The organism is Paenibacillus phytohabitans (assembly GCF_013141775.1).
In the GTDB taxonomy this organism is placed as follows: domain Bacteria; phylum Bacillota; class Bacilli; order Paenibacillales; family Paenibacillaceae; genus Paenibacillus_AQ; species Paenibacillus_AQ phytohabitans.
The window spans coordinates 1-56,557 of sequence record NZ_WHOB01000078.1 but is presented as its reverse complement, the minus strand read 5'-3'; the positions used below and the strand labels follow the sequence as shown (position 1 = coordinate 56,557).

Genomic DNA, 56,557 nt, shown 5'->3' with positions numbered 1-56,557 from the left:
TTCTTGATCGGCATCTTCGGAGTAATCTCAATTTTGCCGCCGAGATGGGCCAGGAAGGTTCGGTCGGAAACGTTAATGACTTTTATACCCGGCATATTCCTAAGCACACTTATAATCTCTTCATTGGCCGCATCCTGCACATTTACTGTAAGATCCCGGGTCGTCACGTCCTTGCCGCCACGGATGACGTCTATCGCCACGATATCGCCGCCCGCAGACGCGAGCCTTGCTGCCACATCCCCGAAAGACGCTTCAGACTTGCGGATCTCCAGCCGGATAATCATCGTTGTTGCAATTGACATAGAATATGCCTCCCTCATCAGACGAATCTAAGTCCAATATACTACAGTTCACAGATTGTACATAATAATTCCTGCTCAATCCAGAACCTCCCAGTTCTCCGCAAGCTTCAGCAGCTTGTCTGCCGCAGCCTCTTCATCTCCGCCAAGTACTTTAGCCTCGATATAGTAGGTTACAAGGTTATCCTCTGCGTGTTCACCGGGACGCTGAATACACAACCAATAATAAATAACCTCAGGAGCAGGAAATACAGCACTCCCTCCCTGTGTGAACTTGATCAGCTGCCCTTCTCCTGCCGGAATCGTGACCGGTTTCTTCCACAAGATCTCCGAATGATTATAGATACTGATGTAGCCGTCGGGTTGGCTCTGATGGCCAAGCGACAGCTCCATTTGATCTTGAGTTAGCACGTCCATTCCCTGCAAATATTTCGCCGGTTCTTCATTGCCAAGCCGCAGCCTGTGTACTGCAGGGCCAGAATCAGAACCCCCATACAGATACAACACTCCCCCGCCAAGAACAAGGCAGACCACAGCTATAAATACGATTTTTCGCCATTTCCTCCCCAAATGCTATCCACCTTTCTCCGGTTTCTTCATCTTCCCCTCTACACACTCAGAACCTTCATAATTGCCGTGTAACAGGAATCCTTGAATACCTCGTGCAGCTCGTCCTTATCGGCCATCAGCCACTGGATCAGGCAGCCGTCAATAATCGCCCGGATCACCGGGCTAGTCTTCTCTGGTAACAGCTCTTTGGAGAAAATACCTTCCTGCTGCCCGAGTGTCAGCACCTCCGTACTGATTCCCGCACAGCTGTCATAGAAACGCTGATTAATCTCCCGGTACACCGGAATGCGGCTAACCCGTGCCAGGAAATCCAGGTAGACACGGTAAAAGGCACGGTTCTGCGCCGGACCCGGAAATGCAGACTCAATGTAAGCCGTCAGCTTCCCCGTTGCGGTATGCTGTTCCCCCACAGCGGCCTGCTCCTTGGCAGAGATTCTGCCGGTCAGCCATTCCAGGAGTTCAACCAGCACCGCTTCCTTGCTCTCGAAATAATAATGGACGACGCCCTTGCTGACCTCCGCATGATCGGCGATCGTCTGCAGGGTTACAGCATCGTAGCCCCGCTCGGACAATGCCCGAAACGCAGCGTGCAGGATCTGCTTGCGCTTCTCTTCAGATTTCTTGTAACGTACCATAGGACCTCCGCGAATGAAGAATAATGTGTATTATATCATAGTCAATAAAAAGTTGACCGGTCAGAATAAATATTATATAACAGATGTACAAATAGAGTTCGGTTAAGGAGAATATAAGATATGACTAACCTTTTTCAAGCTTTGGTGGTAGATAAGACTGACACTTTCTCTGTTGAGGTCAAGCCGCTGTCACTCGAAGACCTACCGGCCGGTGAAGTCCTAATTAAGGTAGCCTATTCCAGTGTAAACTATAAAGATGGATTAGCGGGCATCCCGGATGGCAACATTGTGCGAAATTATCCGTTTGTTCCCGGCATAGATCTGTCTGGGACCGTGGTCTCTTCTGCTGACAGCCGTTTCCAGGAAGGCCAGCCCGTTATTGCCACCAGCTATGGCATCGGCGTATCACACTTCGGCGGCTTCAGTGAATATGCACGTATTCCAGCGGATTGGGTTATTCCCTTGCCTGAGGGCTTAACTTTGCGGGAAGCGATGATCTACGGAACGGCCGGTTTCACGGCTGCAATGTCTATTGAAGCGCTGGAAGCTCACGGACTAACTCCGGATAACGGAAAAGTACTTGTCACCGGTGCAACCGGCGGTGTCGGAGGTACTGCTGTAGCCATTCTGGCGAAGCAAGGTTACCAGGTAACCGCCAGCACCGGCAGAACAGACGAAGCTGGTTATCTGCAAGCCTTGGGCGCAGCTGAAGTAATCTCGCGCGAGGATGTAGCCGGCAGCACGGTTAAGCCGCTAGATAAGCAGCTGTGGCAGGCTGCTGTAGATTCCGTTGGAGGTACACCGCTAGCGGCTGTGCTGAGCAAAATCGCATACGGCGGTGCAGTTGCCGCAAGCGGCTTAACAGCAGGAACCGCCGTTCCCACGACGGTGTTACCGTTCATCCTGCGCGGAGTCAGCCTGCTTGGCATCGATTCCGTCTCCTGCCCTGCGGAGAAACGGGCGAAGCTGTGGCAGCGTATGGCCGGCGACATGAAGCCTGCCGTACTGGAGAAGCTGGTGGACCGCGAGATTACCCTGAAGGAGCTGCCTGCTGCACTCGAGGATATTCTGAAGTCGAATACACGGGGCCGCGTGCTTGTCCGCCTGTCCTAGGTTCCAAAATTTCCCGGCGCTGCTCCCCCTAGTCCGGGGTAAATTCATACTTGACCTTGAAGCGGCGGCTGGATACCGGGATGCTGCTAGCCATAATAATGAGACTGATGAAGTGCATTGAGTATTTACCATATTAGACGGCACCCGCGTTGTTCACAACCAGATCCTATATGCGGGCATATATAAATTCCGAATCTAAGGAGTGACTGACCGATGGAAGGAATGACCCGCGGAGAGCTGGCCCGGCGGGCGGGACTGAGTGCGGCTGCCATCCGCTACTATGAAGACAGCGGCGTCCTGCCTGTCCCCGGGCGAACCGCGAAGGGATACCGGATCTACTCCGATGATTATCTGGTGAAGCTGAAGTTCATCAAGGATGCCAAATCGCTGGGCTATTCGCTGAAAGAAATCCAGGCGGCGCTCGCGCTGCTCGGCTCCGAGATGGATGCCGAATCGTTAAAGGAAAGAGTCCGCGATAAAATCACCGAGATCGATGAGAAGGTTGCAGCGCTGCGTTCTATTCAGAGTATGCTGGCAGGCCTGCTCAAGACCCCTCAGGATGATATCCAGGACTACCTGCAATCTTTCCGGATCAAGGATAACCGCTGATGAAAGATGCAATCACTTGAAGCAGACGACAATAAGAAGACGGCAGTGTATTCTGAATCCTCAGAATTCGCTGCCGTCTTCTTTCATTCCCTTTTCTGCTATTCGATTCCGGTCTCATTCACGGCATTACCCGCATTCGGATTGAACTGGACATATGGATGCTGGCGGTAAGGCTGGGCATACGGCTGGGTATAGTAGCCGTGGACCGGCATAGGCTGGTATCCGAAAGGCTGCGGAGCCTGCTGATAACTATAAGGCGCCATATTCGCATTTGCCATCATCGGAGCCATATTGGCATTGTCCATCATCGGAGCCATATTAACGGGAGCCATCTTCGTACCCTTCATATTCGCAGCAGCTACCTGCGACGGATCGCAGCAATCTGCTGGCGGGCCAATGAAGGTCTGGGGCTTAATGGGAGCCAGCGCTTCCTTAACAAGTGCTTCATTCAAACAGTAAGTATGAGCCAGAACATTGGCCGGTGTCTTGCTCAGAATATCCGATCCCAGAATGACTTCCGGCGTCGGCGCATCGAAGATAGCCAGCAGATGGGTACAATCCACCGTTGCCACTTCATAATGCCACCAGCCCTGCGGCACATTGGCTACCTGCCCCGGTGATATGGGGAAATGCAGCAGCTCATTCGTGAACGGGTTGATCAGCGATACCACCGCACAGCCGGATATACAATACACCAGCTCTGCAGCATTCTGATGATAATGCGGTTCTACCACATTTGATTTGCTGAGATAGATATCAAGCAGCGAGGTGTTCTCCAGGGTATTCAAATTCTTGATACCCAGTACGTTGATATAATTGCAGTCATCCTTCTTAAACAATGTGTTGCAATTCATGTCAAACGTAAACTGTGTATTAGGTGACGTGTAATCCATATAAGAGGTCACGCGAATCCTTCCTTTCATCGAGGCCGTTTTTTATCGTTCTGAGGTAGGATATGTATCCGCCAATGCCCAGGTGACGATTAATTTCAGCTGCGGAGAGGAAACTAAAAAGCACCCCCATGATGGAGATGCTCCTTTTTCTTATTCGCGGGCAATCACGGTCCGGTTCCGGCCGGTATGCTTCGCAGTATACAAAGCTTCATCCGCCTTCCCCAGCAGCTCTTCGCGCGTACGGCCATTCGTAGGATAATGGGCAATCCCCTGGGAAGAGGTCACTTGCATCGGCAAGGGAACCTTGCTTTTCTCAAGCGTCTGGCGGATCCGTTCAGCCACATTGTAGGCATCCTCAGGTCTGGTCCGCGGGAGCAGCAGCACAAATTCCTCGCCCCCGTAACGGGCACACACATCACCCGGGCGGATATTTGCGGTAAGCACTTCAGCCACCTGTCTCAGCACCTCATCCCCGGCCAGATGGCCGTAAGTATCGTTAACGAATTTGAATTTGTCCACATCCAGAACGATTACAGAAAAAGGCACCCGGGCGGCAATCCATTGGCTCATGCTCAGATCCAGGGATCTGCGGTTCGTAAGTCCTGTCAGCAGATCCGTCATCGCTTCCTGGGTTAGCTGGTTCGTCTGCTTCTGGATGTCCGTCCAGGCAATGACCACCGCTTTGGTCAGCAGGTCCACCTCCCGGTTCCAGTGAGGCTTCAGATCGGGAAGCTCAACATTCTCTTTGCCGATTCGGTTCACCAAGTCAGCAAGCACCACAAACGGCTTCGCCAGCCGGTGAGCCAGCACAAATACGCACAGCAGCAGGATCACAAATGGAATCACCGTATACGATACGATTTTGCGCAGATGGGCCAGCAGCTGATCCTTGATGACTTTGACCGGTGATACCACAACAACACCCCAGCCGTTAGCCGGAACTGCCGAATACCCTGCGAGCATCAATACCCCCTTGGTATTGCGCCCCATCATTTCCCCGCTCTTCCCTTGCATCATCAGCTGCACAACCTCGTTGTCACTTACATCCTCGTTCATTCGTGTTTTGTCGGGATGGAAGAGCAGATGCCCTTCCGAGCTGACAATATAGTAATAGGAACCCGATTCATCGACAGTATTGTTCCCGAATATCATGTTCAGGATATTGTAATCCTGGAGATAGACTGTACCCCCGAGCTGACCCAGGTATTGTTTGTCTTGGTTATACAGCGGTTCACTCATGAAAAAAAGAATTCTGCCGGTCGTGGACGAAGTATAGGACGGAGACAGGTACGCATTCTTCAACCGCAGCGCTTCCAGCACCGGAGGTGACATAATCTGTTTGCCTACCATCTCAAGAGCAGCCGGTGAATTATTCAGCACCTTCCCTCCGGCATCTACCCGGATGATTGAATTAAAGTAATTGCTGCTGTTGCGCATTAAATCAAGATATTCATCTATAGCTTCCGGCCCTGCTGACTCCATGCTGGAGATTTTGTCCGCGCCATAAATCAAGCTGCTGCGCATTGAACGAAACAGTGAATCCACCGTTTTGCTCATTCTGTCCGCATTGGAGTAATTCAGATTAAGCGTGGTAGCCATCAGGGATTTCTTCTTGGATTGGTAAGAGCCAACAAACAGAATCGTTGTTGTGAGCAGAAACACCATGGTCACCAGGGCCATGAGCAGCAATGTTAGACTGAGTTTCCTTTTAGGTTTATGTTCTGCTCCTTTTGGTGTAGGCATTCCTCAACCTCCTTGTCTGCCTGAGCCCATATGGTTTAATTATATACGATTGGGAAATGGAGTACACAACCAGTTTGAGTTCCATTTTCTTCCCTGAAATTACATCTTTACGCTAGGATCCGGGCATCCTGTCTATTAGGTTCGATCACATTGCAGGAGGCCAGAGTCGATATGAATAATCAACGAATCAGAAAAGCGCTAACCAGGACGGTTGCCCTGCTCTTCCTTCTCGCATTACTGCCGTTCCACCCCTCACCCGCAGGAGCAGCGGCAAAAGGTACGCCGAGAGATCAGCAAAGCTTAACCTTCGTGCTTGTCCACGGTGCATGGGTGGATTCCAGCTTCTGGGATGAAACGGCGGCAGAACTCCGCAAAATGGGCCATATCGTCTATACTCCGGAATATGCGGGTCATGGCGGGGACAAGAATACGATGGTCACACACGAGCAAGTAACGAAGTCTGTAGCAGATTTCATTAAGCAGAAGGATCTGCATGATATTATTTTACTCGGACACAGCTTTGGCGGTTCTGTTGTACAGAAGACCGCTGAGCTGGTTCCGGACCGAATTAAACGGCTTGTGTTCTTCGATGCTTTTGTACCGCTGGACGGGCAGAGTGTGGCCGACCAGTTCCCCGCTCCGGTGCAGCTGCTGTTCGAGGGATTGCTGAAAGCCTCCGGAAACAATACGATTATGCTCCCCTACCCCTTATTCCGGGACGTGTTTGTGAACACAGCTACGACTGAAGAAGCACAGGCTTTGTATAAAAAAGTCATTCCCGAGCCTGCCGGTCCGGCTTTTCAGAAGCTGGATCTGAAGAAATTCTACAGTCTCGATCTCCCTAAAAGCTATCTGTACCTGACCGAGGATATGGTCCTGCCGCAGGGTGCTGCGGGCGGCTGGCATCCGGGTCAATCCGGCCACCTGGGTATGTTCCGCTATATAGAGGGAACCGGGGATCATCTGACTACGGTGCATACCGAGCCTGCAGCCATTGCCGGCAAAATCGTCCAAGCCAGCCGGGAGTAGATTTCATTAGGATACCGTATGATGCAGAGATAACGAACAACTGAAAAAGAGCAGATGGAAGGGGGATACCCCATTCCTTCTGCTCTTTTTTTGATGGATATGAATATGTTTTACCAGCCGTTCCGCCGGATTAGCGAAGTAATCTGAGCCAGATGATGCCGGCTATGCCAGATATATCTTTGAATTGCGGCATCCAGCGTCAACGTGCCCAGACCTGCACTTACGAAGCTTCGATCATAATCACCCGGTTTCAGTGAGGTAAGCAGGGTTGCGAATCTCCGGTTAAGCAGCTCCACCAGCTGAAGTGAGGACTCCGCCGGTTCATCCGAATAATCGCTCTGCTCCGCCCAGAGATCCTGTCTATAGCTTGGTACCTGCGGTGCTTCTTCTGTCAGCCCCCGTTTGAAGCGCAGATAGGCATACATGCCGGTATCCGCCAGATGATGCACGACCTGACTCACTGTCCAGCCGCCCGGACGGTAAGGCGTGTCCAGCTGCTCTGACGTTAGCGGCCCAACAGCCTCTCTAAGTTCAGCGGCCAGCTGCTTCATGATCCGTATGGATTCTTGCCGCGCTTCTTCCGTGCGGTTCTCCACAGCTGTGAATTTCCCGATCGGATACTTCAGTAACTCCAGGTCCTGCTCTGTCAGTTTGTGGTTCATTTCCCTCACGGCTCCTTCATTATTCATTTATGGGTAGGGGACAGACTGGTGACTGGTGATAAAAGGTCAAAGACCTCATCCAGTGTTTCCACGGTATAATCCGGTTTCACTTCATGCTCCCAGGTTAGCTGTTCCCGGTTGATCCAGCAGGACTTGATTCCTGCTCTGGCCGCACCGAGTACATCTGAGGCCGAGTCTCCAATATGGATAATCTGCTCCGGCTCCACACCATAATGGGCAATTACCTCAGCGAACATCCGGTTATGACTGTCATTCTTATAAGACCGGTATGTCTCTGAAGTGAACAGGGTCATCTGATAATTCCGGTAGAAGTCAGGTAGCATAAGCTCATCGGTATCACTGACAATGCAGACCTGATACTCCCCGCAGATCCGCTGTAGGAAGGCTTCGGTGTCCACATACATTGCGGACAGCCGGTGCTGGGCAAACAGGTTATCTACAGCCTGAGAGCAATCATAGTCCAAGCCATACTGCATGAATACTTGCTGAAATCCTCTGCTGTATATTTCCTTGCTGCTGATGAAGCTGCCCGCCTCCCGTGCTTCGGTTGATACAGCGAAATAGTGGCTGAGCAGCTGGCTGCCCAGCTCCCGGGACTTGTCTTCGCTAAACTCCTGCTTAAGGATCGGCTTCCATACTTCTGCTCTCCTGCCCTGAATATTCACCAGAGTCTGGAACATATCCAGACTAATGACCTTGAATGGCTGCATGGCCCCGTCTCCTCTTCTAATCAGGAATTGAATCTTGCCGTCACGAATACCGCCGGTGAATTCCAGTAAATGGTGACCTCATTCGTCGAGTAGCTGTCTTCATGATCAACGAAACATTGGGCCGCCGGTTTGCCTTGCAAGTGCTCCTGCACATATTCATCATGAAGTCCGCGGTCAGGTCCCCCTGATACCAGACCCGGAACGGGTTCTGCTATGGTGTCTCCCACGGATGGGCGGTGATGCGGATGCATGACCGCGTGTTCACCGAAGCCGGTCACGTAGCTGATGCCCAGCACGTTGCGGCCGAGCAGATAATGCAGATGATCCAGTGCACAGGCCGCATATTCAGTCTCCCCGCTGAAATGCTCCGCCGCCAGCAGCAGCATGGCATTATTCATGACCAGCATATTGCTGCCCCAGATATAATCCTCTTCCCGCAGCGAGATTCTGTAACCATCTTCCCGGCTCTGCCGGAGAAGGCGCGCGGCTTCAGCCACCAGCCCTTCCTTCAGCTCCACATACAGAGAAGCCTCAGCTTGCTCTTCCCCGTTCAACAGGTAAGCCAGTGTGCCATAGCCGCCCATATCCGCCCAGCCGAGGCTGTATTTCGGGAATGGAAGCTTCGCCAATTCTCTGGCTGTGCTATGGTATTGTTCACCGCCTGTGGTCCGGAACAACTCCGCCGCTGCCCAGAAGCGCTCATCTTGATCTTCCTCATCACCGTATTCCCCGGTTGTAATGCCCGGCGGATTAGTAAAGCCCGGCTCTTCCGGATGTGCCTCCAGCCAGTTCCAGGCAGCCACCGCAGCTTCAAGGCACCGGGCGGCATAGACTTCATCGAACGGCTTATAGACCCGCGCCGCCATCGCCATTACACCGGCGAAGTCACCTGTAGCCGCAGCAGACACCGGGGAGAAATACAGCTCCGCCGTATCCTCTTCCGGCATCACATCAAGCCCCGGAAAGTTCTGAGTGGTCAGCTTGTGGTACACAGCACCGCTGCCGCTCACCTGCATTTTGAACAACCAGTCCAGCTCCACTTTACACTCCAGCAGTACATCCGGCATCACGCCGTCACTCTCCGGCAGTGTACATACACCGGCAAATGCCGCAGGATACAGCTCCCAGGCCAACAGCAGATCGGCAACGGCCTTGGCTCCGGGCCCGGAATATTTCCCGTAGTCGCCCGCATCATGCCAGCCGCCACAGCTATCCAGCTTCAGCTCCGGCTGGCCGATTACCGTTCCTGCTGCCAGATGACAGGCCTCATGTCCCCAAGGACCGGCGTACTCTCCGCTCAGCTCCACTCCGCAGCGGTAATAATAGAAGGCTTTCAATAAACCCTGCTGCAGCTCCCCGTAAGGCTTGTCTGCAATCACAAACGCAGCCGAAGCCTGTCCATCCTCACCTTCAATCCGGTACTTGCCCGGAGCCGTCACGGCGGAGAATACACCGGTATGCACACGGCTCCCGCTTGGCTTATCCTCCACTCCTTCCCCTGTCTGTCCGCTAAATACAACGCTTCCAGTCTGCAGATCAACTACCCGGAAACGGGACACCTCTCCGGTAAATAGGCCAAGCTTCTCCCCTGCACTGGAATAACCCGCCTGGTTCACTGTAATGGTACGAAGACGCTGTTCACTCACCTGTCATCTCTCCCTTGTTCATAGTTTCTGCCAGAAACACTGCAACACCATTCTCATTGTTGGATGCGGTAATCCGATGTGCGACAGCTTTAAGATCCTCATGGGCATTCTCCACCGCGACACCTGTTCCCGCTGCAGCAAACAGCCCCAGATCATTCAAATGGTCGCCGAACACAACAACATCCGCTGTATCCAGCCCCATATGCTGTGCCCATAGCTTCAGCCCCTGACTTTTATTCGCATCCGGATGGCTGAATTCCAGGAAATAATGATCTTTTATGTATATATCCTTCATGAAATGAATATGTACCTCTGAACCGAAGCGGTCAAGCACTTTCTGGTGCAGCGGTTCCAACTCCTCCAGCCTTCCTATGTAAGTTATCACCACCGTCCGGTGATCTGGCGGACAATCAAGCCGCTTAACCTCACGGAAACGTACATCATTCATACGGGACTTGTAGAACTCCACATCTCCTGTGCGGATAGGCGCTTCATACAGCACCCGCTCGCCGTCCGCTGCATCCAGCAGGAAATGAAACGGGGTTATTCCGCAGGTTCGCCCTATCGTGATGATTTCCCCGGAAATAACGGGGTCCAGCCAGTAACCGGCAATCACTTTGTGCGTCATGCTGTCATAGATAAGTGCCCCATTATAAAGAATAAGCGGATATTTCCAGGAAATATCCGCTACCACGCTGACTGCACTGATGAACCCTCTCGCTGTAGCGAAGCTGATTATCATTCCTTGTTCCATCGCTTCCGTTATTACCCGCACTGTGTAAGCAGAGAGTTGTTGTTCCGAGTTCAGCAGGGTTCCATCCAGATCCGTAACATAGGCCTTTCTGTGCATGAGCCTTTCATCCTCCACCTTACGTATGTGTCGTCAGGCTATTCCCCTAACAGCTTAATAAAGTTTGCCGGCAGGTTAAACTGCTGATTATTGATGATAATCTCCCGCAGTCCGGAGAAGGAATCCTCGTCCTCCTGGGCATCCTTGATTTCCTGAATCTCACGATGCAGCCGTTCCATCTGCAGATCGAGTGCATTTGCTTTGTCTGCCGCATTCTTGAGTTCACGGGTCAGATGCTCGGGAACCGCCTGGCTGTATTTATAGAAAATTTTATGCTCCAGACTGGCCCAGAAGTCCATGGCAATCGTACGAATCTGTACCTCTACACAGACATGCTCCTGGCAGTCAGACATAAACACCGGAACCTCTATGAGCAGATGCAGGCTCTGGTAACCATTCGGCTTCGGGTTCTTAATATAATCCTTGACCGCCAGCACCTTGAGATCGTCCTGCTTCTGCAGCATGGCACTGACCTGATAAATATCCGAAATGAACGAGCAGGTAATTCGCAGCCCGGCAATATCCTTGATGCTGGATCTGATCTGTGTGAGTGACAGCTCGCTGTTCTTGCGCAGCATTTTATTCATAATGCTCTCCGGGGATTTAATCCGCGACTTGGTATGCTCGATCGGACTGTAGTCATGGAGCAGCTGAAATTCCTCTTTGAGAATCTCAATCTTGGTCTCCATTTCGGCGAGGGCGAATTTGTAAATCATCATAAACCGGGTAAGCTCGTATTTAATCTGCTTGAATTTCTCTAATTGATTGTCGGCATTCATTGTAATTTCTCCTTTATGCTGCTGCACAGAATTGCTATAGTAATCTCTCATTAATCATAGCCAATCTATTCCCGGAATACAAACCGGCAAGCTTATACCTTCTTCTAGTTGCGCAAAAAACGGATACACCATCCCGGGGGACGGTATATCCGTTCATAAGAACCGGGCGCTCTTCAGAGAGAGCCGCTTAGCCGGCATATCAATTAAAGACTTCAACTACAGACAGGCTGCGCTCACGGGACAAATCTCTGAAGCCCTCGTCTACCTTTACCAGCGGCTTGAACAGATCCAGCGGGTTATTCATTACAATCATGCCCATTTCGCCGTTGCTGAGCTGAACATTCTTACCTACGAAGCTTGGCAGCAAATGTCCGGTAAGTGCCTGTACAACCGTTCCGTTCAACTGGCCGAAGCCCATCTCATGTACCTTGCGCAGTACTGTAACCAGTCCTTGCTTCGGACGGTTCAAGGTTGAAGTGGTCAAGGACATATATATGTTGGCTACGGTAACAATTTGGGTGTACGGGTGAATATTATTTTTGAGCAGCTGCTTCGGATATCCAGAGCCATCCTCGTATTCATGATGCTGCAGCGCTACGAGTGCTGTAACCTCATCCAGCTTGGAGCCGCGGATCAGATCATAACCATAGGAAGTGTGGCGTGCCAGTTCTTCTATTTCAGAACCGGTTAGAATACCCGGTTTGTTCAGGATCGACAGGGGAACCTGGCTTTTGCCGATATCATGAAGGTAGCCGGCGCGGCTGATCAGATAACGCTCCTCCTTGGAGTAGCCCATCCATGATGCAATATAATATGATAGTAAGCCAACCTGTAAAGAATGATGATATGTATCAATGTCATCCCGGTCCAGCAGAAGCAGCAGGGAGACTACGTCCTTTTGCCCCTCCAATGTTTCCAGAAGCGGTTTCAATGTATCATCGACCATGGACTGCGAGAAGCTCCCCTGGGTCAACGCTTCCAGAAAAATAGATTCATAATTCAGAATAGCGTGATCGAAATCATCATGCAATCCGTGACTTTGCTCTTCTTCACTGCCCGTTTGCTGCATACTGCGCGGCTCAATATCCACATAATGAATTTTGTGCCGGATGAGGATACTAATCTCCTCCCGTTCAACATGCGTCCCCTTGGGGAGAACATGCAGACCTACACCGTTGAAAGTGTCTGTCATAAGACAATCGCCGTGTTTGAGATCCGTGACATGTACTTTCAAGTTTCAGCACCCCTTTAGTCTATAGGAATATTCCGTTATGCTCTACTTGATCATAGTCAATCGGCCCCAAAGTAACAATCCGGTGAAAGTCACAATCTGCCCGTAATCTAGTTCGAATGAATCCCTGTCTTTAGCCGCCTTTCCAACAATTACTCACAGCCACTTGACAAATCTCTTGTATTTCAGCTGAATTCCGTTGGCTTCCGCCCAGTTTATCAGTCTTTTCATTGCCTGTTCCCGGTCTCCCATAAATCTGAAGCACAGATTAACCGGGACAATCCATTTTCCTTCGGGCAATATTCCTACTAACGGACCATCTATGCAAATGGCCTTAATCTCTTTGCTGGAAACACTGCGGCTGCGAACCACAAGTGCATCTGTCCCCCATTTGAGACTGCCGGCCTTCCGCAGCGTGTTGAATAGAATGGAGAGGAACCCTGCAAGGCAGAATCCTATCCATATAATCCGGAAATAATAGCCAAAAGGATGCCTATCCGGGTCGACTTCAGGAGAAGCTGACATAATGATGGCCGGAACGAGGACAGCAACCAATGTTTGAATAGACAAGGGGGCCTTGATTCTGCTGTCGGTGGAGTTTTCAGGCATTGTGTTCCCCTTTCATTGAACAAATTTATAGTATAATCTCGTTAGGCTTACAAAACGATGCTTATGCTTCCGAAGTCAGTTTTGACGAAGTGATCAAAGGGAGCTTATGCTTACAAAACCATTAGGAGGATCAATTATGTACGAGCATCTGGTAGCGTTCCAATTCAATGAGCATTTCGAACCGGGCAGTGAAGAAGGCCTGATTGCAGCCTTACTGGGGCTGAAGGATCAAATTCCGGGAATTGTGGAGATTACGGCAGGAGTGAACATGACGGAGGAAACAGAGAATATCCACGGCTATACGCTGGGGCTTCGCGTGACCTTTACAGATCAGGAAGCCCTGCGTCAATACGGGCCGCATCCGGCGCACCGTGCTTTTGTGGCAAGGCTGGAGGGGATTCTGGAGAATGTCGTCGTGGTAGATTACCCGGTTCGCCCGTAGCTTTTAATTAGAAAAGATTATTCACATCAAACAGCACTTTACCAATCAGTTTGTCTTTGTCTACAAACGGAGCACTCCATAAATGAGCGTCATAGCTGACATTCCGGTTATCGCCAAGGAAGAAATAGTGGTCTGCGGGAACGGTGACTGGTCCGAAGGTGTAGGTCATCGCTTCCTGGAGATACGGCTCGTCAACCGCCTCATTGTTACGGTACAGGGTACCGTCCTTAATCTCAATCTCATCTCCCGGCAGCCCAATCAGCCGTTTCACATATCTTTTATGCTCATCTCCGGCTACCGGGGGATAGAACACAACAATGTCGCCATGCTTCAGCGAGGAGTTCCAGAGCATTTTGTCCACAACCAGGCGGTCGTTAATCTCAATGGTCGGAATCATGGAGCCGGTCGGTACTCTCATCGCTTCAGCCACGTAAGTCCGGATAAATAAGGATAGAATAATACCGATTGCAATACTGGGCACCCATTGTCTCAAGAATTTCTTCATAATATGCCACCTCGAATTAGTATAATTAGGCTTCAAAACGTCCGATAATCCGTGACATTTCCAGCTCTGCATCCACAGCAGAATGTTTAGGCAGATGAATCACAAGCAAACCGCCGAAGATCTGCTCCCATCTCCCCTCGTGCTCCGTAACCCGTTCTGTGAAGCTGCGGATTTCCTGCGAAGCAGCCGCTTCTTTGCTAAGCAGCCAGGCATACCTGACGAACCCGGATTTCTGCACCGTTTCTACATAATAGGCAATGCCCTCTTGTTCTCTCACCCGTATGATGTCACCAAGAGCAATCCCCGGGTTAAAAATCGGCGTTTCTTCAATCCGGTATTTGTCCCTGGCAACCGGAGTCACATCCAGAACCTCAATCTCACGGCCACGCTCATCAAAGCAAATATGTAATCCTACTGTTCCCGGCAATGCATACACCCCAGTTCTGCTTCTGCAAAGATAAGAAATCCAGCTAACAATACTCCTCTAAAAGCGTTATCCACCATTGCTTGTTCACCAGATACTTATAACCGGGCGGCAGCAGAAGATAACCATGGACCGGCTTCACGGGTTCCTTAATACCATAGACCAGATCGATCCGGAGTGTGAAGGTGCTGATGCTTCTGCCTGTCTGCACCTCAAACTCGTTAATATAATTGTAGATGTCCGGCGCAGCCTCCCAGAAGCGCATAGCGGTCTGCCCCCCCACCTCCATCTCCCACCATTCTATAAAAGCCAGCCACAGTCCGGCACAGGTCTGCCGCAGTGCCGGATCGGCCACAGTCTCAAACCCCGGAGGCTGATGCAGCAGCGGATGTTTTCCCGCCAGGATGCAATCCGTTTTATAACGCACCAGCTCGAGCCACCACTGTTCATAAGCCAACTTCAGCGAATCGGAGTCCGGAAGACCCGGGTCAGAGCCGGAAGCAGGCCACACATGCTGCCCTCCAGGTCCGCGCAATGCCCCAACGGAACAGCCTACATACGATGCGAAGTTCAACCCGTAATCTCCGCCAATGCTGATATGCCATTGATTAGCTCCATTCAGCTCATGCATGACCATTCTCCTCTGTTCAAGTTCAAAATGTGATCTTCCAGACAATTCCCATCGTCAGCGCCATAGCTAAACTGTAAGGGAAATTCCGGCAGAACGCAATCCTCATCCTTGGGCTGCGGCTCCCAGCTATTTCAGGCTGTCATTCATTTCATCGCGCGCAGTGACCTTGCAATGATGCCCTCCAGTACCTTCCAGGGAAGCAGCATTTTGCCCAGCATGAGGACCCATGAGCCTTTGCCGACAGGATAGCGCAGTTTGGGTGCACGCTTCTCTGTAATCCGCCCGATCAACTCAGCAACCTCCTGCGGATCCGGCGCCGTCTCAGCAGTCCGCCGGGAGTAGCGCAGCACCTCCTCCAGCCTGGTATGGTAAGGAGAGCCTTCGCTGCTATGGATTCCGGCAATGCCTTTTCCCCAGATCGGCGTGCGGAATGAGCCGGGTTCAACCAGTACTACGCGGACGCCAAAAGAAAGCATCTCCTGCCGCAGGCTCTCGCTGAAGCCTTCCACTGCAAACTTGGAGGCGGCATACGGTGCATATCCGGGAAAACCGGTCAGCCCGCTGACACTGCTCACGTTGATAATCAGTCCCGTGCGCTGCATGCGCATGATGGGAAGTACCGCTTTGGTTACTGCTATCAGGCCGAAGAAGTTCGTCTCCATCTGCAGCCGCCACGCCTCCATACTTACTTCTTCCACATAGCCGCCTACAGCAAAACCGGCATTGTTCACCAGCACATCAATTCTTCCGAACAGCTCATTAACCGCGTGGATTGCTGAAGCAACGGAAGATTCATCCGTCACATCCAGCGTCATCAGATGAATACGCTCCAGAACACCAGCCTGTTCAGCCTGCTGTACAAGCTCGTCTTTGCGGCTGAGATCCCGCATGGTGGCGATTACCTTATAGCCCTTGCGCGCCAGTGTAAGTGCAGTCAGCAGCCCGAAACCGCTGGAAGTGCCAGTTATGAGTGCGATTGGATCATGACCATGGGGCAAGTCTGGAATAGCGTTCATATTGCAGCTCCTTTAATAGATAAGTGATGTTCAATGTCCAAGCTGCAGTAATAGATAGTTGTTCTTAATATAGTTATAGCCCGAGTATACCGTCATGACCAAAGCGCCATACAGCAGTGTCTGGCCGACCGGAAACGAAGTGAACAGGCTGAACGGAGCATTATTCAACAGGATTGCCGAGATGGCCGTAACCTGCAGCACCATTTTCCACTTGCCATATTTGTCAGCTGAGAGAGCTAGTCTTTGCGCTGAAGCAGCGATCCGGATACCCATCATTACAATTTCCCGAAATTTGTGATCTGATTGTATTTTCTTGCGATATATCCATCCAGCTTGTCTGTGGCAGAAGCCACAATAAAGACCAATGCCGCATAGAAAACCCCATGTATTTCAAGATGCTGCAGGACTGCCGATTTACTGACTAAGGCTTCAGGATAAATAGGAAAGAGTGCAATGAACAAAGGAATCAGCAGTATCCGGAATAAGGTGATACGGTTAGCGAGATTCATTTTTTGCCTCCTACGATTTGTTGATCCAGACTACAGCTTCAGCTTCTGAATCAGCGGCATACCGATCCGCCGGAGCAGCAGCTCCAGAAATGACCAGCCGCAGCGGTTCAGCCAGGAAGTGTCCTGGTCGTACACGGCAGAATATTCTATGGCCCCCACCGCTCCCCGGTTGCGTTTGAACTGGCCTACACCAGAGCTCTCATGCAGCAGTAGACCGCGGCTTCCGGCAAGCCCGATCAGAACGGCAGACAGCATACGGTAGAGTCCGACAGACTGGGGCAGAGCTGTGTCATAGCCGAAGAGCGGCGCTGTCATTGCGCCATCCCGCTCATAGAAGCCAAGTACCGCATCCAGCCTTCCTTCCTGTTCATGCCGCAGCCCGTAGATCTGCAGCGTCCCCCGCTCCAGTGCCAAGGCAATGAAAGCTTCTGTAAACTGCGGGTTATACGCCGAATACTTGTCAATGTACAGCAGCCTATACAGCTCCACAATCCGGTTAATATCCTCTGGTGTAATTTCAGCCGGGGATACTTCGGTGTACCCGTGTTTGGCCAGCAGACTACGGTCGCGTTTAACGAGCCATCTGGCTTTGGAGCCGGTGCTGTTCTGCTGCAGCAGGTAAATCTGCCGGCTTGGCACCAGCTTGCAGCCGTACCCGCGCAGACTGCCGATGAGGTCTCCTGAAGTTTCTATACTGAGCGAGCGGTACATAATCGTATAGCCGGGATAGGCGTGACGGAGATACTCCAGCAATTCCGTCAGCTGACTGGCGCTGAGCGCAGGATACAGATTGGTGGACAGCAGCCAGTTATTAACCTGAATCACCCGGTTGAACCGTCCTTGTCTCAGCAGCCAGCCCATTCCCCCCAGCATGATGGATAATGCGCCTTCAAGCATCCGGTTGTTCAGCAGAGCAAGCTCCTCGCGCGCATAACTGACATAATGCGTATAGGGGGAACACACATATGAATTATCATAATTGCCATCGTTGACCGTAACCGGAACCGGGATCCCGTCCACTGTCAGCACCTTAACGATGGTATGGACGTTGGAGATATAATATTCCGTATCCCGTTCCAGCAGCGGAGTAATATACTCGCGGGCATACCGCCCATATTCTGTATCCGGCCATTCCAGCTGATCCACCGAATGGCGGTCATATTGAATTACTCTGCTGTTCACAGCTTCCAGCCCCTCTCCACCCGGCGCAGCTTCTGCCTGCCGGGGGTGAAGCTGTACGCTGTGAATTTCAGCTGAGGAGGAATACAGGACAGCCGCGTAAACAGACGTGACAGCTCGCCAGCAATCAGCGGCTCGGTATCCTCCGTGCTGCCCGGCCGTGTGCGGTACGAGACCTCCAGCTCAAGCAGGCTATGCTGGATAACGCGGTAATGCTCAATATCTGCAGAGGCTGCCAGCACTGCCCGGGTGATGAAATCCGGAAACACCGTGACCATTTGGCCGTCTGAAACATGCGGCAGATACAGGATATCGTCACAGCGGCCTTCAATCCGCTCGATCGCTGTAAACAGTGAACCGCAGGGACAAGGCTCAGCCGCTTCGGTCAGAATATCATTCAGCCGGTAGCGGACTATAGGCTGGACGGATCTGGAGAAATCGGTCACGACCGGTACGAACCGACGGGATTCCTTATCAAGTACTTCCTTTTCAATATGTACGATGTCCTCATTGAGATGCAGTGTCCCATGACTGCAGGTAGCCCCAAGAAAGCCCTCGGTGCATTGATAGGCCTGATGCACCTTCTGTCCGAAAGTACGCTCAATATGCTCCCGGTCCAGAGGGTCCAGCACTTCCGCGACAGCGATGATTCTGCGCGGCTGCAGATTCAGGCTGCCTGACTGCTGTGCTTCGGCCAGCAGTCTCAGCATGGAAGGCGGTGCGATCCAGATATCCGGGCGGTACTGCTCCATCCGGGCCATGAGCTGCGGAAGCGGCTCCAGCAGATCGAAGTACTGGAACTGCAGCCGGCCCTGCTCCACGGATTCATACAAATTGCTGTTTGCCCGCAGGAAAAAGGCAATCCGCGCACGTCTCCACAGTCCTCCAGGCAAAAGCTTGGCCAGCACAGTGCCGGTCCAGGCTGCCTGTTCGTCTTCCCCAACTAGGAAGATCCCCCGGCTGCCCGAGGTTCCTGAGGACAAACCAACAGTGACGCCTTGAAGGGTAGGCTTGAAATCCCTGCTGTTCTCCGCTTCATAGGCTTCAGCAAACGCCTGTTCCTTCGTAATACCCGCTGTGTTCAGGTCATCGAAATTCCCCATCATCAGTGACTTCTCGATCACAGGAAACTTCCGCCAATCAGCCGCCGGAATGCCTCCCCACAACTCCCTGTAGAACCGGGAGCTCTCCCTTACCTTGTCCACATGGCGCCGGATGCGCAGCTCCTGCCATTGCTCCAGCTCTGCGCGGTTCTTCCAGCGCCGGCCCCATTTGGTGAGAATATAATGTGTAATGACTAACCTCATCCGCTTCATTTCACACTTCCCGTTCCCCAGAGCGCAAGCGCCTCGCGGCAATGGCTCGGTACGATCCGGATGTCCGGAAACCGCTCATGGATCTGGCGCAGCCGTTCAAAATTCTGTTTGTACTCCGCGCGGCTGGACATGATCAGGCCGGCTGCCGGATGCGGCTTGCGGTTCTCCCGGAACGCCCGGCTGGACCAGACCGTATCCGCGCAGAGCAGATAATCATGTTCCCCGGTGGAGACGAACAAGCCAATCATGCCGGCGGCATGGCCTGACATCTCCACCGCCAGCAGGCTTCCGTCTCCAAGCAGATCATACGCCTCCGTGAACGGAAGTCCGTCCGGCAGCTTGCGCATAGCCGAATACTCATCAACGGGCAACGAACGGACGTTGAAGTCATCCGGCAGCAGCCCCGGCAGAAATCCTGCCTTCGTCGCCCGGACCGGACCCAGTCTGCTTACGGCATCGTAGGATTTACGCAAATAGATAAACTTCGCCTGCGGGAAATCCTGCACCCCGCCGATATGATCCGCATGGAAATGCGATAGCACAACATAACGAACATCCTCCGGAGCAATCCCGCCTTCCTGGAGCCGCCGCGCTGCGCTCTCTTCATCTGTGTACACTACTGGCGTGATCCGGCGGTAGAGCGAAGCCGGCATACGCGCTGTTTCCTGAAAGAACCGGGCACTATAGCCCGTATCGAACAGGATTGGGCCATGCTGTGGATGCCGGATCAAGGCATAGCCTGCCGGAAAACGGGCGGGCTTAAGCGAACCTCCCCGCAGTGTCAGAAGTTCAGGATGCAGGCAATATCCCGCAGACAATATAGATAATCCAACCGGTATCTCTGTAATCATTGCTGTTCCCTCCACCATTCTGCGAAGTTACGAAGACCTTCGTCTAAGTTCACGCGCGGGTGATAGCCAAGCTGCTCCCGGGCCTCCGAAATATCCAGCGTCTGGGAGATTCCCAGCGCGGCTGCCGAATAACGGGTGAGCAGGGGTTCTCCCAGGAATGGCAGCAGCCTGTGGATACCTTCCATCATTCCTGCTGCGGCATAAGCGGCAGCATACGGCAGCCGCCTGGTATGCAGAGGAATATCAAGCAGGGAGAACAAGCTGGTCACCAGGTCCCTGAACATGACCGGCTCACCGTTGGTAATGTTATAGGCCCGCCCGGAGGCAGAGTGCGGGGCTTCACAGCAGAGCAGCATGGCATCGATTACGTTCTCCACACAGGTAAGATCAATTCTTGCCGTTCCGTCGTTCATCAGCGGAACACCCTTGGTCTCATTAGCCGCAAGCAGCCGCGGGAAGAGGGCATTGTCCATCGGGCCGAAGATCGCTCTCGGCCGGAGCATAAATGCTGTAAGCCCGTGTCCTGCTGCCTGCTCCACTACCCGCTCGGCCATAAGCTTCGTCGCGGCATAAGCATTGGCCGGCTTCCCGGGCAGCGGGTCACTCTCCCGGATTCCGAAGCGGTGACGCTGGCTGGAATACACGCTTGGTGTAGAGATATGAATCAGCCGCCCTACACCCTGCCGCCTGCATCCCTCGGCAATGTGGCCTGTCGCTTCCACATTGCATGCATAGAAGTCCCGGTATTTCCCCCAAGGCGAAGACAACGCCGCACAGTGGAATACGAAATCCATCCCCTGACAGGCGCGGTCTGCCGTTTCAGCATCCCGCAGGTCCCCGGGAAGGAATACCGCTCCTTCCTTCTCAAGCCCCCTCCCAAGCTCAGGATTCCGTCCCTGCCCGTAGACCTCCCAGCCCAGCTTAACCAGTCTGCGTACGGTATGCTGCCCCAGAAAGCCGGTCGCCCCTGTCACCAGTGCTTTTGTCATCCTTCACCATTCCATTCTATATCTTCTGTCAGTGCTTCTGTAATTGAAATCCGGTGCCGCCAGGCAGACATCTGTGCGGCATAGACCACACGGAACTGCTCGCGGAAAGGACGCTGATCACCCTTCCGGCAGATTACATCTTCTGCTCCGCACAGTGCCCGCCGCCAATTACTCCAGCCCCCGCGCCCCGGCTTCAGTCCGCAGCCGAGCATGGGCAGAGTCAGCATAGCTCTTCGGCCTGAGCGCGGAATCAATACCTCTCCGGTCTGCACAAGCATACCGGGGTTCAGCAGAGCCTCCGTTAGCCCATCCTCCGGGGTGAACAGATGAATCCCGCTGGTCGCACGCGGATTACATTCAATCGGATACAGAATTCCATCCTCCGACTCTATAAAATCAAACCCGAGCTGGCCGCTGAAGCCGATAGCTCCGGCAAACCGCTGTACCCATTCCTGTGCCGCTGGGTGGTCAAGATGCTCGAAATATACACTCGCACCGCTCCGGCCCGTCCGGTACCTGCTGTCATACGCTGCATGCGCTACTACCGAGCCTTCATGCACGATACTGTAAGTACAGACTGCCTTGCCCTTGATATACTGCTGTGCCACCCAGGGTGCAGCAGCGGAAATACCGGACGGAGGGGGGATTTGTCGCTGCTTCTGGCTCCGGGACTCTGCGGCATCACCGCTACCAGGCAGGATCACTTTAGAGGCAAACCGGGAAAAGGCCGGTTTATAGACCTGCTGTTTGCCGTCCGCCGCAGCAATCTCTTGGGTCCGGTACCACTCGGCAGCGCTGCTGATTAGGGTAGTCTCCGGGACGGCAAATCCAAGAGAGCGGACCCATGCAATGAACTCCCCCTTGTGATGCAGCCCCGCCAGGATCTCACGGCAGGGAGCAAGCACCCGGCAGCCGGATAGATGCTCAAGTCCAGCAGCGATGTAGAATATCTCTTCGCAGGTGGGAATCAGACAGCTAATATTCAGTTCCTCCGTTAAACCGGCGAGCCGCTGAATATAAGCCTGTGGCTGATGCCGGGGAGAAGGCACAAGGAAGCTGGCCTCGACAGCGGAGGACACCCGGCACAGATGATACTCTGCGCTTTCAGCAACGAAAACCCGGTGGCCTGCTGCCTTGAACAGCCTGGCCAGCTCCAGCGCTACCGGGGCGCGTCCGCCGGTAATCAGAATATTCTGATCAATAGTCAATAATCATGCCTCCCAAAGACAACCCTGCGGCTGTACCAATCAGCATAATCCGGTCTCCGCGGGTAATCCGGCCCTGCCCTATCGCTTCATGCAGTCCCATCGGTATGGAAGCCGCAATGGTATTGCCATGCCCTGCTGTATTGTCGAGGAACCGGTCCTCGGCAATTCCCAGCTTCTTGCGCAGCAGCCGCATAGCCATGGCACTGCCCTGATGAGGAATGACCAGACGGAAGTCACTCATCTGATTACCCGTAGCTGTCAGCATTTCACTGATGAAATCCGGAAGCAGCTTCGAAGCCTTGCGGAAGATGGCTTGCCCGTCCATATGGAATAAATAAGGCACTGCATTCTCCGCTGTGAATTTCTGGGCATGCAGCCTTGTGCCGCCCCCGGCGATTTCCGAATAACGCGCGCCGCTGCTGTAGGTTTTGAGTGAAGCATGAAGAATCCCTGAGGCATCACCGGCTTCTGCCGGACCAATAACAACTGCCGCCGCCCCGTCACCAAACAGTGCCGAGCTCTCCTTATCCTCCCAATTGAGCCCTGCCGATGCGATTTCTGTAGCAACCAGCAGTACATTCTTGTATCTTCCCGCTTCAACCATATATGACATAACATCAAGACCTACCAGAAAACTCAGGCAGGTCGCATCGATATCAAAAGCCGGAACGCCTGAATCGGCCTGTCCCATCGCCTGCTGAATGAATACTGCCGTACTCGGAAGCGGCTGCTCCTTGGTTCCGCTTGTACAGACCAGACAATCGATATCCCCAAAGCTTAAGCCTGCATCGGCCAATGCCGCTTCCGCAGCTTTTGCACCCATCATAGAAGCAGTTTCACCTTCACCGGCATAATGGCGGATGCCAACTCCGGTTATTTTATTGACCCAGCCCGGAGGTGTGCCAAGTACAACATCAAGCTCCGCGTCACTAATCTCGCGTTCCGGCAAATATTTGCCTGTACCTTTTATTTTCACATGTCTAAGTTGCATCCTGCATCCCCTATTCCTATGAGTACCTAGATGTCGAACTTTATATATTATTGTAAACTATAGATATATTCTACTAGATTTCCTGGCCAAGTCATATAAAAAGAAGCATATCACAAATAAGAACTAATGTTCTTTGTTTTCCTTGACTATCCATTCCTTCAGGGGTATAGTAAATAAACAATAACACACGCTAAGCGGGAGAAGCACCTCGCAGGATCGGCAGTTCATGCCTTTCTTGGAGGTGCTTCTTTGTGTCCTATGGTGTTGTATTGGCAAAAATTAAAGATGACAGGAGCGGAATGAAATGTTGAAATTGACCCGTTTTACCAGCGAGTTTGTAAAGAGAATCACGGTTATGCTGATCCTGCTGACACTTTGGGCTGGTGCTGTCCCGCAGGTCTCTGCTGCTTCAGACTGGGATTCAGCACTTGATGAGATTCACAATCTTTATACGGATTATACGGAACTGCAGGTAGTGTTAAAGTCGGAAATTCAGCGGAACCAGGAGCTGCGCAAGCAGAATAATGCGGCGTTCACAGCGGTTAATGCCAAGCTGCAATCCACAGATGCCGCCCAGCTTGCCAAGCTGCGTGCTGCAGCCGAAGCCATGCAGAAGAAACATGCCCCAGTACTGGAGCAATACACTTCACTCGGTAAACAGGCGGCAGCTGCGCGCAAGGCCACTAACCTGAAGAGTGCCACGCTCCTTGAGATCAAGCGCAATAAGCTTAAGCCGGCCGCAGTTGCAGCACGGGCTGAAGTGAAGGTCACAACCTCTGCACTTGCAGAAGCCAAGTCGCTTGCTGCTGCAAGAAATAAGCCTGCTAAGGATGCCCTTGCACCCATTGCAAACCTCAAGAAACAGATCACCGCGCAGAACAAATTGTTCTCAGCAATGCAGGCCGAAAGAAGTGAAGCCGACAAACGCTACAAAGCCGCCGTCAAGGCGGGGGATGCCACCAAGGCCGCGGCTGCGATGAAGCTGTCTTACAGCAAAATGGGTGAGATCCGGACAATGACCGGACGTATGTACAGCTGGGAACAGCAGATCAGTACAGCACTCCGTTCCGCAGAATTGAAGCTGCCGAAGTGACTTATCCCGGAGGATCAGAGCAGCTTCACCAGCCAGCAAATGATGTAGGCTCCCGGGACAAGCAGTGCTTGACCGAGCAATGATCCCAGAAAGCGTGAGCCCATCAGCAGAACATAGATTTTGCCCAGCTGATCACGGTATTCCACATTTTCAGTCGCCTTATGGGTAATGATTCCGAGCTGCGGGTCGATGAACACTGTCAGCAGTATCGTCGCTAACCCGTTTATCAGACCCGAAGCCTGGGATGCAGTTGTGCTTAAATCAGGCATCAGCTTGGCTGCATACATGGAGGATAACACCCCAACCGTATAGAAGGCTGTAACGAATATATTCATCACGATGAACCGTTTGGGAATACCCAGGTAGCGGAAGCTGCGCAGCCTCACCTTCGGCCTGCGGATATATTTCCGCGTATTCTTGAGCTGGCCGACGGTTACGCTGGTCAGAAGCTTCGGAATGGAGCCTTCAATCTCAAGCTTGGAGATGATTCTTCCGAACAGCCCTACGAAGGTAGGAAACAAGGCGATGGCTATTAGGGTGCCCAGTGAAGAAGCCAGCATAATAATCCGCAGATAGTTGAGCAGCGGAAAGCTGTCGTCTATTTTGCCATAGTCTACGAATTTGGCCGTTAAGGGAGCCTGTACCATATTAGCCGTTCTGGAGACCAGCACGATGATACCGGTCAGGGATAAGGCGATGGCAATCTTGTTCAGCTTCACTCCGGCAAAACGCACCGAATACGATAACGTCTCTGCTGTGTGAATGATCAAGGTAAGCAGGCATACCACGATTAAACTGTTCGTCATTTGCAGTTACTCATCTCCAAATCAGGCAGCGTTCGGCGGATTACCGGCAGTCTCATTCCAAATTATTACATACCGGCATCGCCTCACTTAATATATATTCTTCCTCCTGTATATTCCAGAATCAATTTTGTAAGATTTGGTCAATTACATAGCAGAACAGAATTCCGGCCGTATACCGGACCAGATCAATCCCGAGGAAACCCTGGCCCAGAATCAGTCCTCCGGCTGTTGTCGAGCGTACATGTATAATCCATTCCGCCTGATAGAGCTGGCTGAACTCAATCCCGAAGCTGAAGCAAAGGCTGAGCATAAGCGACAATCTTAGCGGATACCGGGTCAACAGCACCCGGAAGGCAAGGTAGATCATCCCTGCCCAGATCGCATCCCCAAAGTGTCCGCTGACAAAGCGCGGCAGCTGGTCACCATATACCCTGGTCCCAAGGCCCAGCATAACAGCGAGCAGTACTGCGCCGCAGTAGACCAGTTTGGATCTTATTACCGGATTATGCAATGGAATTACTCCTTCGTATTGATACTGCTGAATCCTATGGGAACAATATCTTCATTTTGCTTAAATGGCAGTGCTCTACTCAAAAATAACTTTCCGTTTATCAGAGGCATCGCTCACAAACAGCTTCGGGGGATAAGGGATGGCTAACTCAGGCAGTTCATCTTCCTTGAAGAACTCCAGTTCTTCCGCCTCCCCGTCCACACTTCTCAGATGTCCTTTGACGATGACGCATTCAAACACAATCACCGTGTACTCCACCTGATCACCATTTATATATTCATATCTGTATTTCCCGCCGCCAAATACGCCGAGGATCTGTTCAGGTGTAACCATCAGGCCCGTCTCTTCAAACACCTCTCTGCGGAGCGCTCTGGATGGTGTTTCTCCAGGCTCGACCGCCCCTGCGGGCAGCCCCCACAGCGTCTCATCTTTCTTGCGGATCAGCAGAATTCTGCCTTGTTCATCCCGCACTACCGCCGCTACTGACGGCATCATTAATAACCCGTTGCCGGTCTTGCCGCGCAGCTCCCGGTAATATTCAGACATTGGCATGAAGATTCCTCCTAAGATTGATTTAGCATTTTATTATAACCCTTCATTCCGGCCTAAAGCTCATCCTTGCGAAAAGAAACCGGATTAACCTTGAAGTCTTCCGGCTGATTCTCACAATCAGACAATTCTACCTTGTAGAATTCTTCGACCTCCGTAAGCTGGATCTCCCGGCAGACATATTCCATTTTGCCGTTGTATCCGGCCCAGTCCCGGGTGCTATCCACCGTCCAGTGCAGCTCTCTGCCATCATCATAGAAATCGTGAATATACGGTCCGCTGTCGGTGCCCCACTCAAGCATGGTAAGATTGTCTCCTTTGCCTTCCTTAAATCTATGTATCATTTCTCTAATTCTGTCCAAATCCAGCTGATCAAAATGCGTAATCAAGTTACGCTGATCCCTGGCCAGAGGGACTGGCTTATTGATTTCCCGTATCAATAACCCTGAGAGTAAAACTATAATCAGCGTTTCCAGTACGATAATAGCCGGATAGTATTTCTTGAATCTCTTCATATTCCCTCCCGCTCCGGGGTATATTGGGCAACCCGGATACCTCTATATTTGACACGGTTGTAAGATATTCCTTGTCTGTGCGTCATCCGAACAGATCCATAACGCAGTCCACTTCCTATATTTTCGGATAAAAATATTTCTTAAGTCTTAAGGTTATCGTATGATTGCTTTAACAGCTAAAAAAACCAAATCAATCTGACGAGGAAAAAGGTGACTGGAATGAAACGTAAGATTGTAATCAAAACAAACACGAAGTCCTCATTGCCCGCCGGCGTTAGTATAGAATTCATGGACTATCTGTTTCAGGTTATGAATGAATATGATCAAACCTTAAAGGGACTTAAGAACAGATAAGAGTGAGTTCTTTTTCGTCCTCAACAGAAATAGGCCAACCAAATTGCTCTGGCTGACCTATTAACACAGACACCCCCCGGAGAATCATCCGGAAATGTCCCCTAGACTAATTATCCCTCACCAAGCTCCAGCTGCTCCGTAGGATCCAGCTCACTCAGCCCGCGCCGACGGTTACGGAAAGTCCACAGCAGATCTGCCGAGAATAGCAGCAGGGCCAGCGGAATCACAGGTGTCCATACCCGCTCAACATGCAGATACAGGAAATGGACCAGCGGCTGCAAACCGTAGATACAGGCAATAGACAACCCCCACCAATACAGCGAGAATTTCAGGCAGATATGTCCATGCAGCTGATATGGCATTCCCGTATAATCCCACCACTGCTTACGAAAAACACCCTTGAGCAGCCAGCCGCTGACAAACTCAACAGCCGATGGAACAATCAGGGCAAGCATCAGGAATACAGGAAGCGGTAGCCCAATACCCTGTCCCGTCAGCAGCAGCAGCGGCGCACAGCCGTACATGGGTTTGAACGGCCCCTTCAAGAAGCCTTCTTTGCGGAAGGTGCCTGCGCTGTAGATGTTATAACTGCCTTCAAGCACCCAGCCCAGAAACGAGTATACAGTGAAATAGAACAAATACGGGCTTACCGCAGCCACTGCGCTATAACTATCTTGCAAAAGTACCGGTGTCATTGTAGTCACTCCCGCCTCCAGCCCCATTTTTTCACTAATGGGAGCTAGTATGCCTCCGCGAAACGGAGGTTATGACGGTAATTTCTGGCGGTCCTCACAAAGAAGAACAAAACCACCCTAACGGGTGAATCAGCCCGAGCTATGCAGCCTGTGCAGCAGATGTAGATTTTAAGCCATCTCACATTGCTCTATTCTGAATGCTTTGTTTGGGGCAGCCTCCGGTAAAATCAGGGGCACTTTTGCCCCTCTTTCCCGCCTGCCGCCCACTTTCTGCGGAATCAGAGGGATTTATCCCTTTAATTTCCTCCTGCCGCCCGCTTTCGCCGAGATCAGAGGGATTTATCCCTTTAATTTCCTCCTACCGCCCACTTTCGGCGGAATCAGAGGGATTTATCCCTTTAATTTCCTCCTACCGCCCGCTTTCGCCGAGATCAGAGGGATTTATCCCTTTGATTTTCCAAACCTCCGACTTCCGGGGATTCTGTGGAATTCCGGATACAAGAACACATTCGTCCTTCAGGCGGACCTGCTCCAATTTCCAGAGAAGCTTATCCACAACTGACGAATATCGTAATTTCCTATACAAAGAAAAAGCTGCAGGGTTCCTATTAGGAACTGCATCCATTTATAGGATTTAATGATTTAGGGCCGAATAACGCCCGCACTCGCCTTCAGGGTTCATTCTTTATGCTGCTGTTCTCTCTGCATTTGCATTAAGGGCGGACCTTCCTCACGCTGGCTTCTCAGCGTTTCCAGCTTCATGTCGCTTCGCACACCGAAGCTCGATCCGTACTTTTTCTCGAGGTTGCCTGTCAGGGCATCACCGCGCTTTTGCCGATACCGGCCGTTCTCGTTCCGACTACGCATACTAGGTTTCCTCCCTGCAATTTGAATTGCCTGAGACCTGTGAACCTGCGATGATCTGGAGAATCAAGACGTGATGAGGTTGTACTTCTCTATAGTATACAGTATTTACTAAACCAAGCTCAATATGCCCATGTACACAAGCGCAAACAATCAAAAACCGGATACCCTCCTCGTAAGGAGAGCATCCGGCCTATGTGAAAAAAGACTGTCCCTTAGGAACAGTCTGCTGCATCCATGCACAATGTATTTGACGCTCTAATTCTTGGGAAGCGGGTCGGGATGAGCGGATTCGGCCGGTTTGGCGATCCAGTCATCGGCTTCCGGTTCAATATCTACACCGTTTTCCATCTTTTTGCGTTCCGCGAGTGAATCCCCGTCTTTATTCTCTTTGTTGCGGATGTCTGCTTCATTCTCGATATGATCTGGCATCTGAACTCCTCCTTATGCAAGCTGTGCAGGTTTTGGATTACTTAGTTATAGTTACCCGTTGACCTGTTTTGCAAACATTTATTGCTGGAGGTTATTTCACCCGGCGCTCCCACTGATCCTGCCAGTCTGATTGCAGGGACTCATACTGCTGAATCGCCGCGTCCCTGTCTGCTGCCGGATAGGTGAGAATGATGCTGTCATCACCAGGATCATCTTCCCCGTAAATTGCATAGTAGAAGCTGTTACTAGCATAACCGGGTGCCTTCTCCCCCTTCTGCAGGGCAAGACTCCATGCCATACTGCCGGAATCTGCAAATACCTGACCCAATACTTTAATTTCACCCCGCGCGCCCTCCAGGGCACAGCTCATGAACCCCAGCTCCGGATTCAAATCACAGTATTCGTACTGAACCCCGTTAACAGCAAGCTTACCGGTGTAGGAACGGGTTTTCTCGGCATAAGCACCCTTCAGGGTCACAGTCACTGTCTTCGCATAATCTGCATCCTGCAGCTTATAGGCGGTCACCTGCATTTCTCGGTCCAGCCGGATCACCTTGGGTGCACTCAGGAAACCATAAGCAATAATTCCTGCCAGAACAAGTACGGCAATACTGCCGTAGAGCAATTGTCTCAAACCCGCACACATCCCCTGTAAAAAACTTCGCAAAGACCATTATTTAACAATAAATAAACTCTTTGCGGCGGGCAAGATATTTTTTCACTCAGCATACTCTTCATCTATCCAGTTTCACTATTCGTAATACACGCGAAAAACAATATCCTGCTCGTAATTCCCGAACCCGCGTCCGAACAAGGTTAAGCCGCCCCGCCTTCGGGTGGTGTCTTCTGCAGTTAACCTGAAGCTCCACTGGTCCTGCTGCCAGCCTACTTCATCAATGGTGACTGCAGAAATCTGCTGGCCGTCTATGTAAGTTCCTCCTGCGTTAATCCTCAGCACCTTCAGCAGGCCATACTGGTTCACATCGGAATTCCACCAGGCCGGAGTCAGCCTTCCCCGCTGCACACCGAAATCCCCGGGACTGGTCCATTTGCCAAGCGGAATTCCATTCATCGTAAACGCAATGTCTGAAGGCCACTTCTCATTGACATGCGGCGCTTCCGAGCCGACCTCCATCGAAATCTCAATCTCCTGTACCGTCTGGTCCATGAACAGATAGTTCGGCACCTTATATTCGGCATAACCTTTGGCGAACCAGAGAATTCCGGCATCGACCCGCTCCGGGTCCAGGAAATAACGCGGATCATCATAATATCCGATCAGCTTCTCGGTGGTGGCAATGCCACAGGTAGGTGAAGCCTGAAGATCGGTATAATGCCCCACCGGCACGGAGACCTCAACCACCTTCCGGGCAATGCCTTTGGCGCCGGACAATTTAATCTGCAGAAAATTAGCGGAGAGCGAGCAGTATTTATACGTGCCGCCATCAATCCGCTTCATTTGGGAGCTGACGATGCCTGCCTTTTGGAGCTTGGCTACATGGGAGCTGACAATGGCGCTGCTTAGATACAGCCGGGCAGCGATTTCCTTGATATGCATCTCCCGCGCGCTGAGCAGATCAATAATCCGCAGCCGCACTTCACTGGCTAATGCTTCATATACCTTCAGCGATTCGGAATCCGTTGTTAAATACATCCTCTAACCTCCGCACTCTTTGAATTAGCATTTTTATTAATCCTAAATATTTTTATTGCTTAGTATACGCTGTAATCCGTATGATGTAATCATAATTCAGGATACTAGATTAATATTTTCATTAATCGTAATATGACTTCACTACAAAAGGAGCTTAACACAATGAGCATTCAATCCAAGATGATTGTCGACAAGGACTTCAAGCTGGCCGAGGTAGACCCGAGACTGTACGGATCATTCATCGAGCATCTGGGCCGGGCCGTTTATGGCGGAATATATGAGCCGGGACATCCAACCGCTGACGCTAACGGTTTTCGGGGTGATGCCCTGCAGGCCATCCGGGCTCTCCGCGTGCCGATCATCCGCTATCCCGGAGGTAACTTTGTCTCGGGCTATAACTGGGAAGACGGCGTAGGTCCCAAGGAGAGCCGTAAGCGCTCTCTTGAATTAGCCTGGTGGACTACAGAGACGAACCAGATGGGTACCAATGAATTTGCCGATTGGGCCAAGCTGGCCGGTTCAGAGGTCATGATGGCGGTCAATCTGGGCACCCGCGGGATCGATGCCGCAAGGAATCTCGTGGAATATTGCAACCACCCTTCCGGTTCCTACTGGAGCGATCTGCGGATCTCCCACGGGTATCAGGCTCCCCACAATTTCCGCACCTGGTGCCTGGGCAATGAAATGGACGGCCCGTGGCAGATCGGAGCCAAAACGGCCGTGGAATACGGCAGACTAGCGAATGAAACCGCCAAAGCCATGCGCTGGGTTGACCCTACTCTTGAGCTTGTCGCCTGCGGCAGCTCGGGCAGCAGCATGAGCACTTTTGCCGAATGGGAAGCTACTGTACTGGATCTCACCTACGACAACGTAGATTTCCTCTCCCTGCATACCTACTACAATAATAATAATGGCGATACAGCGAATTTCCTGGCCAGCTCACTCGATATGGACCAGTTCATCGACAGCGTAGCAGCAGTATGTGATTATATCAAGGCTAAGAAGAAAAGCAAGAAAAAGATTTATCTGTCTCTGGACGAATGGAATGTGTGGAAAACGCAGGGGACCAGCCGCGCGCAGCAGCATTGGGAAATTGCCCCGCCGGAGTTCGAGGATGTCTATAATCTTGAGGATGCACTTGTGGTAGGCTGCTGCCTGATCAGCCTGCTGAAGCATGCGGACCGGGTGAAGATGGCCTGCATTGCCCAGCTGATCAATGTCATTGCCCCTATTATGACTGAGGACGGGGGGCCCCTCTGGCTGCAGACCACGTATTATCCTTATATGCACGCTTCAATCTATGGCCGGGGAACGGTGCTGCACCCGCTGATTACAAGTCCGAAATATGATTCACGGGATTTCACCGACGTTCCTTATCTGGAAGCGGTCAGTGTATTTAACGAAGAGGTGAACGAGGTTACCGTATTTGCTGTCAACCGTCATCTTGGCGAAGGCATGGAGCTGACCGTCGATCTGCGCAGCTTCGGTGCCGTTGAGGTGATCCAGCATACCATCCTTGAGCATGAGGATCTCCAAGCGGCGAATACCCGCTCGAACCCGGCGAATGTGCTCCCGCATAACCGCGGAACAGCGGCCGCAGACGGCGGACGTGTAAGCGCCCAGCTTCCGGCAGCTTCGTGGAATGTCATCCGGCTGCGTGTTAACGGGTAATACGCTGCATTAATGGTACATGATCCAGGCAACGAACGGCCCGGCAATGGAGCCGACAATGGCGCATACCGTCATGGCCACCGAGCTCATGGACACCGACTGCTCACCGTACTCCAGGGCTTTGGCTGTGCCAAGGGCGTGGGAAGCTGTTCCCAGGCCGATGCCGATGCCGGACTCGCCGCGGATTCTGAACAGCTTAATAATATACGGCCCGCCGATGGCCCCCGTGAATCCGGCGATCATTACGAATACGGAGGTAAGCGAGGAATCTCCGCCCAGATTGCTGGAGATCTGGATGGCTACAGCGGTTGTGATTGATTTGGGCAGGATGGAGAGCACATACAGCTTGGAGAAGCCGAGTCCGGCTGCCAGCAGCAGACCGCTGAACATTCCGACGAGCAGTCCGGTCACCGTTCCGCCAAGAACGGCCGGGAGATTCTTCCATAGCACGTGACGCTGTTTGTACAGCGGATAGGCCAGGGATACAACCGCCGGTCCAAGCAGGCGGTTAATCCAGTCGCCGCCGATCATATAAGTCTCATAAGAGATATGGAAGCCCATGAGCAGCACGACTACAGTGAACGTTGCGGTCAGTGCCGGCAGCAGGACAGGAAGACGGTAGCGTTTGTATAACATGGACATGAAGAGATAGATCAGAACATTCATCAGGACAAAACCAACGGCCAGCAGAATTCTCATGCTTCCTTCCCCTTCCCTTGCAGGCTGCGCGCACGATACGTCCGGCGTGTCAGCCTTTTGGCGCTGCGGCTGGCAATCCACTGGCTGGAATGTGCCGTGACGACCATGGTCAGTACACTGCTGACCACCAGAATGCCAATCAGGAGAAGCCCTCTTCCGCTGAAGATATCCAGATGGTTCATAATGCCTGCGGTTGCCGGGATGAAGAACATGGGAAGATAAGCCAGAATAAAGGATGAGCCGTTCTCGATCAGCTTCACCGGAACAATCTTGAGCAGCAGCAGGGCGAATAGCAGCAACAGCCCTACGATACTGCCCGGAACCGGCAGATGCAGCAGTTTTTGCAAGTAATCTCCTGCCAGGAAGAACACATACAGCAAGCAGACTTCAGCGATAACGCGGATGATTTTCATATTGCAGGAATCCCTTCAATCTTGAAATGGCGGTCACAAGCAGCCTGTTACAAGTAACAAGCTGACTTATTAAGAGTAGCAGAATTTTCAGCAAGTTTTCAAACTTTTTTCGAAGCTTCTATGTATTTTCATAACTCGTCAAAAAAACAGATGCCGCCCTTATAAGGATGGCATCTGTTTTTAATTGGCTCACACTTCGCCTAAATTGCTGACGCGGCTGCGTTTAGACCCACTGAACCACCTGACCGGCCGTTTGACGGGTTTTGCCGCGCGGCTCATTAACCCGGTAACCAAAGGCCGCCATGCAGGCAATTCCGAAATGTGCCGGGTCCATTATCCCTTCCTCTGTAAGCACCTGCTCGATCTTTGCCTTGTCGAAGCCTTCAATCGGACAGGAGTCAATGCCAATCTGCGCCGCAGCAGTCATCATATTCCCCAGAGCCAGATAGGTCTGCCGTGCACCCCATTCAAACATTGCCCGCTCATTGCCTTCCAGTCCGAAATCGGATTTCAGGAACATATCATAGACCTTCCGCTTACCCTCGGCAACCTCCGGCGGCAGACTCTGCACATCCTGCATCATACCCTGAATATACTCTGAACCCGCAGCCATATCACGCGGCAGTCTTGCGAGAATCAGCATGAAATGGCTTGCTGTCGGCAACTGCTTCTGTGCACCCCAGGCATAAGGAAGCAGCTTCTCACGGATGTCCATACTCTGGACAATAACGAATTTCCAGGGCTCGAAGCCGAAGGAGCTCGGTGACAGGCGGCCTGTTTCCAGGATGAACCCGAAATCCTCATCGCTGATCTTTCTGCTGCTGTCGAATACCTTGGTAGCGTGTCTGTATGCATAGGCGGCCAGAATTTCCTGCTTGGTTGTTGCGGTTTCTTTTACTGTAGTATCCATTTCACATACTCCCTTTCTGTGTATCCTTCAGGTTTGGAATTGACGTTATCCTGCTCACATGCTTATAGTATTGGATAGATAACCATTCGTGAAGTACGCACATTTTTGTTATGTAGTATACAAAATGATACTTAAGGAGTGTTCGGTTATGCGTGACCGTAAAGGCGGTTTCGGAGCTTGTCCGGACGGCCAGGGCGCCGCTTGTCCTGTTGAATTCACCCTCGACGTCATCGGGGGCAAGTGGAAGGGTGTGCTTTTATACCATATGATGGATTCAACGAAACGCTTCAACGAGTTCCGCCGGATCTGTCCCGGCATCACGCAGCGTATGCTGACACTTCAGCTCCGTGAGCTGGAGGAGGATGGCGTGGTTCACCGCGAGGTGTATCATCAGGTTCCGCCGAAGGTTGAATATTCGCTGACCGAATTTGGCCGGACGCTGATTCCGATCATTAAGCTGATGAGGGATTGGGGCACAGAATACCAGGCGAAGCAGCAATCCGCAGACCGCTGCCCTCCTGGAAATGGACATTTAGAGGAAGAAGCATAATGAATCCGGTGCAGCAACCCGCTGCACTTTTTTTGTACCGTTACACCTCACGGTTGTTCAAAAAAATTCTCGGCCTTCTGTTTATGCTCCTCCTTCACCTGACCGGCAATCGCCCGGATGCCTGCGGCAATGACCGCTGCATCATCCGTGAAACCGAGTCCGATCAGCGCATCGGGAATCGCGTCAATGGGTGAAATGAAATAGGCCAGCGCGCCGAATGCTATGCCTTTGGCCCATAACGGGGTTTTGGCATCAATGGCGCAGTAATACATGGCAACCGCATCTTTGGTGAACGGGATTTTGCCCGCCGCTTTCCTCGTTTTGCTCCAGAAGCTCTTCTTCACCAGCTGCTCATTCTTCTGGCTGTATTCGAAATTCTCCACGACCAGTTCCGCGGGAAGCTTGTCTCCATCCTTATTCATCTGCCATTCCCTCCCATTCCTTAGGCTGCCTTCGCATTCTGACAACAGCTTAGCAGCTTCATTATAACCTTTACACCAAACACCCGCCGCTAATCAGCCTTCCGGTAATTAATCTTTTAACCCAGATGCTCCCGGAAAAAGAGTACCGTCTGCCTGCGCTGATATTCGCTGACCTCATGCCCGGAGAACGGATAATCCATCATCTGCTTAGGTGACTCAATTCGGTTATAGGCAGCATAGATGGTCTCCGGCATGCACACAGTATCCTTCCAGCCTGCGGACATCAGAACTGGTACGGTGAACCGGTGCGCCAGATTAACAATATCGAAATAAGCCAGGTTCTGCAGCACCCGCTCCAGATGCTCCGGATAGCGCTTCAGATAATCGGCAATCTCTGTGAGTGAGCTGGTTGAATTCAGCACCCCGAAGTCCAGGCGGCAGAGATTCGGTATGTCTGCAGCCACTGCAGCAACCCGGCGGCTCAGTGCCCCGGCCAACAGCGCAATCCCGCCTCCCTGGCTCCCCCCGGTGATGGCAATGCGCTCGGGATCAACACCCGGCAGCTGTGCTGCGGTCTCTATGGCACGAACCGTATCTATCGCTACAGCCACATAATAGGAACGTTCCTTCTCCAGCAGCCCCTGGGTGATCCAGCCTCTGACTATCCCTTCTTCCTGCGGCAGCAGATTGCCGGTCTCTCCCAGTTGTCCACGCACATCCACGGCGAGTACAGCATAGCCAAGCATTAGAAAGTGAGCATAACGTTCCGGATACCCCCGGTCGCCGGTGTAACCGGGAAACGTAACAATACACGGCAGATCTCCCCGCTCACTTGTGTCAGCAGCAGGCCGGATGTACCAGGCATGGATGGTCGTTTCCCCATAACCTGTATAGCTTACTTTGCTAACCTCCATGCCCGGATATGGAGTTTCTTCAGGGATTATGGTAACATCCAGCGGCAGTTCCTCATCTTCGGCGAGCAGATCATTCCAGAATTCGTCAATCGTTTCGGGGTCCAGTGTAGGCTCTGGACGGCAATTCTCAAGCTCGTGTTTGCGTTGCTCAATAGCATTCATTCATCGGTTCCTCCTGTTTCTCATAAACTTCTTTATCATTGCAAGTCACTGTAAGCGCATTTAATATTATAAATATAAATCCATAGAATTCCAAAGGAGATGTTATTCATTCGTTACGGAACCTTGGCACATACAGCGGGCTGCCTGCCGCTTAGAGAATTGACCGCTACGCTGCAGACCTACAATATTGACTTCGTACAGCTCGCCCTGGCCAAAGCCATTCAGGATATCGACCTGTCTCCCGGCAAGCTTAGCCCCGGCCTGGCCTCCTATATCGGTGAGCAGTTCGACAAAGCCGGCATCCGCATTGGCGTACTTGGCTGCTATATCAACCCGATTCATCCCGATCCTGCCATCCGGCGGGTAGAGATTGACCGTTTCAAGGAGCATTTGCGTTATGCCCGCCAGTTCGGTGCACCTATGGTCGCTACAGAGACCGGCGCGTTGACGACTTTTCAGGAATTCGATCCTTACCGGTATGAAGAAATCGGCTGGGATGCCCTCAAGGCAACGGTCGAGGAACTGGCAGAGGAAGCCGAGAAATGGGGGGTGTTCCTGGCACTTGAAGGAGTCTGCACCCATACGCTGTCCTCTCCGGCCAAAATGCGCCGTATCCTCGACGAGGTTCCTTCCAGCTCCATCGGTGTGGTACTGGACCCTTGCAACCTGATTGGTGAAGAGGTGCATCTGCAGGATGAGATCGTAGACAGTGCATTCAGCCTGTTCGGCGACCGGATCATTCTGGCCCATCTCAAGGATATCTATAAGGACGGAACCCGGACCCGCCATGGCGCTTCAGGGCAAGGGCTGTTCCACACCACAGAGTTCCTGAACAAGCTGGAGGCACACAAGCCGATGATCGACGTTTCGCTGGAAGAAGTAACTGGCATAGATATTAAGGACACTGTTACCCTGCTGCGCAATCTGCGACACTAATCATAAGCTGCAAGTTCAGGAGATATGCTTCATCCTCCTGCAGTAACTTTGGTAGCGCTACCATCCGGCCGGTATGTCAGGGGTGATTCCTCTGCTGTACCGGCCAGTATTTTTTATATACTCCAGCTGTAGCCCTCCTTTCCTGAGCCTCACTCCATAACCCCCATTTGCTGCAAAAACGCCGTATATCCGGTACTTTTCGCTAATTGCTGAATAAAATAGTATACATACCGCAGGTTCGCAAGCGATTCTCGAGCCAGAAAGGAAGGGATCATACATGAGATTCACTTTCCCCATACTTACCCTATGCCATGGCGGGGCACAACGCATGCTCGTGGAGCTCACGAATGGTCTTACTGCCAGAGGGCACCAGGTCGTGATCCTCATGCCGCTTGGAGGCGATGTCTCTTATGAAGTCCATTCCACTCTGCTGATTACCGATTATACGCTGCTCCGTGAATCCGATTTCCCGGTCAGCGATATTATCGTTTCGAATTTTTATACAACGGTTCCGGTATCACAGGCTGCAAGCCAGAATGGCAAGGGCATCCATATCCGCCTGTCCCTCTGTTACGAACCGCTGTTTCTGCCGCAGAATGAGGTATCCTTTCCCTCCTATCATACCACCGATAAGCTGATTGTTCTGTCCCAGTGGCAGCAGGAGTTAATTGAGCTTGGTCACGGAATTAGCGGAAGCATTGTGCCTGTAGGGATCAGCTCCTCTTTTCAAAATATGCATATCCGCCACAAGCTTCAGGAGCCGCTGAACATTACCGCCATCCTGCGCAAAGTGGAGAACGGCTTCTCCTGGCACCGTGAACAGGATTATCTGGTGAAGCAGCTTGATATCGTGAAGCATAATGTCCCGGGGGTAAATATCAATTTCATCAGTCCGCCGGATGAGTTCTACAGTTCGGATTCGCTGCAAAAAATGAAGGCCAGCGGCAAATACCGCTTTTTCACTCCCCTGAATGATGATGAACTCTGCTATCACTATAACGGGGCTGATATTTTTGTCAGCTCCAGTATATTCGACACGGGATCTTTGCCGGGCCTTGAGGCCATGCGCTGCGGTGCTGCGCTTGTGTCCGTATACTCGGGAGGGAATCTGGAATATGCCCGCCACGAAGAGAACTGCCTGCTGTCCTACCGGTACGAGAACCGGATTGCCGAGGATGTCATCCGGCTGATTCAGGACCCTGCGCTCCGTGTCCGCCTTGCCTCCCGGGGGGAAGCCGATTCCCGGGCCTGGACCTGGGAGAACAGTGTCAGAATTATGGAACAGACTACAGCCGGCTTCCTGACAGGGAACTCCTTAAGCACTCCGCCCAAATCAGCGCTCCTGCAAAGACTCGGCGGCTTTAGAATGCGCAGGAAATAAGGCAACCAATGTTCTTCCGGAACAAGTCCAAGCAAGCTACAGGTCCAACTTCGAGTATTCGGAGTCGGATCTCTTTGGCTTGCAGCTTGCCCTATCGGGATCGGCCCGCATGAAACCATGACATCTATGCATAGTCACTGCTCCATGTATGGTTTACACTAAAGCTATATACACTAGGGTTATCGGAGGTGGGACAATGAATTCGCACGAAGAGCAGAAGGAAGCCACGGGGCTTGAGTTTAAGTACATGGTCAGCGGAGATTCGATCTCCAAGGGTGTTGTCTATGATGAAGCAAGAAGCAAGTATGTCATTCTGGAGGATAACTACGTGTCCCTGCTGCAGGGCAAGCTTAAGGGAGCTATGCGTAATACCGCCAGATTCGGCAATACGCTGATGAAGGGCTTCGGCAATCTGAAACGCGATGTGCTGAAAGACAAGCCGGATGTGGTACTGATTGAATACGGAGGCAATGACTGCGACTATCACTGGGAAGAAATTGCAAGCAATCCCGAAGCAGAGCATAACCCCAAAACTGATTTCCCGGCGTTCGAGCGGATGCTGCTGGATATGATTGATTACCTGAAGAATCAGGGGATTACGCCTATTCTGATGAGTCTGCCCCCGCTGAATGCGGACAACTATTTCAAATGGGTCAGCGGCAATAATCCGGACACCGAGCTGAACATTCTGAAATTCCTCGGCAGCGTTACCAAGATTTACTGGTGGCAGGAGCGGTACAACTCCGCAATTATCAAGGTCGCCGAGAGCACCAAGACCAAGATCATTGATGTCCGGGGCGCATTCCTGCAGCAGCCGGATTACACCAAGTTTATCTGCCGGGACGGAATCCACCCCAACCGGGAGGGCCACCGGATTATTTATGATAAGGTCATGGACTTCATCCGCACAAGCGAACCGCAGCTTCTGCTGGATAACCAGGCGTTGCCGGGACACTGATTTCCGGACAAGCGGAATATAGGTTAAGCTAACAACTGAAATTTCAGGGCAGCCCCTGCGGGCTCCATACATAAGGGTGTCCCAATCCGCCATTGTCACGCAACGGCGGATTGGGACACCCTTTTTTTATCGTCACAGGCTATGAACGCCTCCGGTACACTCCCGGTGCAACGCCGTACCGCTCCCGGAATACCCGGTGGAAGTAGGTATAGCTGCCGAAGCCGGTCTCCTCCGCAATACGCTCCAGTGTATAGTTGCTGTTGTCCATCAGCCGCAGTGCCATCGCCAGACGGACCTGCACCGCATATTGCATCACCGAATACCCGAATTGTTCCTTGAACAGATGAACCGCCCGGGTGACGCTGATTCCCGCATGGCGGGCCACATCCTCCAGCCGGATGGAGGATGTCGCATGCTCTTCCACATAATTCTTGATCTTCAGTCCCTGCAGGAGTGAAGAGGAGGAGGAGGCCGGCGCTTCCGCGATAGCCCGGTCCAGCAGCAGGCACAGTGCCTTGAACAGCGCCTCAAGAATCTCCGGGCTGCCTCCGTCGATCCGCCGTTTTTCCAGAATTAATTGCTGCCAGATGCTATGCAGCTTGCTGTCTTCGGCAATCCTGGACTTCTTAGCCCTCACCTGCTTGTTCCACCACTCATCCACCCATTCACCTGTACACATGACATAGTAGTCTGCGCTGAAGCCCAGCGGACTTTCTTTCTCGCCAATCCGCAGATCGTAGAGCTCACCGGGACGGAACAGCAGCAGATCACCCGGCATCACCGTGACCATCTCCCCGTCAATCAGCGCTTCACATTCCCCTTCTGCCTGGAGCCTGATGATATAGGTATCCAGCCCTTCCCGGAACAAATGCCAGAACGGCTGGATATGCCGGGAAAATGAGCTGAGATGAATGTCTACACCAGTTGTACCCATCCTGGATCACCCTTCCTTACTCTTACCTCATGACCAGATCGTTGAGGTTCTTAACCATATTGTTTCTTCAAAGTGCAGCGGAATACCTTCTATAATGAGACTATTCCTACAAACTTTCAGGAGGTAACATAAGTCCTATGAGCAGCCCTACAGTCCGCGTGATCCAGACAGCCAAAGAAACCGGTGACCGGTTAACAGAATTACAGCCTCTGTCCTTCCGGCCCGATTCCGAAGAGAAGGAAATGGAGTTAATTAATATTTATGAGGATTTGGAATATCAGGAAATCGAAGGCTTCGGCGGTGCGCTGACGGAAGCCTCTGCAGTCACGCTGGCCAAGCTTAGTCCGGAGAAGCAGCAGGAAATAATCGATGCCTACTTCCATCCGGAGCACGGAATCGGCTACACCCTGTGCAGATCACATATCCAGAGCTGTGACTTCTCAACAGGCAACTATGCTTATGTAGATGGCGTTGACCCGGAGCTGGCTACTTTCAATATCTCCAGAGATCAGGAGTCGATACTTCCGTTAATCAAACGTGCGGCTGATGCTGTGGGCGGGAGCTTCCGGCTGTTCTCCTCCCCATGGAGCCCTCCGGCCTTCATGAAGACGAACGGCGAGATGAATAACGGCGGCAAGCTGAAGCCGGAATACCGGGAAGCCTGGGCTAATCTGTTCGTGAAATACATTCAGGCTTACGCTGAAGCCGGCATCGATATCTGGGCGGTCAGTGTGCAAAATGAAGCCAAAGCCAAGCAGATCTGGGATTCCTGCATTTATACCGCTGAAGAAGAGAAGGATTTCGTACGCGATTATCTCGGTCCTGCCCTGGAAGCAGCCGGCCTCAGCCATGTCAAAATCATGATCTGGGATCATAATAAGGAACGGGTCTATGACCGGGCGAAGACCGCTTTCAATGATCAGGAGGCGGCAAAATATATCTGGGGCATCTGCTTCCACTGGTATTCCGGTGACCACTTCGAAGCCTTGAGCGCTGTACATGAGCGATTCCCTGACAAAAAGCTGTTCTTCAGCGAAGGCTGCCAGGAGGGCGGCGTACACCTCGGCTCATGGAACACCGGTGAACGTTACGGCCATGATATCATCGGCAACCTGAACAACTGGATGTCCAGCTGGACAGACTGGAATATCGTCCTTGATGAGCAGGGCGGCCCGAACCATGTGGGCAACTTCTGCGATGCACCGATTATCGGCGATACCCTGAAGGATGAAGTAATCTATGAGAGCTCGTTCTATTACATCGGGCATTTCAGCAAGTATATCCGTCCGGGCGCCGTCCGTGTGGGCAGCTCCAGATATACCGACAAATTCGAAACTACGGCGTTCCGCAATACAGACGGCACTTATGCCGTGGTCGTACTCAACCGCACGGACAGCGGGCTTCCATACACCATGCATTTCCGGGATCAGCTGGCGGAGGGTTCAATTCCGGCCCATGCGATTCAAACCCTATTGTTCCAATAAAAACACACAAAGGCGCTCCCAAGCTACGGCTTGAGGAGCGCCTTTATTCATTTGGCCGGTTTGTCATTTATTCGCCTCTTCGGTACTGCTGTTAAGCAACCCTGCTATTCTTTCTTCTCCCCGGCGGTCTCCTGCGGCTGCAGCGAAACATATTTGTCCCCCAGAAGCTTCTGGAAGTAGGTCCGGTTGTACAGCATGCTGGGATGACCGGGAAGGTGACGCAGTGCCGTTTCATTGAACATATTAGCCCGTTCATGCTGGCCCAGCCGGTCATAACAGAGTGCGAGCTGCAGATTCGGAATCCAGGTGGCGAAGGCTTCATTCTTCACGCCCATAGACTCTGTCTGCCGCGGCAGCATAACAGCGAGCTCATACCAGTAGATAGCCGGGTGAAGCTGGCCCTGCTCCACATGCCAGGCACCGAGCCGGCAGCAGAACTCGGCACGCGGAGAATCGTACTGGAGCGTCCGGGTAATCGCAGTAAACGCTCCTGCCTTGTCATCCAGCCGCTCCCGGCATTCGGCCAGCCGCAGGCAGGCCTGAATATTATCTTCGATCCAGCCTTGGCCCCCATTCAGAAACTGCTCATAATATCGGCTGGCCTCCTCATGGATTCCATGATCGCGCAGCTCATTGGCATAATAATATTGATCGCGCGGAGAGAAGACTTCCCCCTCAGCCACCCGCTTGCGGTAGATCCGCAGGTTGCGGTCCGTGTACTCTTTGTCTTTCTCATGGGTAATGCAGACATCACTGCTGTAAGAAGGGCCGTATACCTCCAGGTATTCATGCACCGGTCCGATCCATTTGAACCCGCAGGACCGGCGGACCAGCCGGTTGCGCCGCAGGGAAGTAACGACCTTCCCCTCCCCGTCAAAAGCAAGATTATACTGCATGTTCACACTGTCCACATTCTCCGGCAGGGCGTGCTTCAGCTCCCTGAGCCGCGCATGATCCTCATCCTTCAGATAGTCATCCGCATCCAGCCAGAAGATGTATTCCTTGGTCGCCTTGCTGAAGGCGAAATTGCGGGCAGCCGAGAAATCTTCGATCCAGGTAAAATCATATATCACCGCTCCGAAGGTTTCCGCAATCTCCTTCGTTCTGTCCGTCGAGCCTGTATCCACAATGATGATCTCGTCCGCAATCGCTCCAATGGAAGTAAGGCAGCGGGGCAGGCTCTTCTCTTCATTGCGGACAATCATGCATAAGCTGATTTCTATCATGGCAGCCTCCTAATCGTTATCCTCCTATATAAATATGCAGCCCCCTCTAATTGGAACTCCCGTTCCTACCCAATCTGCCGCCCTTAATGCCCCCCTATATAATTTTATTCAGCACAAAAGAAACTTTCCGGAGGATGCAGAGGTCAATACAGTAGAGAGAAAAGGGAGGGACCGTATGTACGGTGCAACTAAGGATTCCAATACTATGAACGCCGCCGCGTTAAAGACACTTATGGAAGACTATGGCGAGGATGTATGGAACTATGCCTACTACCTGGCCCGCAGCAGAAGCGCTGCTGATGATATCTCACAGGAGACCTTCATCCGGGCTTATAAATACAGGGATACTTTTCGCGGCGAAGCTTCAGTCAGAACCTGGCTGCTGCGGATTACCCGCAACCGCTGGCTGTCCTACCGCAGCAGCAGCTTCATCCGGCGGGTAACCTTACAAGCTCACGCTGGCAGATCCGGCTCAAGCCCATCCGCTGAAGAGGTGTTTTTGCAGCAATCCTTGAGCAGTGAGGTGTGGAAGGTAGTCCTGCAGCTGCCGCGCAACGCCAGGGAGGTCCTTATGCTCTATGCCCACTACGGACTCAGCATGGAGGAATTGGCCGGAATGCTGGGGATATCCTTATCTGCAGCCAAATCCAGACTGCACCGCGCAAGGCAGCAAGCCAATGAATACTGGGAAAAGGAAAAGGAGTTGAACAGATCATGAGCAAATTACCGGAGGAATGGGAACAGCAGCTGAAGGAGAAGCCTTTTGAGGGCATGAATTTCACTCCACAAATGCAGAAGAAGGTAGAGCAGCGTCTGGGAGGGTATCAGCCCAAGCGCAAGCGCTATAAGGTTCTTGCTTACGCAGCGGTACTGCTGCCGGTCATGGCCATGCTGCTATGGTTCGGTTACAGCGGCCTGGAACCCGGCAAGCTTGCCGGCCGGATAACTCCCCTGGTATCGGAAGCTCCCCCGCCCCGGGAAACCGGAGCTGCGGATTTCTCCCCCGCTCCCACCGGCAATAGCCAAAGCGTTCCAAGCAATGATTATGCGGTTGGCATCCGCAGCATTTATAATGCTGAAGTCCCTTTCCCTTCTGTTGAAGACAAAAGGGCTGAAGTATCGATCCCGCTGACTGCCATCCTTTCCGTTCCCGTTCTGGACGACGGAAACAGTCCTGCACATGTCACTCCGCCCCCGTTGCCCAAGATGACCTTCCCGCTGCCGGCCGGCATGGAAGACAAGCTGCAGGCGGCCCTCGTCTTCCAGGGCGATACCGGCAGTGCTTATATCCTGCTGGCCCCTGCCGGCTGGAAAGCTTCGGCTGTTACCGGAGCCAACGGCTCCCTGGGGGCGACGTTTGAGGACCCGGAAAATCCGGGGCAAACTTTGCAATATTCCGATAATGCCTGGGGCTGTCAGGGCTGTGCAGTCGGCAGCATCGGGACCTATTTCCCCGGAAAGGCAGAATGGGCGGATGAGTATGGATTGACCATTATTCCTCCTGCGTTCACCGAACAGTATATGGCGGGAACCGGAGGAGCGGATGCACGCACTGTGCGGTATTCTCTGCCCGCGGAAGCCAGCGGATATGAAACAGCCGGAACAGCCTACTACGATGAAGGCGAATGGGGATATCTGTTCCGCAAGCTGGAGATGACCACCTCTTCAGCCTTTGACGGGCAGGATGTGATTGACAGCATCCAGGGATTTTTTGCAGCCCATCATGGCCCGCTCCTCCTTCCTGCAGTGCAGAATCCGGAATCTGCCGCAGGCAGTGCAGAGTATACTACGCAGTCTCTCTACCTGGCGCTGGAACAGCGGGGCATGCAGCTCAGTCTCGTCCCGGATACCACAGAGCTCATGTTCAACAAGCAGCTGGCCGGCGTCTGGCCTGAAGAGCTGCTGATCGATAAGACCGATACACCGGCCCGGCCGGACCGGTTGTCCGTCTATACCTACGCTGACAGCCTGGAATGTGCCGAAGGTCTGGCTGCATTGAAGCTGGAGATTAACCGTACGACAAATGATGGAGGAGCTCGGATATACCCTCATGTCTTCAGGGGAGGGAAATTCCTAGTGGTGTATTGGATGGGCGGGGACAGTGCGGAACCCTACGTTTATGACAAGGCCATCAAGCTGGCGCTGCGCAGCCTCGAAGGCAGCTCCGCCTCTGAAGCGGACTGAGATTCCGCTAAATTACCGAATAAGACAGATTTTCCCGATAAACGGACTGAGATTCCGTTATTTGACTGCGCATCCCTCAATTCATGCCCGATTGAACAAGATAAGGGATTCTCAGTCCGCTTCAGCCTCAAAATGTGATTATTGCGGGAAATAAGGTCCTCTCAGTCCGATTCACTATCCTGCCAACATATTGCCGGCCTTTTGCTCCCGCACCACCTATCCCGGCTGCACACATAGGTTAATCTCAATTCTTATCTTTGAAAAAAACACTGTCATGCGGACAGCTAGAGTGTTTTTTGTTATAATGTCGTAGAGCAAGTGGAAACGGCGTTGCCGTCCTTTTAAAGGACGGTACCGTTTCAGCGAGAAATAGAAGGATAAGTTATCGTGTGAAACATATAAACGCTTATATTTTTAAAAAGTTGCACCCAAAACAGGCTCCATACCATTCATATACAAAAAGGGGACGTTACCTTTGTCAAAAATCATCAAAACCTTAACTATTGCCGGCAGTGACTCCAGCGGAGGCGCAGGCATTCAGGCTGACCTCAAAACCTTTGAGGAATACGGCACCTATGGCTTCAGCGCACTGACTACAATCGTTACCATGGACCCCGACCGGGGCTGGCACCATAATGTATATCCGATCGATGCCGCAATCGTTGCAGAGCAGCTCAAAACGATCTTCGCCGGCGGTCCCGTAGACGCGATGAAGACCGGTATGCTGGGCAGCGTGGAGATCGTGCAAGTTACCGAGCAGGCAATCAAGAACAATCTGCAGACCAATGTGGTTATTGACCCGGTGATGGTCTGCAAAGGCGAAGATGAAGTGCTGAATCCGGAGAGCGCCAATGCGATCCGCGATCTGCTGCTGCCTCTGGCTACTGTAGCGACACCGAATCTGTTCGAAGCCGGTGTCCTCTCCGGACTGGGCAAGCTGACTACTCTTGAAGAGATGAAAGAAGCGGCCCGCCTGATCCATCAGCTCGGCACCAAGAATGTTGTCGTCAAAGGCGGCAAGGCACTGGGCGGCGACATGGCGATCGATATCTTCTTCGACGGCAGCGAATATCTCGTTCTGGAGACGGCCAAGATCGAACCCGCCCACAATCACGGTGCCGGCTGCACCTTCGCTGCCGCTATTACCGGCGGCCTGGCTAACGGTTTGTCGGTGAAGGAAGCCGTGGTGAAAGCGAAGGACTTCGTGTCCGCAGCCATCCGCAACGGTTATGCCTTCAACCAGTATGTCGGCCCTGTATTCCACGGCGGCTACCGTCTGGAGAACTAGGAACAGCCTGTCTGCCGGATCACGGCGCAGCAGCAAAAAACCTCTCTTCGGGAATGGGTGTGAACAACCATTCGAAGAGAGGTTTTTTGTTATTTTCAGAGATGCTGATCTCTGTATTCTATTTACTTCGCGGCTTGTTCCTCCGCAATATGCTTCACAAACTCAATCGTCTTATCCTTATTGTCTTCGCCAAGCACACCAATGATGATCGATTTCACATTGTAGTCAATGGGCAGCGCAGAGATAAACGGAGAATCCATAATATTCACACCATACAGCTCGCGCTTGCCGGTATCTTCATTCGTTCCCCATCTCATACGTGTATCGTCAGCAGCCAGCTTGCCGTCCGCCGTAATGGGTTCGAGATTCTGGAATCCGGCCTGTCCGCCGATCCACTCGATGGTCGCATCATCCATAATGACGATATCCGGCCGGTTGGCCGCCAGCTCAACCACAGCTTTCTGCATATGGTTCATATCCAGCGTATCAGCGCCTTCTCCGGTCTTGGGCAGATACACGATGGTAGCCTCGACCCGCTTCCACTGCGGATAAGCGTCAATGACCGCTTGTTCCAATGCCGCTGTATCCCCGCTGCTGTCCTTGGCGCCGAAATTACCCACGAACATAATAGTCGCATCCACCGGCGGCAGCGAAGCAAGATACTGTCTGTGCTGATAGTTATCATACAGTGCCTTCCCGCCAAAAATCAGCACAAGCACTGCGACGATGGATAGGATAACATGCGTTTTGTAGAGCCGCATAAAGCGTTCCCATTTGCTTGCAGTCCCGGAGAACCGCCCGTATTTGGCTAGACGCTGGTCTTCAGCTTCCTGAATCTCCTGCTCGTCCCAAGTATCCAGAATAAGCTTGTACGCCTGGAAATCCGCTTCATAGTCCGCTATTTCTTCATCCGTAGAAAGGGTCCGTCTACGCTTCAGGAGCAAATCGAACCGTTTGTTCAATTCCTCTCTGGTTACGGTTTCAGTTAATCCTAGCCGCGCGTACGCTTGCTTCAAGTTATCGTTCACATTCAGTTCTCCTTTGATATGTATGATGCCATAATTCTATTTTAACAGACTTCACCCTGTATTCTCCACTCTGGCTATAGACGCTCAGAACAGGCCCGGCGTCTCCATCAGCAGGAACTCCGTTTCGTTGTCTCCATACCGGTTGATGAAGCTCTGCCCGGGCAGGAAACCCGCCTTCTTATACACGGCAATAGCCCGGAGATTAAAGGCCGCAACCGACAACCGGAACCGCTTCGCGTCATAGGTCCGCTGTGCAAACTTCATACCCGCCTGCAGAAAAGCAAGCCCTTTTCCAGCGCCGGTCAGGTCCGGCCTTAATCCCAGTCCGATATCAAGCGCTGTTCCATCCAGATAATATCCCAGCTCTACCCCCCTTCCCACCTGGGCATTCCTCCCGTAACAGAAGAATCCGGCCAGTTCCCCTTCCGCAGTGCGTACGCCGAAGTAGGAGCCGTCCATCAGCTCTTCGATATCCTCCGTTCCAGCAGAATCATCCAGCATATTGTACAGAGAATATGGCGGTTCGTATTTCCAGTTCAGAATCTCTCTGGCTGCCGGCTCATCCATTAACCGGATCTGATAACCGCTATATAGGTTGCTGATCATAGTTTAACGCCTCCAGTTTCCTGTTTCCTGAATTCTGTAGGTGCAAGCCCGGCATGCTTCTTGAATTGCCTGGAGAAATAGAACAGATCGCCGAAGCCGAGCTGGTCGGCAATCTCGCTGACCGAACCGGAGGTGGCTGCCAGCAGGTCTTTGGCTTTTTCAATCTTTTGCCGGGTGATGTACTGGATGGGGGGCACGCCGATCTGCTGCTTGAACAGGCGTATGAAGTAATTAGGGTGCATATGCGCAATTTCGGCAAGGTCATGAATGGTAATATTGTGTTCGATATTCGCAGCGATGTATTCCAGAACGGCTGTCAGCTTCCGGGCCGAGCCCAGATTCTTATAAGAGATTTCATCCAGCCTGAGGTTCATGATGTAATAGGAGATCAGCTCCAGCAGTTTGCTCTTCGCCAGCAGCGGGGCATATACAGCGTCCGATTGGGCACTCCCGGTAATCCCTTTGAACGCCGCCTCGACAGCAGCAGGATTCTCCGGAATGCATACATGGCTCATCTCCAGGATACGGAACAGATTAATCTCTCCGACCTTGGCGCTGAAATGACACCAGTACTTGAGAAAAGGTCGTTCGCTGATGCATGAGTAGGACTGCTTCACCCCTTCAGGCATCAGGATCAGCTCCCCCGGCTGCGGATAATATTCCTTATCCCCGATCTTCAGCCAACCTTCACCGCCGCAGATGTAATAGAACTTGCTGTAGTCCGGAGTATAGTCCAGATCCCTCCACTGTGTGGTGCACTGGTTATAATCCGCCATGAGCAGGTCGACCTTCAGATTGGATAAGTAGCTGGTAAGCAATGCTTGATGATCCATCGTTCAGACCGCCTTAAAGGTTATTTTTGTACATCAGAAAGTTAATCCCGTACATTCTTAATCCCCCTGCGGCCCGGTACAATGAAAGCGTTATATTAATCGCGGGAGGATGAGAAACTGACTATGAATATGACTGATTATTTGCACCTTATCGACGAGACCATTAAGAACGGCCCCTATAAGGATGATTGGGATTCTCTAAGTATGTATGAGGTGCCGCAGTGGTACCGCCAGGCCAAATTCGGCATTTTCATTCACTGGGGGCTGTATTCTGTCCCGGCCTTCAGTAACGAGTGGTATTCCCGCAATATGTATATCCAAGGCACGAAGGAATATGAGCATCATCTGGCTGTCTACGGGAACCACAAGGATTTCGGTTATAAGGATTTCATTCCCTTGTTCACGGCGCAGCAGTTCAACCCGGACGAGTGGGCTGCCTTATTCCAAGCCTCCGGCGCCAAGTATGTCATTCCCGTTGCAGAGCATCATGACGGCTTCCAGATGTATAAAAGCGCTGTCTCCCATTATAACACGTACGAGATGGGGCCCGGGCGGGATATTCTCGGCGAGCTGAAGGCCGCCTTCGGGAAGCAGGATCTGGAGCTGGGCGTCTCCTCCCACCGTGCAGAGCACTGGTTCTTCATGTCCCACGGAAAAGAGTTCGACTCCGATATCCATGAGCCGCTGGAACGCGGCGATTTCTACTGGCCGTCTATGCCGGAACCCGATCATCATGATCTCTACGGCTCTCCCCCGTCTGAAGAGTATCTGGAAGACTGGCTGATCCGCTGCTGCGAGCTGGTTGACCAGTATCAGCCTAAGGTCTTCTATTTCGACTGGTGGATTGAGAATGCTATATTCAAGCCGTATCTGAAAAAATTCGCCGCCTATTACTACAACCGGGCTGTTCAGCGCGGAACTACGGCTGCTATAAATTATAAACATGATGCCTTCATGTTCGGCACAGCCATTCCCGATGTAGAGCGGGGGCAATTCGCAGAGCTGAAGCCGTTCTTCTGGCAGACGGATACAGCGGCCGCACGAAACTCCTGGTGTTATACGGAGAATAATGACTTCAAATCCGCCGTAGAGATCATCCGCGATCTGGTGGATATCGTCAGCAAAAACGGCAATCTCCTGCTGAATGTGGGTCCGCGGGCTGACGGCAGCTTTGCTGATGAAGATAAGGAGATACTGGCTGTTATCGGCGGCTGGCTGGGCACAAATGGCGAAGCCATCTATGAGAGCTCTTTCTGGCGCACGTTCGGTGAAGGGCCGACACGCATTGAAGAGGGACAGTTCACCGACGGCAGCGCCAAGGTGTTCACCCCTGAGGACATCCGCTTCACCGTGAAGGGAAGCTGCCTGTATGCAACCGTCCTGGTGTTCCCTGCGGATGGCATGGTCCGCATTACATCACTTAGGGAGAAATCCCCCTATTTCGAGGGTATCATCCAGAAGATGTCCGTGCTCGGTTTCGATGAACAGCCTGCCTGGGAACGGGATGCAGAAGCATTAACGATCCGCACCACAGCGGTGGCCAGCGCCCTGCCGGTTGTGTTCAAGCTTGAACTTGCCTGATCTTTGCCTATTACTCTTCACAACGGAAGGAATAACCAGAATGAGCGGATGGACTGAACCCATGAAGCAGATTATTGATGAAGAATTGAAGTGGGATATCGCGGATACAGCCATTGAATACCAGCAGGATGGCTTGACGAATCAGAATTATATTATTACGAACGGTATCCGTAAGCTGGCTCTGCGCATAAGCGGCGGCAATGCGGACAGGCTTGGCATTAAGCGGGAAGCAGAGCTTGCCGCTATGCAGGCGGCGGCAGACATAGGGATAGGCGCAAAGGTAGTGTATTTCTCCACGGAGACGGGTCATATGGTCACAGAGTTTATTGATGGCGTGAAGTGGACCGACGCGGATGCCGGCACCGATGTGAATATGAAGCGGATCGCCGATACTTTGAGGAAAGTGCATGCCCTGCCGCCGGTTCCCTATACATTCTCGCCTTATCAGGATATTACGGACCGGATACAATTTGCCGTCCGGCATCAGCTCGGTCTTCCCGGAGATCTGGACGAGTTCCTGGAGAAGCTTGCGGCCATTCAGCAGGACAGGGCGTCAAGCTCACAGCAGCAGCTGGGGCTGTGCCATAATGATCCTTTTGCAAACAACTTTCTGGATGACGGAACGGTGCGGCTGATTGACTGGGAATATGCGGGAATGGGCGACATCATGTTTGATCTGGCATGTGTCTGCTCGGCGTATTCCCTGCCACAGAAGGAAATCTTCCTTGCCTGCTACTTCGGACATTATGATGCGGATACCCTGCGTAGCCTCGAACAGATGTCTTACGTGGTCACCTTCTGGAATGCGATGTGGGCGGTGCTGCAGACATATGACCCTAAGCCGGTTGTTGAATCCGCAGCGTCTGCCGGGCCGGCTGCAGATTACCGTCAAATCGCGGATTGGATGTTCGCCCGGCTGAGGGAGAGTGTGTGATACGGATACGAATCCGAATCCGAATCCGGAGCCTGGCTGCCCCTAATCCAGACCATGCAGGCGCCTCCACTCTTCGGGTTGCATACCGGTCATCCGTTTGAAAACAGCACAGAAGTAGCTGACATTCTCGAACCCTGCCCGCTGGGCGATTTCATAGACTCTCTGCCCTCTGCTGCTGAACATGAGCTGTTTGCTCCGGTTCACCCGCTGTTTGTTAATGTAGGCGACCGGCCGCTCGCGGACGGTGCGCTGGAACAGCCGGCACAGATACTGCGGCGACACTTCAGCCACCTCGGCCAGCTCCTTCAGCAGCAGCGGACGGTGCAGGTGGAGCTCTATATATTGCAGCACCGGCTTCATCCGCTCCAGCTCATTATCCTCATTCGAGGCGGGGAGCAGGCTGCGTTTCAGATCCAGAAGCAGCGAGTACAATAACTTTGAACGTTCCAGATTATCCTGAAGCTCATTGCCGTATGAAAGGGTAAGCATCTCCTCCAGCGGTTTCAGGATGGGCTGCGCTCTTAAGCTCCCCATTCCTGACTCGCGTATTCCGGCATAGAGCAGCATCTGGGCCGCTTCCCGCCCGTTAAAGGAAATCCAGGCCAGCTCCCATTCCCGGCTCAGCGGTGCATACGAATGGGGAACATCCGGATAGAGAAAGAAGATATCCCCGGGACCGGCAACATAGGATTTATCCCGGATCTGCAGCTCTCCCTTGCCTCCAAGCACCTGGTGCAGCTGGTAATCGGGAAACCCCGCCGGACGCTCCGTCTCTTCCTGATGCTCCCAGTACCCGATGGTCGTGGCATAGAGCGGCAGCGGCAGCGTTTCTTCCATTTCGCTGAAGATCATTGTACTTCTCACTGGCGTCCCACCTTTCTGTAAAAACCCAGCGCGTTCTAACCGCCGGTATTCCTGTCCCGCCTCTTCATCATAACGGCCCGCAGTTTCAAATTCCAGTCTATTCTTGTTTCATATTTTGTTATATCCGATGAATATCATTATATATACCCCAGTCATTCTCCATTCTATAATATGAATATAACAATATAAGGAGATGTTAATTTGCGCCATAAGCTCTCATACCAGCAGCCTGCAAACGGATATCCGGAGTGGAATAATAATCCTGAGCTATTTCAATTGAACCGGATAGACGCGCATGCCTCCATGATGTCTTTCCCGGCAGTGGCTGAAGCCCTGCAGGGAACTAAAGAAGCCTCCCCCCGTTATCAATCTTTGAACGGAACCTGGAAATTCGCATTCGCCGAAACTGCGGAAGCGCGGATTAAGGATTTCTATACCGCCGGTTATGACTCCGGAGACTGGGCGGATATTACCGTTCCCTCCCACTGGCAGTTCCAGGGATATGATTATCCGCAATATACCAATGTCCGTTATCCATGGGCCGTGTCCGAACCGGAGCTGAAGCCGCCTTTTGCCCCGACCGTGTACAATCCGGTAGGCTCTTATATCCGCACCTTCACCGTACCCGAGACTTGGGATGGGCAGGCGGTGTACCTCAGCTTCCAGGGGGTTGAATCCGCTTTCTATGTCTGGGTGAACGGTGAGCTGGCCGGATACTGTGAGGATACCTTCACGCCATCCGAGTTCGATATTACCGCTTATCTGGTACCCGGTGTCAACAAGCTGGCTGTAGAAGTCTACCGCTGGTGCGATGCCAGCTGGCTGGAGGATCAGGATTTCTGGCGGCTGAGCGGAATATTCCGCGATGTTTATCTGTATACTGCACCGCCTGTGCGGGTTGCCGATTTCTTCGTCCGGACAGAGCTGGACGAGAAGTATACCGATGCGCAGCTGAACATAAACCTGGCGGTCGAGAATTATTTTGATAAGGTGATTGAGTCTCATTCAGTACAGGTGCAGCTCTATGACGGTAAGGAACAGCCGCTATGGGATCATCCAGTCTCCGCCTCTGTCGCTTTCGGCCAGGCTGGAGTTCAGCAGCTAGAGCTATCCGCAGCAGTGACGAACCCGAAGAAGTGGAGCGCCGAGAAGCCTTATCTGTATACACTGGTTATTGCTGTATCGGATGATCAAGGGCAAGTGCTGGAAGCGGTCAGCTGCAAAGTAGGCTTCCGTACCTTCGAGCTCCAGAATGGTCTGATGAAGATCAACGGCAAACGGATCGTGCTCAAGGGTACCAACCGTCATGAATTCTCCTGTGACACCGGCCGGGCGCTCTCCAGAGAAGATATGATCACCGACATCAAGCTCATGAAATCGCATAATATCAATGCTGTGCGGACTTCCCATTATCCGAATCAGTCCGTATGGTATGAGCTGTGTGACGAATACGGTCTCTATGTCATCGACGAGACGAATCTGGAGACCCATGGCTCCTGGCAATACGGGCAGCAGGAACTGCATGAGTTCAATGTCCCTGCCAGCCGGCCGGAATGGCGCGCCAATGTCATTGACCGCTGCAACTCCATGATGCAAAGAGACAAGAATCATCCGTCGGTCATCATCTGGTCACTCGGCAACGAGTCCTTCGGCGGCGACAACTTCCTGGCCATGCACGACTATCTGCGGGAAGCCGATCCGACCCGTCTGGTGCATTACGAAGGGATTTTCCATTACAGAGCATCGGAAGCCGCAAGTGATATCGAATCCACCATGTACATCAAACCGGATGATGTTGAGAGATATGCACTGAACCATCCCAAGAAGCCGTATATTCTCTGTGAATACAGCCATGCCATGGGCAACTCCTGCGGCGGTCTGCATCTGTACACCGAGCTGTTTGATAAGTATGAGATCATTCAGGGCGCTTTTATCTGGGACTGGGTGGATCAGGCGATCCGCACTTCTACCCCTGATGGGATAGAATATCTAGCCTATGGCGGCGATTTCGGGGAGAATCCGCATGACGGCAACTTCAGCGGCAACGGCCTGCTGTTCGCTGACCGTACGGTTACTCCTAAGCTGCTGGAGGTCAAAAAATGCTATCAGAGCATTGTCCTCACCGCTCTGGACCTGCAGAAAGGACGTCTACAGGTTCGCAACAACTTCCTGTTCACAGACCTGGGAGACTATCAGCTGCAATGGAAGCTGGCGCTGGATGGAGATGCCGTCCAGGAAGGAACGCTGCCTCTGTCCGCAGCACCCGGTGAAACCGCTGAAATTGCCGTTCCGTACGATCACAGCCTGCTTGAAACCGGCAAAGAAGCTGTACTTACGGTCTCGTTCGTCCTGCAGGCCGAAACAGCCTGGGCAGGTGCAGGCCACGAAGTCGCCTGGGAACAGTTCATTCTGTCCCCATATATTCCGGCCGCCACTCCTGTTATTCCAGGGAGTAAGCTGCAGGTCAATGAGCAAGACGGGCTGGTGACATTTGCAGGCAGCAGCTTCGGAATATCGTTCGACACGGCATCCGGCGCCCTGGTTTCTTACCAGTCTTCCGGCAAAGAGCATCTGCTTGCACCGGCAAGACCTAACTTCTGGAGAGCGGTAACCGACAATGACCTCGGCAACAAGCATCCCGAGCGCTGCGCAGTCTGGAAGGAAGTCTCTTACAGCCGTCAGCTCACCCGGTTCAGCTGCCGTGTAGAGGGCAATCTCGGATTCGTGAACACTGACTATCTGCTGGATACCCAGCCGAAGTCCCTGCTGCGTGTTCAATACGAGATCCGAACGGACGGCTCGGTAGAGATTACTCAGGAGCTTCAGCCGGGCAGCAGCAAGCTGCCGGAGATTCCGGAATTCGGCATGGCCTTCGAGCTGGACAGCAGCCTCGACACCATCTCCTGGTACGGCCGCGGCCCGCATGAGAATTACTGGGACCGGCAGTCCGGAGCTCCGCTGGGACGTTACAGCGGCACGGTCAGCGGGCAATACACACCGTATCTCCGTCCGCAGGAATGCGGCAACAAGACGGATGTCAGATATGCCTCCATTACTGCAGGCAGCGAAGGTCATGGCTTGCATGTAGAAGGCGCGTTGCCTATCGAAGTCAACGCCCTGCCTTGGAGTGCAGCTGAGCTGGAAGCCAGCGATCACGGCTACAAGCTGCCTGTATCCGACAAAGCGATGCTGCGCGTGAACTATAAGCAGATGGGTGTCGGCGGTGACGACAGCTGGGGTGCCCCAACGCATGAGCAGTTCACCCTGCCTGCTAACCGTCCGTATTCGTTCCGCTTCACGCTTTCACTCGTGTAAATTGCCTCACAAGTAGAACAGCGAGGCATAGAAGGATAAGTTAGCATGTGAAACAACAATAAAGAGGTGTCCCGGCAGCCGGTTCTACGGCTTGGGACACCTCTTTTCGCTTGCTCATTATCTGCCCATCAACTGCTGAACTAAGCCTCACCGCACGAATAGAGCATCAATCCTCCTCATGCGCCCTGGCGAATAAACTACTCTGCCGGATGCTTGTGAGGTAATAACCATTTTTTAAAAATCATGCCCAAAATACAACATTTCTCCTATAATTCCGGCTAAAATCATCTTTTGTTGTATGAAATACAACATTTCCCCTTCTCCAAGCGGA

At 52.3% G+C, this 56,557-nt stretch carries 60 protein-coding genes and 1 pseudogene (1 of these 61 cut by a window edge); 18 read left to right on the top strand and 43 right to left on the bottom strand.

Translation table 11 applies throughout. The features are described 5' to 3' along the window. From GC101_RS26465 to GC101_RS26455, 3 genes are all read right to left on the bottom strand, one after another. Positions 1-302, bottom strand: the 5' end (the start) of a protein-coding gene (locus GC101_RS26465; protein ID WP_042136165.1) for an NAD-dependent malic enzyme. 1,105 nt of this gene lie to the left of the window's left edge; the window shows 302 of its 1,407 coding nt (coding positions 1-302); its start codon is at positions 300-302; its stop codon lies beyond the left edge, outside the window. Positions 303-377: 75 nt separating this feature from the next. Next, positions 378-869, bottom strand: a complete 492-nt coding sequence (locus GC101_RS26460; RefSeq protein WP_171719751.1) for a hypothetical protein — start codon at positions 867-869, stop codon at positions 378-380. Positions 870-907: 38 nt separating this feature from the next. Next, positions 908-1,504, bottom strand: coding sequence for a TetR/AcrR family transcriptional regulator (locus tag GC101_RS26455; protein WP_171719750.1), 597 nt, complete (start codon positions 1,502-1,504; stop codon positions 908-910). A 120-nt stretch (positions 1,505-1,624) separates the two neighbouring features. Between GC101_RS26455 and GC101_RS26450 the strand changes: the two genes are divergently transcribed. Together GC101_RS26450 and GC101_RS26445 are read left to right on the top strand one after the other, a co-directional pair. Further along, positions 1,625-2,617, top strand: coding sequence for an acrylyl-CoA reductase family protein (locus tag GC101_RS26450; protein WP_171719749.1), 993 nt, complete (start codon positions 1,625-1,627; stop codon positions 2,615-2,617). Positions 2,618-2,830: 213 nt separating this feature from the next. After that, on the top strand, positions 2,831-3,226 hold the full coding sequence (locus GC101_RS26445) for a MerR family transcriptional regulator (RefSeq protein WP_171719748.1): 396 nt from the start codon (positions 2,831-2,833) through the stop codon (positions 3,224-3,226). A gap of 98 nt (positions 3,227-3,324) precedes the next feature. Here GC101_RS26445 and GC101_RS26440 read toward each other — a convergent pair whose 3' ends face one another. Beyond that, a complete protein-coding gene (locus GC101_RS26440; protein WP_425497164.1) occupies positions 3,325-4,131 on the bottom strand; it encodes a cupin domain-containing protein in 807 nt (268 codons plus the stop codon). 138 nt (positions 4,132-4,269) lie between these two features. Further along, positions 4,270-5,862, bottom strand: coding sequence for a sensor domain-containing diguanylate cyclase (locus tag GC101_RS26435; RefSeq protein WP_216626757.1), 1,593 nt, complete (start codon positions 5,860-5,862; stop codon positions 4,270-4,272). A 171-nt stretch (positions 5,863-6,033) separates the two neighbouring features. Between GC101_RS26435 and GC101_RS26430 the strand changes: the two genes are divergently transcribed. Beyond that, positions 6,034-6,891, top strand: coding sequence for an alpha/beta hydrolase (locus tag GC101_RS26430; RefSeq protein WP_171719746.1), 858 nt, complete (start codon positions 6,034-6,036; stop codon positions 6,889-6,891). Between the two features lie 110 nt (positions 6,892-7,001). Here the strand turns inward: GC101_RS26430 and GC101_RS26425 are convergent, their stop codons facing one another. The 7 genes from GC101_RS26425 to GC101_RS26395 all read right to left on the bottom strand — a co-directional run bounded on the left by GC101_RS26425 (position 7,002) and on the right by GC101_RS26395 (position 13,399). Then, the gene (locus GC101_RS26425) at positions 7,002-7,553 is read right to left on the bottom strand and encodes a YfiT family bacillithiol transferase (RefSeq protein ID WP_246354521.1); all 552 of its coding nucleotides are present in this window, start codon (positions 7,551-7,553) and stop codon (positions 7,002-7,004) included. A 23-nt stretch (positions 7,554-7,576) separates the two neighbouring features. Further along, on the bottom strand, positions 7,577-8,284 hold the full coding sequence (locus GC101_RS26420) for an HAD family hydrolase (RefSeq protein ID WP_171719745.1): 708 nt from the start codon (positions 8,282-8,284) through the stop codon (positions 7,577-7,579). 20 nt (positions 8,285-8,304) lie between these two features. Continuing rightward, on the bottom strand, positions 8,305-9,930 hold the full coding sequence (locus GC101_RS26415; RefSeq protein WP_171719744.1) for a glycoside hydrolase family 9 protein: 1,626 nt from the start codon (positions 9,928-9,930) through the stop codon (positions 8,305-8,307). Then, a complete protein-coding gene (locus GC101_RS26410; protein ID WP_171719743.1) occupies positions 9,923-10,780 on the bottom strand; it encodes an HAD hydrolase family protein in 858 nt (285 codons plus the stop codon). Before GC101_RS26410 ends, GC101_RS26415 begins: the two co-directional genes overlap by 8 nt. A gap of 38 nt (positions 10,781-10,818) precedes the next feature. Continuing rightward, positions 10,819-11,559, bottom strand: a complete 741-nt coding sequence (locus tag GC101_RS26405) for a GTP pyrophosphokinase (protein WP_042212556.1) — start codon at positions 11,557-11,559, stop codon at positions 10,819-10,821. Positions 11,560-11,758: 199 nt separating this feature from the next. After that, entirely contained in the window at positions 11,759-12,793 is a 1,035-nt protein-coding gene (locus GC101_RS26400; protein ID WP_171719742.1) for an HD-GYP domain-containing protein, read from the bottom strand. A gap of 153 nt (positions 12,794-12,946) precedes the next feature. Continuing rightward, positions 12,947-13,399, bottom strand: a complete 453-nt coding sequence (locus GC101_RS26395) for a hypothetical protein (protein WP_171719741.1) — start codon at positions 13,397-13,399, stop codon at positions 12,947-12,949. Between the two features lie 136 nt (positions 13,400-13,535). Here GC101_RS26395 and GC101_RS26390 point away from each other — a divergent pair, with 136 nt between their 5' ends. Beyond that, a complete protein-coding gene (locus tag GC101_RS26390) occupies positions 13,536-13,841 on the top strand; it encodes a Dabb family protein (RefSeq protein WP_042136136.1) in 306 nt (101 codons plus the stop codon). A gap of 7 nt (positions 13,842-13,848) precedes the next feature. Here the strand turns inward: GC101_RS26390 and lepB are convergent, their stop codons facing one another. The 11 genes and pseudogenes from lepB to GC101_RS26335 form a co-directional block, all read right to left on the bottom strand. Then, positions 13,849-14,346: a signal peptidase I gene (lepB, locus tag GC101_RS26385; RefSeq protein WP_171719740.1), complete on the bottom strand. Its 498-nt coding sequence runs from the start codon at positions 14,344-14,346 to the stop codon at positions 13,849-13,851. A 25-nt stretch (positions 14,347-14,371) separates the two neighbouring features. Beyond that, the gene (locus GC101_RS26380) at positions 14,372-14,773 is read right to left on the bottom strand and encodes a DUF4265 domain-containing protein (RefSeq protein WP_160311794.1); all 402 of its coding nucleotides are present in this window, start codon (positions 14,771-14,773) and stop codon (positions 14,372-14,374) included. A 43-nt stretch (positions 14,774-14,816) separates the two neighbouring features. Beyond that, positions 14,817-15,401: a hypothetical protein gene (locus tag GC101_RS26375; protein WP_171719739.1), complete on the bottom strand. Its 585-nt coding sequence runs from the start codon at positions 15,399-15,401 to the stop codon at positions 14,817-14,819. Positions 15,402-15,544: 143 nt separating this feature from the next. Then, positions 15,545-16,417 carry an SDR family oxidoreductase gene (locus GC101_RS26370; protein ID WP_171719738.1) on the bottom strand — a complete coding sequence of 291 codons (873 nt, stop codon included), beginning with the start codon at positions 16,415-16,417 and terminating at the stop codon, positions 15,545-15,547. 30 nt (positions 16,418-16,447) lie between these two features. Continuing rightward, positions 16,448-16,926, bottom strand: a pseudogene (locus tag GC101_RS26365) (CDP-alcohol phosphatidyltransferase family protein). A 30-nt stretch (positions 16,927-16,956) separates the two neighbouring features. Next, positions 16,957-18,108: a GNAT family N-acetyltransferase gene (locus GC101_RS26360; protein ID WP_171719737.1), complete on the bottom strand. Its 1,152-nt coding sequence runs from the start codon at positions 18,106-18,108 to the stop codon at positions 16,957-16,959. Then, positions 18,105-19,412 carry a F390 synthetase-related protein gene (locus GC101_RS26355; protein ID WP_425497165.1) on the bottom strand — a complete coding sequence of 436 codons (1,308 nt, stop codon included), beginning with the start codon at positions 19,410-19,412 and terminating at the stop codon, positions 18,105-18,107. The genes GC101_RS26360 and GC101_RS26355 overlap by 4 nt, the downstream gene beginning before the upstream one ends. 5 nt (positions 19,413-19,417) lie before the next feature. Further along, positions 19,418-20,272, bottom strand: a complete 855-nt coding sequence (locus GC101_RS26350; protein ID WP_171719735.1) for an MBL fold metallo-hydrolase — start codon at positions 20,270-20,272, stop codon at positions 19,418-19,420. Beyond that, positions 20,269-21,261 carry an NAD-dependent epimerase/dehydratase family protein gene (locus GC101_RS26345; RefSeq protein ID WP_171719734.1) on the bottom strand — a complete coding sequence of 331 codons (993 nt, stop codon included), beginning with the start codon at positions 21,259-21,261 and terminating at the stop codon, positions 20,269-20,271. Before GC101_RS26345 ends, GC101_RS26350 begins: the two co-directional genes overlap by 4 nt. Beyond that, positions 21,258-22,469, bottom strand: coding sequence for an ATP-grasp domain-containing protein (locus tag GC101_RS26340; RefSeq protein ID WP_171719733.1), 1,212 nt, complete (start codon positions 22,467-22,469; stop codon positions 21,258-21,260). Before GC101_RS26340 ends, GC101_RS26345 begins: the two co-directional genes overlap by 4 nt. After that, complete coding sequence (locus GC101_RS26335) at positions 22,459-23,460, bottom strand: beta-ketoacyl-ACP synthase III (protein ID WP_171719732.1); 1,002 nt, start codon at positions 23,458-23,460, stop codon at positions 22,459-22,461. The genes GC101_RS26340 and GC101_RS26335 overlap by 11 nt, the downstream gene beginning before the upstream one ends. A 304-nt stretch (positions 23,461-23,764) precedes the next feature. Between GC101_RS26335 and GC101_RS26330 the strand changes: the two genes are divergently transcribed. Then, positions 23,765-24,553, top strand: coding sequence for a hypothetical protein (locus GC101_RS26330; protein WP_171719731.1), 789 nt, complete (start codon positions 23,765-23,767; stop codon positions 24,551-24,553). Positions 24,554-24,567: 14 nt separating this feature from the next. Here the strand turns inward: GC101_RS26330 and GC101_RS26325 are convergent, their stop codons facing one another. The 4 genes from GC101_RS26325 to GC101_RS26310 form a co-directional block, all read right to left on the bottom strand. Continuing rightward, positions 24,568-25,359 (bottom strand): lipid II flippase Amj family protein, encoded by a 792-nt coding sequence (locus GC101_RS26325; RefSeq protein ID WP_039297192.1) that lies wholly within the window; start codon positions 25,357-25,359, stop codon positions 24,568-24,570. Between the two features lie 121 nt (positions 25,360-25,480). Next, positions 25,481-25,870: a ribosomal maturation YjgA family protein gene (locus tag GC101_RS26320; RefSeq protein ID WP_246354520.1), complete on the bottom strand. Its 390-nt coding sequence runs from the start codon at positions 25,868-25,870 to the stop codon at positions 25,481-25,483. Positions 25,871-25,945: 75 nt separating this feature from the next. Continuing rightward, entirely contained in the window at positions 25,946-26,422 is a 477-nt protein-coding gene (locus GC101_RS26315) for an NUDIX domain-containing protein (RefSeq protein ID WP_171719730.1), read from the bottom strand. Positions 26,423-26,475: 53 nt separating this feature from the next. Beyond that, positions 26,476-26,934 (bottom strand): DUF4362 domain-containing protein, encoded by a 459-nt coding sequence (locus GC101_RS26310; protein WP_171719729.1) that lies wholly within the window; start codon positions 26,932-26,934, stop codon positions 26,476-26,478. A 219-nt stretch (positions 26,935-27,153) separates the two neighbouring features. On the opposite strand from GC101_RS26310, the gene GC101_RS36605 reads away from it, so the two are divergent. After that, positions 27,154-27,288, top strand: a complete 135-nt coding sequence (locus tag GC101_RS36605; protein ID WP_281365922.1) for a hypothetical protein — start codon at positions 27,154-27,156, stop codon at positions 27,286-27,288. Positions 27,289-27,398: 110 nt separating this feature from the next. Here the strand turns inward: GC101_RS36605 and GC101_RS26305 are convergent, their stop codons facing one another. The 5 genes from GC101_RS26305 to GC101_RS26285 form a co-directional block, all read right to left on the bottom strand. Further along, a complete protein-coding gene (locus GC101_RS26305; RefSeq protein ID WP_171719728.1) occupies positions 27,399-27,983 on the bottom strand; it encodes a putative ABC transporter permease in 585 nt (194 codons plus the stop codon). A 678-nt stretch (positions 27,984-28,661) separates the two neighbouring features. Then, positions 28,662-28,850, bottom strand: a complete 189-nt coding sequence (locus GC101_RS26300) for a hypothetical protein (RefSeq protein WP_039297241.1) — start codon at positions 28,848-28,850, stop codon at positions 28,662-28,664. Positions 28,851-29,105: 255 nt separating this feature from the next. Further along, positions 29,106-29,279, bottom strand: coding sequence for a hypothetical protein (locus GC101_RS26295; protein WP_171719727.1), 174 nt, complete (start codon positions 29,277-29,279; stop codon positions 29,106-29,108). Positions 29,280-29,370: 91 nt separating this feature from the next. Then, positions 29,371-29,913, bottom strand: coding sequence for a hypothetical protein (locus tag GC101_RS26290; RefSeq protein WP_171719726.1), 543 nt, complete (start codon positions 29,911-29,913; stop codon positions 29,371-29,373). Between the two features lie 117 nt (positions 29,914-30,030). Continuing rightward, positions 30,031-30,933, bottom strand: a complete 903-nt coding sequence (locus GC101_RS26285) for an ArsR/SmtB family transcription factor (protein ID WP_042136103.1) — start codon at positions 30,931-30,933, stop codon at positions 30,031-30,033. A gap of 162 nt (positions 30,934-31,095) precedes the next feature. Between GC101_RS26285 and arfA the strand changes: the two genes are divergently transcribed. Beyond that, positions 31,096-32,604 carry an arabinosylfuranosidase ArfA gene (gene arfA / locus GC101_RS26280; RefSeq protein WP_171719725.1) on the top strand — a complete coding sequence of 503 codons (1,509 nt, stop codon included), beginning with the start codon at positions 31,096-31,098 and terminating at the stop codon, positions 32,602-32,604. 9 nt (positions 32,605-32,613) lie between these two features. On the opposite strand, the gene GC101_RS26275 is transcribed toward arfA, so the two are convergent. From GC101_RS26275 to GC101_RS26265, 3 genes are all read right to left on the bottom strand, one after another. After that, positions 32,614-33,303 (bottom strand): LrgB family protein, encoded by a 690-nt coding sequence (locus GC101_RS26275; protein ID WP_039297246.1) that lies wholly within the window; start codon positions 33,301-33,303, stop codon positions 32,614-32,616. After that, complete coding sequence (locus GC101_RS26270; protein WP_171719724.1) at positions 33,300-33,716, bottom strand: CidA/LrgA family protein; 417 nt, start codon at positions 33,714-33,716, stop codon at positions 33,300-33,302. The genes GC101_RS26275 and GC101_RS26270 overlap by 4 nt, the downstream gene beginning before the upstream one ends. A gap of 223 nt (positions 33,717-33,939) precedes the next feature. Beyond that, on the bottom strand, positions 33,940-34,626 hold the full coding sequence (locus tag GC101_RS26265) for an NAD(P)H-dependent oxidoreductase (RefSeq protein ID WP_171719723.1): 687 nt from the start codon (positions 34,624-34,626) through the stop codon (positions 33,940-33,942). Between the two features lie 148 nt (positions 34,627-34,774). Between GC101_RS26265 and GC101_RS26260 the strand changes: the two genes are divergently transcribed. Further along, complete coding sequence (locus GC101_RS26260; RefSeq protein ID WP_076246647.1) at positions 34,775-35,176, top strand: winged helix-turn-helix transcriptional regulator; 402 nt, start codon at positions 34,775-34,777, stop codon at positions 35,174-35,176. 47 nt (positions 35,177-35,223) lie between these two features. Here GC101_RS26260 and GC101_RS26255 read toward each other — a convergent pair whose 3' ends face one another. Both GC101_RS26255 and GC101_RS26250 read right to left on the bottom strand, forming a co-directional pair. Beyond that, positions 35,224-35,598: a YkvA family protein gene (locus GC101_RS26255; RefSeq protein ID WP_042136095.1), complete on the bottom strand. Its 375-nt coding sequence runs from the start codon at positions 35,596-35,598 to the stop codon at positions 35,224-35,226. A 116-nt stretch (positions 35,599-35,714) separates the two neighbouring features. Further along, a complete protein-coding gene (locus tag GC101_RS26250; RefSeq protein ID WP_171719722.1) occupies positions 35,715-36,674 on the bottom strand; it encodes an acetylxylan esterase in 960 nt (319 codons plus the stop codon). A gap of 99 nt (positions 36,675-36,773) precedes the next feature. Between GC101_RS26250 and GC101_RS26245 the strand changes: the two genes are divergently transcribed. The 3 genes from GC101_RS26245 to GC101_RS26235 all read left to right on the top strand — a co-directional run bounded on the left by GC101_RS26245 (position 36,774) and on the right by GC101_RS26235 (position 39,949). After that, positions 36,774-37,610: a sugar phosphate isomerase/epimerase family protein gene (locus GC101_RS26245; protein WP_171719721.1), complete on the top strand. Its 837-nt coding sequence runs from the start codon at positions 36,774-36,776 to the stop codon at positions 37,608-37,610. A 277-nt stretch (positions 37,611-37,887) separates the two neighbouring features. Beyond that, complete coding sequence (locus GC101_RS26240; protein WP_171719720.1) at positions 37,888-38,991, top strand: glycosyltransferase family 4 protein; 1,104 nt, start codon at positions 37,888-37,890, stop codon at positions 38,989-38,991. A gap of 196 nt (positions 38,992-39,187) precedes the next feature. Further along, a complete protein-coding gene (locus tag GC101_RS26235; protein WP_171719719.1) occupies positions 39,188-39,949 on the top strand; it encodes an SGNH/GDSL hydrolase family protein in 762 nt (253 codons plus the stop codon). Positions 39,950-40,088: 139 nt separating this feature from the next. Here GC101_RS26235 and GC101_RS26230 read toward each other — a convergent pair whose 3' ends face one another. Then, positions 40,089-40,883, bottom strand: a complete 795-nt coding sequence (locus GC101_RS26230) for an AraC family transcriptional regulator (RefSeq protein ID WP_171719718.1) — start codon at positions 40,881-40,883, stop codon at positions 40,089-40,091. Between the two features lie 137 nt (positions 40,884-41,020). Between GC101_RS26230 and GC101_RS26225 the strand changes: the two genes are divergently transcribed. Beyond that, on the top strand, positions 41,021-42,367 hold the full coding sequence (locus GC101_RS26225) for a glycoside hydrolase family 30 protein (protein WP_171719717.1): 1,347 nt from the start codon (positions 41,021-41,023) through the stop codon (positions 42,365-42,367). Between the two features lie 104 nt (positions 42,368-42,471). Here the strand turns inward: GC101_RS26225 and GC101_RS26220 are convergent, their stop codons facing one another. Continuing rightward, positions 42,472-43,593 carry a glycosyltransferase gene (locus GC101_RS26220; protein WP_171719716.1) on the bottom strand — a complete coding sequence of 374 codons (1,122 nt, stop codon included), beginning with the start codon at positions 43,591-43,593 and terminating at the stop codon, positions 42,472-42,474. Positions 43,594-43,768: 175 nt separating this feature from the next. On the opposite strand from GC101_RS26220, the gene GC101_RS26215 reads away from it, so the two are divergent. From GC101_RS26215 to thiD, 3 genes are all read left to right on the top strand, one after another. Then, positions 43,769-44,311, top strand: coding sequence for an RNA polymerase sigma factor (locus GC101_RS26215; protein ID WP_171719715.1), 543 nt, complete (start codon positions 43,769-43,771; stop codon positions 44,309-44,311). Then, complete coding sequence (locus GC101_RS26210; protein ID WP_171719714.1) at positions 44,308-45,777, top strand: DUF4850 domain-containing protein; 1,470 nt, start codon at positions 44,308-44,310, stop codon at positions 45,775-45,777. The genes GC101_RS26215 and GC101_RS26210 overlap by 4 nt, the downstream gene beginning before the upstream one ends. Positions 45,778-46,252: 475 nt before the next feature. Further along, positions 46,253-47,065 carry a bifunctional hydroxymethylpyrimidine kinase/phosphomethylpyrimidine kinase gene (gene thiD / locus GC101_RS26205; RefSeq protein WP_171719713.1) on the top strand — a complete coding sequence of 271 codons (813 nt, stop codon included), beginning with the start codon at positions 46,253-46,255 and terminating at the stop codon, positions 47,063-47,065. A gap of 122 nt (positions 47,066-47,187) precedes the next feature. On the opposite strand, the gene GC101_RS26200 is transcribed toward thiD, so the two are convergent. From GC101_RS26200 to GC101_RS26190, 3 genes are all read right to left on the bottom strand, one after another. Further along, positions 47,188-48,093: a hypothetical protein gene (locus GC101_RS26200; protein ID WP_042136074.1), complete on the bottom strand. Its 906-nt coding sequence runs from the start codon at positions 48,091-48,093 to the stop codon at positions 47,188-47,190. An 84-nt stretch (positions 48,094-48,177) separates the two neighbouring features. Beyond that, positions 48,178-48,699: a GNAT family N-acetyltransferase gene (locus GC101_RS26195; RefSeq protein WP_246354519.1), complete on the bottom strand. Its 522-nt coding sequence runs from the start codon at positions 48,697-48,699 to the stop codon at positions 48,178-48,180. Continuing rightward, positions 48,696-49,532 carry an AraC family transcriptional regulator gene (locus tag GC101_RS26190; RefSeq protein WP_171719712.1) on the bottom strand — a complete coding sequence of 279 codons (837 nt, stop codon included), beginning with the start codon at positions 49,530-49,532 and terminating at the stop codon, positions 48,696-48,698. The genes GC101_RS26195 and GC101_RS26190 overlap by 4 nt, the downstream gene beginning before the upstream one ends. 123 nt (positions 49,533-49,655) lie before the next feature. Between GC101_RS26190 and GC101_RS26185 the strand changes: the two genes are divergently transcribed. Next, the gene (locus GC101_RS26185; protein ID WP_171719711.1) at positions 49,656-51,113 is read left to right on the top strand and encodes an alpha-L-fucosidase; all 1,458 of its coding nucleotides are present in this window, start codon (positions 49,656-49,658) and stop codon (positions 51,111-51,113) included. A gap of 40 nt (positions 51,114-51,153) precedes the next feature. Further along, on the top strand, positions 51,154-52,047 hold the full coding sequence (locus tag GC101_RS26180) for a choline/ethanolamine kinase family protein (protein WP_171719710.1): 894 nt from the start codon (positions 51,154-51,156) through the stop codon (positions 52,045-52,047). Between the two features lie 42 nt (positions 52,048-52,089). Here GC101_RS26180 and GC101_RS26175 read toward each other — a convergent pair whose 3' ends face one another. Further along, a complete protein-coding gene (locus tag GC101_RS26175; protein WP_171719709.1) occupies positions 52,090-52,911 on the bottom strand; it encodes an AraC family ligand binding domain-containing protein in 822 nt (273 codons plus the stop codon). Between the two features lie 201 nt (positions 52,912-53,112). Here GC101_RS26175 and lacZ point away from each other — a divergent pair, with 201 nt between their 5' ends. Then, positions 53,113-56,226: a beta-galactosidase, LacZ type gene (gene lacZ, locus GC101_RS26170; protein ID WP_171719708.1), complete on the top strand. Its 3,114-nt coding sequence runs from the start codon at positions 53,113-53,115 to the stop codon at positions 56,224-56,226. The last annotated feature ends 331 nt before the right edge of the window (positions 56,227-56,557 follow it).

What these genes read in the sequence shown, in the direction of transcription:
- GC101_RS26185 (WP_171719711.1), top strand. Translation starts at nt 49,656, where the DNA reads ATGAATATGACTGATTATTTGCACCTTATCGACGAGACCATTAAGAAC.
- GC101_RS26275 (WP_039297246.1), bottom strand. Translation starts at nt 33,303, where the DNA reads ATGAGAATTCTGCTGGCCGTTGGTTTTGTCCTGATGAATGTTCTGATC.
- GC101_RS36605 (WP_281365922.1), top strand. Translation starts at nt 27,154, where the DNA reads ATGAAACGTAAGATTGTAATCAAAACAAACACGAAGTCCTCATTGCCC.
- GC101_RS26190 (WP_171719712.1), bottom strand. Translation starts at nt 49,532, where the DNA reads ATGGATCATCAAGCATTGCTTACCAGCTACTTATCCAATCTGAAGGTC.
- GC101_RS26350 (WP_171719735.1), bottom strand. Translation starts at nt 20,272, where the DNA reads ATGATTACAGAGATACCGGTTGGATTATCTATATTGTCTGCGGGATAT.
- GC101_RS26405 (WP_042212556.1), bottom strand. Translation starts at nt 11,559, where the DNA reads ATGAATGCCGACAATCAATTAGAGAAATTCAAGCAGATTAAATACGAG.
- GC101_RS26250 (WP_171719722.1), bottom strand. Translation starts at nt 36,674, where the DNA reads ATGAATGCTATTGAGCAACGCAAACACGAGCTTGAGAATTGCCGTCCA.
- GC101_RS26425 (WP_246354521.1), bottom strand. Translation starts at nt 7,553, where the DNA reads ATGAACCACAAACTGACAGAGCAGGACCTGGAGTTACTGAAGTATCCG.
- GC101_RS26295 (WP_171719727.1), bottom strand. Translation starts at nt 29,279, where the DNA reads ATGCCAGATCATATCGAGAATGAAGCAGACATCCGCAACAAAGAGAAT.
- GC101_RS26450 (WP_171719749.1), top strand. Translation starts at nt 1,625, where the DNA reads ATGACTAACCTTTTTCAAGCTTTGGTGGTAGATAAGACTGACACTTTC.
- GC101_RS26255 (WP_042136095.1), bottom strand. Translation starts at nt 35,598, where the DNA reads ATGAATAAGGATGGAGACAAGCTTCCCGCGGAACTGGTCGTGGAGAAT.
- GC101_RS26235 (WP_171719719.1), top strand. Translation starts at nt 39,188, where the DNA reads ATGAATTCGCACGAAGAGCAGAAGGAAGCCACGGGGCTTGAGTTTAAG.
- GC101_RS26285 (WP_042136103.1), bottom strand. Translation starts at nt 30,933, where the DNA reads ATGTATTTAACAACGGATTCCGAATCGCTGAAGGTATATGAAGCATTA.
- GC101_RS26315 (WP_171719730.1), bottom strand. Translation starts at nt 26,422, where the DNA reads ATGCCAATGTCTGAATATTACCGGGAGCTGCGCGGCAAGACCGGCAAC.
- GC101_RS26265 (WP_171719723.1), bottom strand. Translation starts at nt 34,626, where the DNA reads ATGGATACTACAGTAAAAGAAACCGCAACAACCAAGCAGGAAATTCTG.
- GC101_RS26180 (WP_171719710.1), top strand. Translation starts at nt 51,154, where the DNA reads ATGAGCGGATGGACTGAACCCATGAAGCAGATTATTGATGAAGAATTG.
- GC101_RS26330 (WP_171719731.1), top strand. Translation starts at nt 23,765, where the DNA reads ATGTTGAAATTGACCCGTTTTACCAGCGAGTTTGTAAAGAGAATCACG.
- GC101_RS26225 (WP_171719717.1), top strand. Translation starts at nt 41,021, where the DNA reads ATGAGCAGCCCTACAGTCCGCGTGATCCAGACAGCCAAAGAAACCGGT.
- GC101_RS26300 (WP_039297241.1), bottom strand. Translation starts at nt 28,850, where the DNA reads ATGCGTAGTCGGAACGAGAACGGCCGGTATCGGCAAAAGCGCGGTGAT.
- GC101_RS26355 (WP_425497165.1), bottom strand. Translation starts at nt 19,412, where the DNA reads ATGAGGTTAGTCATTACACATTATATTCTCACCAAATGGGGCCGGCGC.
- GC101_RS26305 (WP_171719728.1), bottom strand. Translation starts at nt 27,983, where the DNA reads ATGACACCGGTACTTTTGCAAGATAGTTATAGCGCAGTGGCTGCGGTA.
- GC101_RS26230 (WP_171719718.1), bottom strand. Translation starts at nt 40,883, where the DNA reads ATGGGTACAACTGGTGTAGACATTCATCTCAGCTCATTTTCCCGGCAT.
- GC101_RS26390 (WP_042136136.1), top strand. Translation starts at nt 13,536, where the DNA reads ATGTACGAGCATCTGGTAGCGTTCCAATTCAATGAGCATTTCGAACCG.
- GC101_RS26430 (WP_171719746.1), top strand. Translation starts at nt 6,034, where the DNA reads ATGAATAATCAACGAATCAGAAAAGCGCTAACCAGGACGGTTGCCCTG.
- GC101_RS26195 (WP_246354519.1), bottom strand. Translation starts at nt 48,699, where the DNA reads ATGATCAGCAACCTATATAGCGGTTATCAGATCCGGTTAATGGATGAG.
- GC101_RS26260 (WP_076246647.1), top strand. Translation starts at nt 34,775, where the DNA reads ATGCGTGACCGTAAAGGCGGTTTCGGAGCTTGTCCGGACGGCCAGGGC.
- GC101_RS26220 (WP_171719716.1), bottom strand. Translation starts at nt 43,593, where the DNA reads ATGATAGAAATCAGCTTATGCATGATTGTCCGCAATGAAGAGAAGAGC.
- GC101_RS26375 (WP_171719739.1), bottom strand. Translation starts at nt 15,401, where the DNA reads ATGCATGAGCTGAATGGAGCTAATCAATGGCATATCAGCATTGGCGGA.
- GC101_RS26370 (WP_171719738.1), bottom strand. Translation starts at nt 16,417, where the DNA reads ATGAACGCTATTCCAGACTTGCCCCATGGTCATGATCCAATCGCACTC.
- GC101_RS26210 (WP_171719714.1), top strand. Translation starts at nt 44,308, where the DNA reads ATGAGCAAATTACCGGAGGAATGGGAACAGCAGCTGAAGGAGAAGCCT.
- GC101_RS26410 (WP_171719743.1), bottom strand. Translation starts at nt 10,780, where the DNA reads ATGCACAGAAAGGCCTATGTTACGGATCTGGATGGAACCCTGCTGAAC.
- GC101_RS26345 (WP_171719734.1), bottom strand. Translation starts at nt 21,261, where the DNA reads ATGACAAAAGCACTGGTGACAGGGGCGACCGGCTTTCTGGGGCAGCAT.
- GC101_RS26215 (WP_171719715.1), top strand. Translation starts at nt 43,769, where the DNA reads ATGTACGGTGCAACTAAGGATTCCAATACTATGAACGCCGCCGCGTTA.
- arfA (WP_171719725.1), top strand. Translation starts at nt 31,096, where the DNA reads ATGAGCATTCAATCCAAGATGATTGTCGACAAGGACTTCAAGCTGGCC.
- GC101_RS26445 (WP_171719748.1), top strand. Translation starts at nt 2,831, where the DNA reads ATGGAAGGAATGACCCGCGGAGAGCTGGCCCGGCGGGCGGGACTGAGT.
- GC101_RS26325 (WP_039297192.1), bottom strand. Translation starts at nt 25,359, where the DNA reads ATGACGAACAGTTTAATCGTGGTATGCCTGCTTACCTTGATCATTCAC.
- GC101_RS26310 (WP_171719729.1), bottom strand. Translation starts at nt 26,934, where the DNA reads ATGAAGAGATTCAAGAAATACTATCCGGCTATTATCGTACTGGAAACG.
- GC101_RS26455 (WP_171719750.1), bottom strand. Translation starts at nt 1,504, where the DNA reads ATGGTACGTTACAAGAAATCTGAAGAGAAGCGCAAGCAGATCCTGCAC.
- GC101_RS26395 (WP_171719741.1), bottom strand. Translation starts at nt 13,399, where the DNA reads ATGCCTGAAAACTCCACCGACAGCAGAATCAAGGCCCCCTTGTCTATT.
- GC101_RS26245 (WP_171719721.1), top strand. Translation starts at nt 36,774, where the DNA reads ATGTTATTCATTCGTTACGGAACCTTGGCACATACAGCGGGCTGCCTG.
- lepB (WP_171719740.1), bottom strand. Translation starts at nt 14,346, where the DNA reads ATGAAGAAATTCTTGAGACAATGGGTGCCCAGTATTGCAATCGGTATT.
- GC101_RS26270 (WP_171719724.1), bottom strand. Translation starts at nt 33,716, where the DNA reads ATGAAAATCATCCGCGTTATCGCTGAAGTCTGCTTGCTGTATGTGTTC.
- GC101_RS26420 (WP_171719745.1), bottom strand. Translation starts at nt 8,284, where the DNA reads ATGCAGCCATTCAAGGTCATTAGTCTGGATATGTTCCAGACTCTGGTG.
- GC101_RS26335 (WP_171719732.1), bottom strand. Translation starts at nt 23,460, where the DNA reads ATGCAACTTAGACATGTGAAAATAAAAGGTACAGGCAAATATTTGCCG.
- GC101_RS26435 (WP_216626757.1), bottom strand. Translation starts at nt 5,862, where the DNA reads ATGCCTACACCAAAAGGAGCAGAACATAAACCTAAAAGGAAACTCAGT.
- GC101_RS26240 (WP_171719720.1), top strand. Translation starts at nt 37,888, where the DNA reads ATGAGATTCACTTTCCCCATACTTACCCTATGCCATGGCGGGGCACAA.